Here is a 56832-nt window from a genome sequence, read left to right on the forward strand (position 1 = left end):
CTCATGGGCGGCCTGAGGCGCGTCAAGGTGCCGATCCTCAGCGTAGATACCGATACCTACATGACGGCCATGGATCTTAACCGGGTCCATGCCAGCATTCTGCCCACGGATGACCGCAAGATCGCCGCCGCTATCGGCCTCTTCGAGGCCAATGTCATGAACGCCATGCCGCAACGCCCGCCGGAGCGGCAAATGGAGCGCCGCACGCCGCTCATGTTCGAGTACGAGCTGTTCCGCCGCGCCAAAGCCCAGCGCCGCCACATCGTGCTGCCCGAGGGCGAGGACGAGCGCATCCTGCGCGCCGCCGAGATTCTCATGCTGCGCGACGTCGTCGATCTGACCCTGCTCGGCGACCCGGACAAGATCGGCGGCAGTGTCCGTGATCTGGGCCTCAAGCTTAACGGCATCAGAATCATCGACCCCGTCACCGCGCCAGACCGCGAGCGCTATGGCCGCACCTATTTCGAATTGCGGCGGCACAAGGGTATGTCGGAGCAAATGGCCTTTGATCTGATGCAGGATGTGAGTTACTACGGCACCGCCATGGTCTATCACGGCGATGCCCATGGCATGGTCTCCGGGGCCGTCCATACGACCCAGCACACCATCCGGCCCGCCTTCGAGATTATCAAGACCCGGCCGGGGGTCAAGATCGTCTCCAGCGTCTTCTTCATGTGCCTGGCGGATCGGGTACTGGTCTATGGCGACTGCGCCGTGAACCCTAACCCCAACGCCGAGCAACTGGCGGACATCGCCATCTCTTCCGCCGAGACCGCCGCCGCCTTCGGCATTGAGCCGCGGGTGGCCATGCTCTCCTATGCCACCGGCGAGTCCGGCAAGGGCGCGGACGTGGACAAGGTACGGGAGGCCACGCGCATCGCCCACGCCCGCCGGCCCGATCTCAAGCTGGAGGGACCCATCCAGTACGACGCCGCGGTCGATCCGGACGTGGCGCGGACTAAGATGCCGGACAACGAGGTGGCGGGGCAGGCCACCGTCTTCATCTTTCCGGATCTCAATACCGGCAATAACACCTACAAGGCCGTGCAGCGCAGCGCCGATGCCATCGCCATCGGCCCGGTCTTGCAGGGGCTCAATAAGCCCGTTAATGATCTGAGTCGCGGCTGTCTGGTGGCGGATATCGTCAATACCGTCGTCATTACCGCCATTCAGGCCCAGACGGTGCCGCCAGCGGCTTGATGGTGCCGCGCGGGGAGGGCGCTACTCCCCCCATCCCCTTGCAATCCTGGGTGCCCCATGAAGGTTCTGGTTCTCAATTCTGGTAGTTCGTCGATTAAATATCAGCTTTTCCAGTCCGATAACTGGCAGGTCCTGGCGGCAGGCGCCATCAACCGCATCGGCGAGCCGCGCGGTGACTTTCAGGGTCGCTGGCTTGACGGGGATGGGCGGGAGCACCGCTTCGATCTGGCCCTGCCGATCGCCCATCATAGGGCGGGACTAGAGCTGATCGTCGCCCGGTTGCGCGCGTCCGGGGTGCTGGCGGATCTGGGTGAACTGGTGGCCATCGGCCACCGGGTGGTCCATGGTGGCGAGGCCTTCCAGCGCCCGACTCGGGTGGATGACGGGGTTATCGCCGTCATTCGCGACATGATTCCCCTGGCCCCCCTGCATAACCCGGCCAACCTGGAGGGCATCGAGGTGGCGATGCGCCTCTTCCCCGGGGTGCCGCAGGTCGTGGTCTTCGATACCGCCTTCCCCCAGACCATGCCCCCGGCGGCCTATCGCTATGCCCTGCCGGAGGACCTTTACAAGGGGCATCGGGTGCGGCGCTATGGTTTTCATGGCACCTCCCATGCCTATGTCAGCCGCCGCGCTGCCGCCCTGCTGGGCAAGCCAACTCAGGATTGCAACCTGATTACCCTGCACCTGGGCAACGGGGCGAGCGCGACGGCGGTGCGCGGGGGCGAGAGCTTCGACACCTCCATGGGTCTGACCCCTTTGGAGGGTCTGGTGATGGGCACGCGCTGCGGGGACCTGGACCCCGCCATTCATTTCTATCTGGCCAACAACCTGGGCATGGACATCCAGGCCCTGGATGACCTTTTCAACCGCCGCAGCGGCCTGCTCGGCCTGTGCGGCGTCAACGACATGCGCGAGATCCACCGCCGCATCGGCCAGGGTGACCCCGCCGCCGCCCTGGCGCTGGACGTTTTCTGTCATCGCCTGCGCAAGTACCTGGGCGCCTACTGGGTGGAACTGGGCCGCTTGGACGCCCTAGTCTTCACCGGCGGCATCGGCGAGAACGACGCGGAGGTGCGGGCGCGTACCTGCGCCGGTTTGGAGGGAATGGGCATTCTTTTGGACGGGGAGGCCAATCAGGCCCGCGGTCAGGGTGAGCGCCGGGTCAGCCGGTCGGAGAGTCCGGTAGCCGTGCTGGTCATTCCGACCAATGAGGAACTGGAGATCGCACGTCAGACACTGGAAGCCGTTAGGGGATAGGCTTCAAGCCTGAGCCTCTGCCCGGGAGTGTCGGGTAGCCTCTGGCGGGGGACGCCGTGAATACGTCCTTGTAGGCTTGCCGCCAGCATCCTTGCTGGCGACACCCCCGCCAGAGGCCACCCGACACTCCCTCCCACGTTACGCAGAAGCCTAATAACGGCACTGCCGGGGAGGTGGTGCCCCAATGCATAGGACGCGGTTTACCTAACAAATTGTTAATAAAGGCATAATCTCGCCACTATCCGATCGATTGGGGCGCTACCAAGTAGTAACAAAAAAGATCGATGATTCGGGAGGCAATTTTCCCTTGGTTGGCTATAACGTGCCCGTGGCCGCACCCGCCGGCGCACGCAATTTGCGCACAATGGCCATGGCCATCTCCAGGGCCTGCTCATAGTTAAGGCGGGGGTCGACCTGGGTGCGATAGGCGCGCTCGAGGCCCACCTCGTCCAGACCTCGGGCGCCGCCCAAGCACTCGGTGACATCGTCACCCGTCAACTCGAAGTGGACGCCGCCCAGATGGCCCCCCAGTTCGCGGTGGATGTCGAAGGCCAGGCTCAGTTCCGCCAGGATGCGGTCGAAGCGCCGGGTCTTGTAGCCGCTGGCGGTGGTCTCGGTATTGCCGTGCATGGGGTCGCAGACCCAGAGGACGGGGTTGCCAGTGCGGTTGACCGCCGCGATCATTTTCGGCAGTTCGCGCGCGATCTGGTCCGCGCCGAAGCGGTGAATCAAGACCAGGCGGCCGGGCTCCCGTTGCGGATTGAGCCTGGCCACCAGGGCCTCCAGCCAGTCCGGTGACAGGCCGCCCCCCAGCTTGACCCCGACCGGATTGGCGATACCGCTCATGAATTCTACGTGAGCCCCGTCCGGATCGGCGGTGCGCAGCCCGATCCAGGGTAGGTGGGCACTGAGATCGAACCAGCCCGGGAAGCGGCGTACCTGGCGGGTCAGGGCCTGCTCGTAGTGCAGGTGCAGGGCCTCGTGGCTGGTGAAGAACTGCACCCGGGCCAGTTCCCCCGAGGCGGAACAGCCCACCGCCCGCAGGAAGCGCAGGGACTCGCCCAGGGCCTCGACCATCTTGCGGTAGTCCTGGGCGCTGGGCGAATGGGCCATGAAGTCCAGGTCCCAGTTCTCCGGGTGGTGGAGATCGGCGAAGCCGCCCTCGGACAGGGCTCGAATAAAGTTGAGCGTCAGGGCGGCCCGGCCATGACCGAGCAGCAGGCGCGCCGGGTCGGGGGTGCGTGCCGCGGCGGTGAACTCGGGGCCATTGATGAGGTCGCCGCGATAGCTGGGCAGGGTGAGGCCATCGCGGGTCTCCAGGTCTGCGGAGCGCGGCTTGGTGTACTGGCCGGCGATGCGCCCGACCCGGATCACTCGCTGCTTCAGGCCCTGCACCAGAATTAGGCTCATCTGGAGCAGGATCTTGAGCTTGTTGGCGATAATGTCCGATTGGCAGTCGGCGAAACCTTCGGCGCAGTCACCGCCCTGGAGCAGGAAGCCATCGCCCCGCGCCGCCGCCGCCAACTGTTTCCGCAGCGCATGGATCTCCCAGGAGGTGACCAGGGGCGGCAGGGAGGCCAGTTCCGCCAGGGCGGCGTCCAGGGCGGGGCGATCCGGATAGCGGGCCTGTTGCAGGGCGGGGCGTGCCTGCCAGGAGGCGGGTGACCAGCCCGGCGGAGGCGTGGAGGCCGAGGCCGTCAAGTGGCCGCCTGGGCGGCGCGGCCGGCCTCGAAGGCCTGCTCGTTGACCGCCACCAGGGCGGGCTTGCGCTCGCGGAAGCGGGCCAGGATGGCCTCCTTGAGGATCTCGGCGGGGAAGGGCAGGTAGTCGGCGATGGCCCCGAGCATGACGGTGTTGACCAGTTTGGAGTTGCCCAACCCGCGGGCGATGGCACCGGCGTCGAAGGCATGGACCTCGATGCCCCGGGCGCGCATCTCCGCCACCGGGTCGTCCGGGTAGGGGAAGAGACCCAGGGTCACCACCGGCGGCTCCTGGCGCAGGCGGTTGACCATGGCCACGCCCCCGTGGCGCAACTGGCCGCACCAGCGCAGGGCCTCCGCCGGCTCGAAGCCGACCAGGATGTCGGCCTCGCCATGGGGGATGGCCGGGGACAGCACCCGGCGGCCAAAGCGCACATGGGAGGTGACCACGCCACCGCGCTGGGCCATGCCCGCCACCTCGGTCTTCTTGACGTCATAGCCCTGGGAGAGGGCGGTCTGGGACAGCACCTCCGCCGCCGTCATAACGCCCTGGCCCCCGATGCCGGCCACCAGAATGTTGGTGATCCTGCCCGCGGCGCTGGTGCTCATGGCCGTGCCCCCGCCCGATCGAATACCGCGAGGGGTAGGATGGCCTCGGGTCCGCAGGTGCCGGGGCAGAGATCACAGCCGGTGCAGGCGGCGCTGTCGATGGCGACGAAGGTCAGCTCCTTCACGGTGCCATTGGGCTTGACCACCGTCTCGCGCCGGGTAACGGCGATGGCGGGGCAACCCACCGCCAGGCAGTTGGAGCAGCCGGTGCACTTCTCCTCGTCCACGGCATAGGGCGGCTTGTTGCGGTAGCGTTCGGTGAGGACGCAGGGCTGGTTGGTGATGATGACCGAAGTATCCTCGACCTTCACCTCCTCGCGCAGGGCCTTGAAGAGGACCGGCAATTCGTAGGGATTGACCTCGTGGACGCGCTCCGGCTTGACGCCCAGGGCCTCCACCAGCTTGCGGAAGTTGATCTTGGGGGCCTCGAGGCCGTGGATGTCGCGCCCCGTGCCGGGGTGCTCCTGGCCGCCGGTCATGCCCACCGCGCTATTGTCCAACAGCAGGATGGTGACATTGCCCCGGTTGTAAACGATGTCAAGCAGGCCCTGCATGCCCATGTGCAGAAAGGTGGAATCCCCGATGACGGCGAGCACGCGCTTGTCCTTGTCCGCCTCGCTACGGCCCTTGTCCAGGCCTAGGGCCACACCCATGGAGGCACCCATGGAGATGCAGGTATCCAGGGCGTTCCAGGGATGACCGGCGCCGAGGGTGTAGCAGCCGATGTCGCCGGCGATCTGGGTATTCTTGATCTTGGACAGGCAGTAATAAATGCCCAGGTGAGGGCAGGCGACGCACATGGTCGGCGGGCGGGGGAAGACCTGCACCGGGGTGGTGAAGGCGAGGGGGCGTTTGGGGGTTGGCTCCAACGCCGCCGGTTCACCCAGGAAGGCGCGGATAACGGGGCGCAGGATATGGGGCGCCAGTTCGCCCATGCGCGGCAGCAGATCCTTGCCGAGGACGGGGATGCCCGCGGCACGGATCTCCTGCTCCAGCAGGGGTTCAACCTCCTCGACCACCACCAACTGCTCGACCTGTTCCGCCAGGGCGCGGATCAGACCCAGGGGGGGCGGATAGCTGAAGCCCAGCTTGACCAGGGGCGCCTCCGGAAAGGCTTCCAGGACGTGCAGATAGGTGGGTCCCGAGGTGACGAAGCCGACGCGCTTGTCCTGACCATCCTCGATGCGGTTTAGGTCGGTGACCTCGGCGAAGGCGCGGAGTTGCGCCTCGCGCGCCAGCATGAGGGGGATGCGGCGACCGGCGTTCATGGGTGTCATCACCATGCGCGCCGGATTTTTCTGGAAGCCCTTGACCGGGCGCTCCTCCCGCTCGCCCGCCACCACGACCCCCTTGACGTGGCAGATGCGGGTGGTGAGGCGCAGAATCACCGGGGTGTCGAATTGCTCCGAGAGGGCGAAGGCCTCCCGGGTCATCTCATAGGCCTCTTGGGCATCGGCGGGCTCCAGGACCGGGAGGTGGGCGAAGCGGCCCCAATGGCGGGAATCCTGCTCGTTCTGGGAGGATGACAGGCCCACGTCGTCCGCCACGGCCACTACCAGACCGCCCCCGACCCCTATGAGGGTCTGAGTCATGAGGGCGTCCGAGGCTACATTCAGGCCGACGTGCTTCATGGCGCAGAGGGCGCGGCTACCCGCCAGGGAGGCGCCGATGGTTACTTCTAGGGCGACCTTTTCGTTGACCGACCACTCCGAGTAGAGGTCTGCGTAAGTAGCCGCGTATTCAAGGATTTCCGTCGCGGGCGTGCCGGGATAGGCCGCCGCGACCCGGCAGCCGGCTTCCCAGGCGCCGCGCGCGACGGCCTCGTTACCAGACATAAAGCGACGTTCGGATTGGGGTAGGGGATTCACCGCGCTCAAGGCTGGGTCTCTCCGCATGGTCGGTTGGGGAAAATTGGCATTATACTGGCATCGCTGTCCCACGGGCAGGATCGGCGTGGTTTTGGCAACGCCCCAGGGGCCTGCGCAAGTCGCGAGGCCCGCCCTTGCCGCCAGGCCATTCCCGTCCTCGGATGCCCTCTGGTGGGTCTCGGCTCAGCCCTGACCTTTACCTGTACCCCTGTTGTAGCCGGAGCTGCCCATGTCCCTGGTCCAGACCGAGAATCTCAATGTTGCCGCCTTTGACCACATGCCCTCGCCCGATGAGATCAAGGCTCACGTCCCCCTGACGGATCGGGCGGCGGCGGTGGTGGTGGCGGGACGCCAGGCCCTGATGGACATCCTCGATCGTCGCGACCCCCGTCGCTTTCTGGTCGTGGGTCCCTGCTCCATTCACGACCCGGTGGCCGGGCTAGAGTACGCCAGCCGTCTCAAGGCCTTGGCGGATGAGGTCGCGGATGTCCTGGTGCTGGTGATGCGGGTCTATTTCGAGAAGCCCCGCACGGCGACGGGCTGGAAGGGTTTCATCAACGATCCCTTCATGGATGACTCCTTTCGCATCGACGTCGGCATGGAGAAGGCGCGGTGTTTTCTGCTGGATGTCTGCGAGATTGGCCTGCCCACGGGCACCGAGGCCCTGGACCCCATCGCGCCTCAGTATTACGGCGATCTGGTCAGCTGGACGGCGATCGGCGCCCGCACCTCCGAATCCCAGACCCACCGGGAGATGGCCTCGGGCCTCTCCACCCCGGTGGGGTTCAAGAACGGCACGGACGGGGACCTGGATGCCGCCATCAACGCCATCATCTCCGCTGCCCATCCGCACAGCTTTTTGGGCATCAATAACCAGGGCCAGTCGGCGATTACCCGCACGCGTGGCAACCCCTATGGCCATATGGTGCTGCGTGGCGGTGGCGGGCGACCGAATTACGACACCGTCTCCATCGCCCTGGCCGAACAGGCCCTGGCCAAGGCCGGGCTGCCCAGCAACATTGTCGTGGATTGCTCCCACGCCAATTCCTGGAAGCAGCCGGACTACCAGCCCCTGGTGATGCGTGATGTGATGCACCAGATCCGGGAGGGCAACGGCTCTGTGGTGGGCCTCATGATCGAGAGCCATCTGGAGGCGGGTAATCAGCCAATTCCGGCGGATCTCTCGCAACTCCGATATGGCTGCTCGGTAACGGATGCCTGCGTTGGCTGGGACACGACCGCCGCCATGATCCGCGGTGCCGCCGCCGTGTTGCGCGAGGTCCAGCCGCGCGTTTGACGGCCGGTTCGAGGACCTTCCGTCGCCCAAGGCATGGGTCCCGGATGGGAGTGGATTCCAACGCTTTCCCCTCCGCCAGGGCGGATAATGGATTTTTCCCTCCCGAATCCGGCATAATCCCGCCGCAATGAGGCGGAGGAGCGGATTTTACCCCCCTCGTCGATCTCATCCACCGTTGTCGCGGCCCGCACCAGCGAGGCTCGGCAACTCATAAAAATGATAAAGAGACGAGGATCAAATCGCATGGGGAAGACGTCTATTCTGGCAACGGCCTTGCTGGCCGTCGCCGCTACCCCGGCCCTGGGCGCCCAGGGGTTTTCCTGGGGAGGTGATTTCCGGTTCCGGATCGAGTCCCTGAACCATATCCCAACCGCAATACCCACCTACGAGTTTTACCAACTCTTCAACCGCGACCGCACGCGCCTCTGGGCCAAGTATGGCTTCAACGAGGACATCGATTTCCTCGCGCGCCTGACCAACGAGTTCCGCTTTTTCGATACCAGCGATGGCCGTCAGGACCCGGGAACCTGGGAGTTCCTGGGCGAGGTCACGCCGGATCAGTTTTACCTGGATCTGCGCAAGCTGGCTAACGGTCTGATTACCACCCGCCTGGGTCGCCAGGATTTCATCTATGGCACCGGCAAGATTCTCGCCGATGGCACCCCCCTCGACGGTTCCCGCACCTTCTTCGCCGATGGCGCCAAGGTCACTTTTAACTTCGAGGGCCACAGCCTCGATCTGCTCGGTCTCTATACCGCCCAGCAGCCCCAGCCCGTTATCAATAATCAGGAAACCAACCTGATCGAGACCGATCAGTGGGCGGGGGGCCTCTATGGCAAGTACAACCGCTTTGAACAGGTCCCCTTCGAGTATTACTGGATTTACAAGCACGAGGACGATACCGCCACCAGTTACCGGAACAAGCTGGGTAAATTCGTCACCGCCGACGCCAATTTCAGTACCTTCGGTTTTCGCGTCATGCCCAAGTTTGGCTATGGCTTCACCGGCAATCTGGAGGTCGCGACCCAGGCGGGCTCCCAGGGCAACGATGATGTGAATGGCAGCATGGTCGACGCCAGTCTCTCCTACAGCCCGGACCTGCTGCCCAATTTCAAACCCCTCCTCAAGCTGGGCTACTGGTACCTCTCCGGTAATGAGGCCGACTCCAACAGCAACGAGGGCTGGCATCCCATTTATGGTCGCCAGCCTCAGGATAACTGGGGAGAACTGCTCGGCTACACCCTGGTCGGCAGCCAGTATTCCGTCTTTGGCTGGAGCAACTTCTCCACGCCCTTCGTGGCCATGGAGGTCTCTCCCATCCAAAAGTCCCGGCTGACGCTCCGCTATTCCTGGGTGGGCGCCAACGAGAACGACGGCCTTGGCGGTGGCCCGGGTAAAGACCGGGGCGAGCTCTTCTTCGCCCTCTTCACCTTCGAGGTCATACCTCAACTCAAGGGCCATCTCTGGGGTGAGTGGTTTGATCCTGGCGATTACTACCGGGCGACCGCGAATGGCGACAGCTTCGTGCGCCTGAATCTTGAGTACAGTTTCTGAGATGGCTGCAGGGGGCTGGGACTGGGTTCACCCCTCCAGCCCCAGTCACCCCTGTCAATTCGATTGATGACCAGGTCACAAGCATGAAAATCACCCATATCCTCACGGCCGTCACCAGCGCGGCCCTCTTCGCCCTCGGCGCGCCCGCCCAGGCGGCGGACAGCGTCAAGATCGGTACCTTCCTGGCGGTCACGGGCCCCGCGGCCTTCCTGGGCGACCCGGAACTCAAGACGTTGCAGTTGTACGTGGATGCGATCAATCAGCAGGGTGGTCTCCTTGGCAAGCCCGTGGAACTCATCCACTACGACACGGGTGGCAACGCCAAGGAGGCGGTCAACTTCTTCAAGCGCCTGGTCAAGAAAGATCAGGTGGATGTCATCGTCGGCGGCTCCTCCTCCGGGGAATCTCTGGCGGTCATGCCCCTGGCGGCGGAGGAGGAGATCCCCTTCGTCTCCATGGCCGGGGCGGTGAAAATCATCGAGCCAGTACAGAAATGGACCTTCAAGACCCCGCACACCGATCGCATGGCGGCGGCCAAGATCTACACCGACATGAAGCGCCGGGGCCTGACCAAGGTGGCCCTCATCAGCGGTGATGGCGGCTTCGACAAATCGGGCCGGGAGGAGTCCCTCAAGCTGGCGCCAGAGTACGGCATCACGATCGTGGCGGATGAGTCCTATGGCAACAAGGATACGGACATGACCGCCCAGCTCACCAAGATCCGCGACAGTGGTGCCCAGGCCATCCTTAATTTTGGCTTCGGCACGGGACCGGCCATCGTGACCAAGAATTTACGCCAGTTGGGCATCGAGCTGCCCCTGTATCAATCCCACGGCGTGGCCTCCAAGAAGTACATTGAACTGGCCGGGGCCGCGGCGGAGGGCGTGCGCCTGCCCGCCGCGGCCTTGCTGGTGCCGGAAAAGCTGGCGGATACGGACCCCCAGAAACCCGTACTCCTGGACTATCAGCAGAAATACCAGGCCGCCCATGGCGACGTCTCCACCTTCGGGGGCCATGCCTACGATGCCCTCTTCATTGTCGTCGAGGCCATCAAACGCGCTGGCACCACCGACAAGGCCAAGGTGCGGGATGAGATCGAGAAGATCCAGGGTTTCCCGGGCACCGCCGGTATCTTTAACATGAGCCCCCAGGATCACATGGGCTTGGGCTTGGATGCCTTTAAACTCCTGGAGATTCGTAACGGCGACTGGACCATCGTCGAAGAGGGCTGAGCACCACGGTTCGGGACGCGGGGCGGTCGGCCTGTCCGGCTGCCCCGCGCGCTAATCCGCGCCACGATGGCGTTCACTCCTAATCCAGCCGTCCGAGATTCACCAGCCCAAGATGTGGGATCAAATCCTCCAGTTTGTCCTGACCGGCATTACCCTGGGGTCCACCTATGCCCTGGTGGCCCTGGGCTTCGCCATCATCTATAACGCCTCGGACGTGGTAAACCTGGCCCAGGGGGAATTCGTGATGCTGGGGGCCATGAGCGCCATCTCCCTGTCGGCGGGGCAGGGCGTGCCACTGCCGGTGGCGATCCTCCTGGCGGTGCTGATTACCCTGATCCTGGGGTTGATGCTGCAACGCTTCGCCATTGCCCCAGCCCGGGGGATAACGGTGGTGGGGACCATCATCATCACCATCGGCGCCTCCATCTTCCTGCGGGGCCTGGCCCTGCTCATCTGGGGCAAGGACATCCACGCCCTGCCGCATTTCTCCGGCGAGACCCCGATCCGCCTGGGCGAGGTCACCCTGCTGCCGCAGAATCTCTGGGTCATGGGGGGCGCGGCGGTGCTGGTGCTGGCGGTCCATCTCTTTTTCAATCGGACCCTCTTGGGCAAGGCCATCCTCGCCTGTTCCTGCAATCGGACCGCGGCCCAGCTCGTGGGCATCAATGTGGGCCGCATGCTGCTGGTGGCCTACGGCCTCTCGGCCATGCTGGGCGCCATGGCGGGGGTCCTGGTGGCGCCCATCACCTATACCTCCTATGACGCCGGCATCATGCTTGGCCTCAAGGGCTTCGCCGCCGCCATCCTGGGTGGCATGGGTAATCCCATGGGCGCCGTGGCGGGCGGCCTGCTGCTGGGTCTGCTGGAGTCCCTGGCCGCGGGCCTCATTTCCTCGGGCTACAAGGACGCCATCGCCTTCGTCATCCTGCTGCTGGTGCTCTTCCTGCGCCCAAGCGGCCTCTTTGGCCGCGCCTCGGCGGAGCGGGTCTGAAGCCATCATGAAGCGTCTGCGTGGCTGGTGGCTGCTGGCGGTGGCGCTCGCCGCTCTTCCCCTCATCTTTCCCGGTAACTACTACGTCATCGTAGTGGGGGCCGCCGCCGGTCTGTTCGCGATTCTGGCGGTCGGGCTCAACCTGCTGATGGGTTACGCCGGCCAGATTTCCCTGGGTCATGCCGCCTTTTTTGGCCTCGGCGCCTATGCTTCGGCGATTCTCACCAGCCGCCATGGCTGGAACCCCTGGCTGGCCATTGGCGCGGGCCTGGTGGTCACCGGCCTGATTGCCTATCTCATCGCCCGCCCCGTCCTGCGCCTGAAGGGGCACTATCTGGCCATGGCGACCCTGGGCTTTGGCATCATCATCCATATCCTGCTGGTCCAGACGGGTAGCCTGACCGGGGGGCCCGACGGCATTGGCGAGATACCGCCCCTGTCCCTCTTCGGCTGGGCCATCGATACCGATGAGCGCTGGTATGGCGTCATCGCCGCCGCCCTGCTGCTCGTCGTGCTGCTGGCCCTCAACCTCATGGACTCCCGCACCGGCCGGGCCCTGCGCGCCCTCCACGGCTCCGAGGTGGCGGCGGGCCTGATGGGCATCGACACGGCGGCGGCCAAGACCTCCGTTTTCGTCCTTGCCGCTCTGACGGCGGGCCTGGCCGGCAGCCTCTTCGCCCACCAGCAGGCCTTCGTCAGCCCGGATTCCTTCAACTTCTTCGTCTCCATCGAACTGGTCACCATGGTGGTGCTGGGGGGTATGGCCTCCACTTACGGGGCCATCCTGGGCGCCCTGATCCTGACCTTCCTGCCCGAGTTACTGGTGGTGTTCGAGGATTACGAGGTCCTGATCTTCGGCGCCATCCTCATGCTGATCATGATCTTCCTGCCCCAGGGCATCGTCGGCGGCCTGCGGGACCTCTGGCGGTTGGGGCGGCCCCGACCGGGCCCCCGGGGCACGGGGGGCCAGGATGCTGCTTGAGGCCAGCGGGCTCACCAAGTCCTTCGGGGGCGTCACCGCCATCGCCGATCTGGACTTCGGCGTGCCCGAGGGCCTGGTCTATGCCGTCATCGGGCCCAACGGCGCCGGCAAGACCACCCTCTTTAATATCATTTCCGGCATCTACCGTCCGGACGAGGGCCGGTTGAGCTTCGCGGGTCAGGACCTCATCGGTCGGGCGACGCATCAAATCGCTCGTCTGGGTATGTCGCGGACTTTTCAGAATCTCCAGATCTTCTTCAATATGAGCGTGCTGGAGAACGTCATGGTGGGCGGCCATGCCCGCGCCCGGACGGGCCTGGCCGGGGCCCTGCTGCGCCTGCCGCGCATGCGCCGGGAGGAGGAACAGATCCGCCACTGGGCGGGGGAGGCCCTGGACTTCTGCGACCTGGGGGGGCTGAAGGGCCGTCAGGCCAGTGAACTGCCCTATGGGGCCCTCAAGCGCCTGGAGATCGCCCGCGCCCTGGCCGCCCGGCCGCGCCTGCTGCTGATGGACGAACCCGCCGCCGGCCTCAATGACACCGAGACCCTGGAGATGCGTGGCCTCATCGGGCGCATCCGGGATCAGGGCATCACCATCCTGCTGGTGGAGCACAACATGGGGCTGGTGATGCGGGTCTCGGACCGCATCCTGGTCCTGGATTACGGCAGCCGGCTGGCGGAGGGCACCCCCGCAGAGGTCCGCGCCAATCCCCAGGTCGTGGCCGCCTATCTGGGGGGGGAGGTCCACTATGCCGTCGAGTGAGCCCCTGCTCCAGGTGCGCGGCCTGCGCGGTCGTTACGGTCCGGTCGAGGTCCTGCACGGCGTGGACCTCCAGGTCGAGGTTGGCGAGCTGGTGGCCATCGTCGGCGCCAATGGCGCCGGCAAGACCACCCTGCTGCATATCCTCTCCGGCATCCATCGCGCCAGCGCCGGCCAGATCCTGCTGGAGGGCCAGGACATCGGCCGCCTCCCTCCCCATCGCATCGTCCAGGCGGGCCTCTGCCAGGTCCCCGAGGGCCGTCAGGTCTTCGCCCCCCTCAGCGTCGAGGACAACCTGCGCCTGGGTGGCTACTCCCAGCGCCACCAACCGGCCTGGGTGGAACAGCAACTCCGGTTCATCTATGCCCTCTTCCCCATCCTGGAGGAGCGCCGCGCCCAGACCGCCGGCACCCTGTCGGGGGGCCAGCAGCAGATGCTCGCCATTGGTCGCGCCCTGCTGGCCCGGCCGCGCCTCCTGTTACTCGACGAGCCCTCCATGGGCCTGGCGCCCCTGCTGGTGGAGGAGATCCTGCGGGTGGTGCGGGAGCTCAATCAGCAGGGGGTGACCATCCTGCTGGTTGAACAGAACGCCCGTGCCGCCCTGGGCGTGGCCCATCGCGGCTATGTCCTGGAGACGGGCCGGGTGGCCATGGCCGCCCCCGCCGCGACCCTCCTGCAGGACGAGGGGATCAAACGGGCCTATCTGGGGTATTGACTACCAAAGGAAACAGCGATGTACGTCGAGCAAATCATGAGCCGGCCGGTGGACACCGTCACCGCCGACCTCAAACTGAGCCAGGTGGCGCACCTGATGCGCGAGAAGGGGCGGCGCTTCCTGCCCGTGGTGGACGGGACCGGGCGCCTCCTGGGTCTCCTGTCGCACCGGGAGCTGGAAAAGGCGGAACCCTCGGCCATCACCACCCTGTCCGTCGGCGAGGTCAACTATCTGATGGCCAAGGTCAAGGTCGAACAGGTCATGCGCCGGGAGGTGATCAGCTGCGGTCCCGGGACCCTGGTGGAGGTGGCGGGCCAACTGATGCGCGACCGGGGCATCGGTTGCCTGCCGGTGGTCGATGGCGAGGGTCGCCTGCTGGGCATCGTCACCGATGACGACATCCTCGATTTCTTCCTGGCCATCACGGGTTGCGGTCTGGAGGACACCACCCGCATCGCCGTCCACCTCCCGGATCGCGCCGGCGAACTAGCCAAGTTTCTGGCCGCCATCAACGGTCAGGGCGGCTATATCGCGACCGTGGTCTCGCCGGTGGCGCCGGACGCCACGGGCATGCGCATCGTCATTGTCCGCTTCCGCGCCGCCGATCCCGTAGCCCTTGATCAGCATTTACGTGGCCTGGGCTATGACCTCTATACCGAGCAATTGGCCACCGCCCGATGAATGATCCGCACCCTAACCCCGACCACGAGGCCGAGCGCGTCGGCCGCTGGCTGGCAGAGGAGGATCGCCTGGCGCGCCTGCTGGGCATGGAGCTGGTCACGGTGACCCCCGGGGCCTGCCAGGTGCGTATGGCAGTGCGGGCCGACATGCTCAACGCCGTCGGCCTGACCCATGGCGGCGCCACCTATGCACTGGCCGACTTCGCCTTTGCCGTGGCCTCCAACAGCCATGGCACCGTGGCGGTCGCCCTGGCTACCCAGATGAGCTATCCGGCCGCCAGCCGCCTGGGCGACACCCTGATCGCGGACGCCCGGGAGGTCAGCCGGGGCGAACGCACCGGCCTCTATGCCATCGAGGTCAGGACCACCAGGGGCAAACTGGTGGGCCATTTTTCCGGCACCGTATTTCGGCGCGGCGAGCCGATCACGCAGTGGATGAAACCAACGAACCCTGGGGACAAGTCATGATCCTGCACACCAAAGTCGAGACCCTGCCGCGCGAGGACCTGGAGCGGCTCCAGCTCAAGCGCCTGCAAACCACCGTCGAGCGCTGCTATTGCACCGTCGGCTTTTATCATGACGCCCTGGACGAATTGGGCGTCAAGCCCCGCCACATCCAGACCCTGGCCGATACCCGCCTGCTGCCCTACACCAAGAAGGAGCACCTGCGCGACAGCTATCCTTTCGGCATGTTCGCGGTGCCCATGGAGCAGGTGGTGCGCGTCCATGCCTCCTCCGGCACCACCGGCAAGCCGACGGTCGTCGGCTACACGGCCCGCGATATCCGCACCTGGAGCCAGCTCATGGCCCGCTCCCTGGCCGCGGCGGGCCTGCGCCCGGGCGATCGCATGCACAACGCCTATGGCTATGGCCTCTTTACCGGCGGGCTGGGCTTTCACTATGGCGCCGAGGAGTTGGGGGTCATGGTCACCCCCATGTCCGGGGGCCAGACCCAGAAGCAGATCATGCTCCTCAAGGACTTCGAGGCCACCGGCCTGAGCTGTACCCCCTCCTACGCCCTCAATCTGGCCGAGGAGGCCGAGGTGCTGGGGGTGGATCTGCGCAAGCTGCCCCTTAAGGTCGGCATCCACGGCGCCGAGCCCTGGAGCGAGGAGATGCGCTATGAGCTGGAATCCCGCCTGGGCATAGACGCCATCGATATCTATGGCCTGTCCGAGGTCATGGGCCCCGGCGTCGGCGTCGAGTGCATCAAGGCCAAGGACGGGCTGCACATCTGGGAGGACCACTTCCTGGTGGAATGCGTCGATATCGACACCGGCATGCCCCTGCCCTATGGCGAGGAGGGGGAGATCGTCTTCACCTCCCTCACCAAGGAGGCCTTCCCCCTGCTGCGCTATCGGACCCGGGATATCGCCTCCCTCAATCCGGCCCCCTGCAAGTGCGGACGGACTCATGTGCGCATGTCCCGCATCACCGGGCGCACGGACGACATGCTCATCATCCGCGGCGTCAACGTCTATCCCTCCCAGGTCGAATCCGTCTTGATGAAGACCGAGATCCTCTCGCCCTTCTACCAGATCGACGTCTTCCGCCAGGGCTCCATGGACACCATGGTGGTCAATGTCGAGGCCAGTCCGCCCCTGGCCGAGCAGGGCGAGGAGGCGATGCGCAAGGTCGCCGCCCGCGCCACCAAGGACATCAAGGACTTCATCGGCGTGAGCTGCCAGGTGATGGTCAAGCGGGTCGGGGAGATTCCCCGCTCCCAGGGCAAGGCGGTGCGGGTGGTGGATCACCGCAAGGATAAGAAGTAGGCGGGCCAGATCCCTTCCCAGCTGGCCCTGCCGGCTCCCAGCGGAGCGGGCCAGCCTGCTGCGCATGCGCGAAGACAAGGCGGTCGATCATCAAGAGATTTTGAGTCCGAGCCTGGACAATCAGCTTCCCGGGTTCATAATCCGTGAAGTCAGCAATCCAAAACTCAACCCGTGGAGTTTCCACCGTGAAAAGCCGTCATCTCCTTCCTGCTCTGCTGGTAGGAGTGCTCGCGCTCCTGGGCCTCCCGGCCCCCGCCCGCGCGGCCACCTTCTGCGTCAACAGCGCCGCCAGCCTCCAAACCGCGCTCACCACGGCCGCCGGCAACGGCGCGGACGACGAGGTGCGGATCGTCCAGGGCGGCTATGTGGGCAACTTCGTGTATGCCAGCACCCAGGCCAACAAGTTGAGCCTGTTGGGGGGGTTCACGGCGGGTTGCGCCGGGCGCACGCTCGATCCGGTCAACACCATCCTGGATGGTAATCAGGTCAACCGGGTACTGGTGCTCTCGGCGCCGGATGTGGCCGCTGACTTCCTGGTCGAGGGCTTGACCTTACGCAGCGGCAAGCCCCCGCCTGGTGACGGGGGCGGTTTATTAGCGAAGGTCGGAGGTGGCGGCGCAGTGACGGTTAACCGTAATATTATTGAGAATAATACGTGCGGCTATAGCGGCGGCGGCGTTTCTATCTCCGCCACTACCGCCACCCTCGCCAACAATAGCATCTCGGGTAATATGGCGGGCGGCGGCGGCGACTTCGCCCAAGGCGGCGGCGCCTCTATTTCCGCCACTACCGCCACCCTCACCAACAACAGCATCTCGGGTAATACAGCGGGCAACGACTCCTAGGCCAGCTTCGGCGGCGGCGCCTTTATTTCCGCCCCCACCGCTATGCTCACCAACAACCACATCACGGGTAATACGTCGACTGGCTGGCATTACCAATACGGTAGCGACTTCGGTGGCGGCGGTGGCGCCTATATTTCCGCCACCACCGCCACCCTCACCAACAATAGCTTCTCAGGCAATACGGGCGGAGCAAGTGGCGGTGGCGCCTCTATCTCCGGCGCCAGCGCCACCCTCACCAACAATAGCTTCTCAGGCAATACGGGCGGAGCAAGCGGCGGTGGCGTCTCTATCTCCGGCGCCAGCGCCACCCTCACCAACAATAGCTTCTCAGGCAATACGGGCAGCACAAGCGGCGGTGGCGTCTCTATCTCCGGCAGCACCGCCACGCTGACCAACAACACCCTTGTGGATAACGAAGGGGGGGATGGCGGTGGGCTTATTCTCAGCACCGGATCTACCGAAACCACTGACTCGGCCTCCCTCTACAACAACCTCCTCTGGGCCAACCGGGCCACTGGCGCTGACTCAGCGGCGGACCTCAGGATCAACAACGACGACGACGGCGACTACCTCCCGACCCCCGTCACCCTGCTCGCCAACAATTTCGACTGGTCGGCGGGTGGCTTTAAGATCACCCTCCCGATCACGATTCACTCCAGTAATCTAAATGCGCAAGACCTCCTGTTCGTCAACCAGGCCGCCGGTAACCTGCGCCTCACGGCCGGCTCGCCCATGATCGATGCCGGCTATCCCAATACCCCAAATCTGCCCGCTACCGATCTGGGCGGTGGTCCCCGGGTACTCGGGGCCGCCGTCGATATCGGGGCTTATGAATTCGACGATGGCAGTGGCATACCCGACTTCGTCGTCACCAGCCTGGTCCTGACCCCGACCAGTCCCTTCGCCACCACCACCTTCAGCGCCCAGATCACCCTGAAGAACCAAGGGCACCCGCGCCGCTAAGCCGGGGACGCTCCAGGTGTGGATCAACAATCCCAATCAGCAGAACTGCGGCGCCATCGGCGATCAGAGTGCCACTTGGGCGACCGACCTCGCCCCGGGCGCCAGCCTGACCATGAAGATGAGCGGCCTGGCGGCCGGCCCGGCGGGCATCAAGACCCTACGGGCCTTTATCGACAGCCAGTGCGCAACCCTGGAGTCGAATGAGAATAACAACCAGTTAACCCAGGCCTACACTGTCCAGCCGCCGGCCCCGGATTTTCGTATCACCAGCATCGTCCTGACCCCCACCAGCCCCATCGCCTACGGCACCTTCAAGGCGGTCGTCACCGTCAAGAACATTGGCCCGGTGGGGGGGAAGGGCGGTTATCTGGATGTCTGGAACAATCTTGGCCGTAAGGCAGGCTGCGGAGCGGACGGCAATGCCTGGACCAGCGTCGGCACCCTGGCGGCCAATACCAGTAAGACCTTCACCTTTACCGGACTCCGCTCCGGGGCAAAAGGGGCAAAGACCTTCCGCGCCTTCGTGGATAGTTACTGCCAAAGCACCGAAATCAGCGAGACCAACAATCAGGCGGTCAAAACCTATACCGTCGTGCCATAACCTTGAGTCGCTGAACGGGGTTTCCTAAGCGCAGGGCCGTGCTGAGCCTGGCCGATCAGGGCGAGGAGGCCATGCGCAAGGTCGCCGCCCGCGCCACCAAGGACATCAAGGACTTCATCGGCGTGAGCTGCCAGGTAATGGTCAAGCGGGTCGGGGAGATTCCCCGCTCCCAGGGCAAGGCGGTGCGGGTGGTGGATCACCGCAAGGAGAAGAAGTAGGCGTGCCGGGGGACAGATGTGGCGGGGCCTGGGTACTTAAGGCCTCGTCAGCTTGCTCCTTTAGCCAGCGGGTGATCCCGCTGGCTCAGGTACCGGAGCCAAACGCCACCCCATCCAGCACCAGCCGCAGCGCCAGGCCGATAAAGAGCAAACCCGCGCCGCGATCCAGCCACAGGCCCGCGGCCGGGCGGCGGGCGAGCAGCCGGCCCAGGCTTCCCGCCGCGTAGGCGATCGCCCCGAACACCAGGATGGTCTGCGCCGCGAAGACCAGACCGAGTTGGACCATCTGGAGGCTGGGGCTGCCCAGGGCGGGGCGGGTGAATTGCGGCAGAAAGGCGAGAAAGAAGAGCGCCACCTTGGGGTTGATGGCATTGGCGATGAAACCCCGGCGCACATAGCGGAGCCAGGGTTCGCGCCCGCCCGCCGCGAGCGGGTCGAGGCGGGGCGCGGCGGCCTTGCGCAGGGTCTGGACCCCGATCCAGCCCAGATAGGCCCCGCCCGCCAGCTTCAGCAGCAGAAAGGCCGTGGGCGATGAGGCCAGGGCCGCGCTGACCCCCAGGGCCGCCCAGAGGGTATGGGTGAAGCAACCCAGGGCGCAGCCGACGGCGATGCCGAAACCCGCCGCGCGACCCCGGGCCAGGCTCTGGCCCAGCACCATCAGATTGTCCGGGCCGGGCGCGAAGGTAATCACGACGGAAACGGCGAGAAAGCCCAAGAGGGTTTCGAGAGTCAGCATGGGTTAAGTGACGGCGGCAACCAGGTTGTGAGATAAGGGGCGCCGGGGATTCTGTAGTTCGGGCGGGCCCGCGTCAAATGTCCCATGACCCAGGCCGGTCAATCTTGCTTGCGGTTGAAGCCCGTGCAGGCTAAAGGCCGGCATTGGCGGCGCCCAACCCGTCGCCCCGGGGCCTGATGGGTCCTTGCAATTAAGGAACTAGATTCCATAATTGCAACCATGATCACCCGATTTCTTCAAGCCAGACTGGAACAACGCCTGCGGCAATTTCCCGCGGTCGCCCTACTCGGGCCCCGCCAGGTCGGCAAGACTACCCTGGCCCGCGCCTGTGTGACCGCCAGGACGGGGGTTTATCTGGACCTGGAGAATCCCGCCGATCTTGAAAAACTGGCGGACGCCCGCGGCTATCTTGGCGCGCAGGCGGGTCGGCTGACGGTGGTTGACGAGGTGCAGCGTGCCCCGGGGCTGTTCCAGGTCCTGCGCGGCCTGATCGATGAGCGCATCCGGGCGGGCGAGCCCGCCGGACACTTTCTGCTCTTGGGCTCCGCCTCCATTGATTTGTTGCGCCAATCCAGTGAAAGCCTCGCCGGGCGCATCGCCTATCTGGAACTTGGCCCCTTCGATCCCCTTGAAGTAGCACCAGGGGACCCGTCCCCACTGCTATCACGGCTCTGGAGCCGGGGTGGCTTCCCCCGCAGCTTCCTGGCCGAGACGGATGTGGACAGCGTCACCTGGCGCGAGTCCTTCATCCGTACCTATCTGGAGCGCGACATCCCACAACTCGGCCCGCGCATCCCAGCGGAGACCCTGCGTCGTTTTTGGACCATGCTCGCCCATGCCCAGGGCGGGCTGCACCAGGCCGCTGAGTTGGCCCGGGCGCTGGCGGTGGATGGCAAGACCGTTGCCCGGTATCTGGACCTGATGGTGGATCTGCTCCTGGTCCGACGCCTACCGCCTTATTACGCCAATGTACGAAAACGGTTGGTCAAATCCCCCAAGGTTTACGTGCGCGACAGCGGGCTGGTCCACACCCTGCTGCGGCTGGATGACCTCGACGCGGTGCTCGGCCACCCGGTGGCCGGCGTCAGTTGGGAGGGCTTCGTGATCGAAACCCTGTTGCGCGCCGCCCCCGAACGCACCCAGGCCAGCTTTTACCGCACCGCGACCGGGGTGGAACTGGACCTGATACTGGAATTGCCTGGCAACCAGTTGTGGGCCATCGAAATCAAGCGCGGTCTGGCGCCCAAGGTCGAGCCGGGCCTGCGTATCGCCTTGGCGGATCTATGCCCGCGGCGCGCCTTCCTAGTCTATGCCGGAGACGAACGCTATCCCAAGGGCGATGGGATCGAGGCGATCGGGGTGGGGGATCTGGCGCAAGAGCTGGCGGCACTGTGAGGTGGACCCCAGGGACAGAAACATTCGCCAGGCCAACTGATTGGCGTACTCGGCGAGGCCAGGGTCGATGTGCCGCAACTGAATTTGGCGCTGGATAAGCTAAGGCAATGAGCCTGCTGGCGCTTTCATGAACTGGCCCTGGCGGAGTGGCGGCGGCTCGACAGCAGCTTGCGCGAACCATTCAAGAAGAAACTCGCCGAACGCCTGGAAAATCCACGCGTGCCGGCTTCCGCCCTGTCCGGCATGGCGGACTGCTACAAGATCAAGCTGAGAAGCGTGGGATATCGATTGGTCTATCGTGTGGATGAAGACCTGGTGTTTGTCGCTGTCATTGCGGTGGGTAAATGGGACAAGCAGCAGGTCTACCACCCCGCGCGCTCACGCCGGTAGCGCTGAATGCGAGGCGGGGCTGCACCCTTTAGCCTGGTCGATTATCAGGACTACCACTAGCAGAAGACGATGAGTCGCATGTTCAACCCTGCGCGAAGACGTCCTCCCCGCCCTCGGCTTGACCGTGACCGATGCGGCAAGGCAACTTGGCATCACCCGTACCGCCCTGTCCCGCATACTCAACGGCCATGCCGGTATTTCCCCCGAAATGGCCCGCCGGGTTGAATTCTGGTTAGGACCAGAACGGGGAGGGCGCGCAGAAATATGGCTAGGCATGCAAATGGACTACGACTTGTGGATTGCTGAGCAACGCCCGGCGCCACTCGTCGAGCGGGCGCCGAAGTTGCTGGCGGCGTAATCCCGGTTCCCCGGCTAGTAGTGGTCGCCGGTCTCCTGGCGGATGAAGGCCACCAGTTCGTTGGCATTGCGGAAGTCGCCGGCGGCGCCCAGCCCCATGCCGGAGGGCAGATCGCCGCGCAGGGCCACCAGGTGGCGAATGCCCTGACCTTGGTAACGTTCCAGGATGTTGCGGATCTCGGCCCAGCTGGAACCGATGCAGGCCAGCTGGGGGGCGGCCGCGATGCCCCTGGCCAGGAGCAGATCCAGGGTCGCGAAGGTGCTCTCCCGGGTGGCATCCTGCTTTACCTGTTCGCCTGTTCCGTCTTGACGCTTTCTTAACGCTGATCGCCACGGTATTGGTCACTTCTTAATCCGAAACCTCCTAAAGTTCATTCCGTACCCCTTCACATCCACAGGAAGCGTTATGGACCTGGTTTATCTCTTCGCCGTACTGGCGTTCTTCGGCATGACCGCCGCGCTGGCGGCGGCTTTCGAAAAATTACGGAAGCGCTGACATGAGTGCCCTCTATCTCATCGCGCTACTGGCGGCGGCCGGGGTGTTCGTCTACCTGGTCATCGCCCTTTTCTTTCCGGAGAAATTTTCATGACCGGCAACGGCTATCTGCAAATCGGCATCTATCTGGCCGTGTTGCTGCTCCTGGCCTGGCCGCTGGGGCTGTACATGGCGCGCGTCTACTCCGGCGAATTGCCAGTCTATGTGCGCTGGTTGCGTCCGCTGGAAAATGGGCTTTTTCGACTGGCCGGTATCAAACCGGGCGAAGGCATGACCTGGCTGCGCTATGCGTTGGCCTTCCTGGCGTTCAACCTGCTCGGATTGCTGGCGGTCTATGCCTTGCAGCGGCTACAACTCTGGCTACCGCTGAATCCGCGGGCGCTGGCCAACGTCACGCCGGATTCCGCCTTCAACACGGCGGTGAGCTTTGCTACAAACACCAACTGGCAGGGCTACGGCGGCGAGACGATGATGAGCCATCTCACCCAGATGCTCGGCCTCAACGTGCAGAACTTCGTTTCCGCCGCCAGCGGTATGGCCGTGCTGGTGGCCGTGGTGCGCGGCTTTGTCAAACGCGAAGCGGACAGCATCGGCAACTTCTGGGTCGATTTGGTGCGTTCGACCCTGTACATCCTGTTGCCGCTGTCGCTGATCTTGGCTGTGTTGCTGGTCAGCCAGGGCGTGGTGCAGACCTTCGCGCCGTTGCAAACCGTTGAACTCAGCCAGCCGGTGCAATACGAAAAGGCGAAACTGGATGCCGACGGCCAGGGCGGGCGGGATGCCGCGGGCAAGCCGGTAATGGAATCGGTCACGGAAACTTGGCAGACCATCGCCATCGGTCCGGCTGCCTCCCAGGTCGCGATCAAGCAACTCGGCACCAATGGCGGTGGCTTCTTCAACGTCAATTCCGCGCATCCGCTGGAGAACCCGACGCCGCTGTCCAACTTGCTGGAAATGCTGGCCATCCTGCTGATCCCGGCGGCGCTGTGCATCACCTTCGGGAAGATGGTGGGGGACATCCGCCAGGGCACCGCCATCCTCGCTGCGATGGTTCTCGTGCTGGTCGGCCTGGGCGCGGTGTGCGTCGGCGCGGAGCAGGCCGGCAACCCGCTGTTCGAGCGGCTGGGGCTGGCGACCCAAGCCTCCGACCTATCCGCCGGCGGCAACATGGAAGGCAAGGAGGCGCGCTTCGGTATCGTCAATTCGGCCATGTGGGCTACCGCCACCACGGCCGCTTCCAACGGCTCGGTCAACGCCATGCACGACTCCTTCACCCCGCTGGGCGGTCTGGTGCCGATGTGGCTGATGCAACTGGGCGAAGTGATCTTCGGCGGGGTTGGTTCCGGTCTTTACGGTATGCTGATGTTCGCCATCGTGGCGGTGTTCGTCGCCGGGCTGATGATCGGCCGCACGCCGGAATATCTGGGCAAGAAGATCGAGGCCTTCGAGGTCAAGATGGCCGCTGTCGCTATCCTGGTGCCGCCGCTGGCGGTGCTGCTCGGCGCGGCCGTCGCGGTGGTGGTGGATGCCGGCGTGGCCGGCGTCGCAAACCCCGGCGCCCATGGCTTCTCGGAAATCCTCTATGCCTTCTCGTCGGCCGGCAATAACAACGGCAGTGCCTTCGCCGGCCTGTCGGCCAACACCCCCTTCTATAACGGCATGCTCGGGCTGGCGATGCTGATGGCGCGCTACTGGCTAGTCATCGCGGTGCTGGCCATCGCCGGCTCGCTGGCGGCCAAGAAAATCGTCCCCGCCTCGGCCGGCACGCTACCTACCCATACCCCGCTATTCGTGCTGTTGTTGATCGGCAGCGTGATCGTTGTCGGCGCCCTCACCTTCTTGCCAGCGCTGGCGCTGGGGCCCGTGGTCGAACAGTTGCAGATGCTAGGCGTGCGCTAAGGAACATCCCATGAAAAAGACACCTTCCCTGTTCGATTCGAATCTGCTGCAAACCGCGGCACGGGATGCGCTCAAGCGCCTGTCGCCGCGCCACCAACTGAAGAACCCGGTGATGTTCGTGGTCTGGCTGGGTAGCCTCCTGACCAGCGGGCTCCTCATCCATGCGCTGGGCGGCCAGGGCGGCGCGCAGGGTGTGGAAACCCCGGGCTTCATTCTCGCCATCACCCTCTGGCTATGGTTCACGGTGCTGTTCGCTAATTTTGCCGAGGCGCTGGCGGAAGGGCGCGGCAAGGCGCAGGCGGCGGCACTCAAAGGGCTGAAAAAGACCGTGTTTGCCAAGAAGCAGCTGGAACCAAGGTACGGCAGCCCATGGAATAGGCAACCAGCGGAAGACCTGCGCCGTGGTGACGTGGTGCTGGTCGAGGCCGGCGATACCATCCCGGGGGACGGCGAGGTGATCGAGGGTGTCGCTTCGGTGGACGAATCCGCCATCACCGGTGAATCGGCCCCGGTCATTCGCGAATCGGGCGGCGATTTCAGCGCCGTCACCGGTGGCACCCGTGTGCTGTCCGACTGGCTGGTGGTACGCATCAGCGTCAATCCGGGCGAGACCTTCCTCGATCGTATGATCGGCATGGTGGAAGGCGCGAAACGCCAGAAGACGCCGAACGAGATTGCCCTGACCATCCTGCTGGTGGCGCTGACCCTGACTTTTCTGCTGGCCACGGCGACTTTGCTGCCGTTCTCGATCTACAGTGTGGCAACGGCGGGTAGCGGTACGGTCATCACCATCACCGTACTGATCGCGCTGTTGGTCTGTTTGATCCCGACCACCATCGGTGGCCTGCTCTCCGCCATCGGTGTGGCCGGCATGGGCCGCATGCTAGGCAAGAACGTCATCGCCACCTCCGGCAAGGCGGTCGAGGCGGCTGGCGACGTCGACGTGCTGCTGCTTGACAAGACCGGCACCATTACGCTGGGTAATCGCCAGGCCACCGCCTTCCTGCCCGCGCCCGGCGTGACCCCGGCGGAACTGGCGGAAGCCGCGCTGCTGGCCTCGCTGGCCGACGAAACCCCTGAAGGCCGCTCCATCGTCGTTCTCGCCAAGGAGGCGCTGCATCAGCGCGGCAGAGACATTCATGCCGACGGTGCCAGCTTTGTGCACTTCACCGCGCAGACCCGCATGAGCGGTATCGACTGGCAGGGCCGTACCATCCGCAAGGGCGCGGCGGATTCGGTGCGTGGCTACGTCGAGGCTCAGGGAGACACCTGGCCGCGGCCGGTGCAAGAAGCGGTGGACGACATCGCCCGGCGTGGCTCGACGCCGCTGGCCGTCGTCGATGGCTCACGCGTACTCGGCGCCGTGGAACTGAAGGACATCGTCAAGGGTGGCATTAAGGAACGCTTCATCGAACTGCGACGCATGGGCATCAAGACCATCATGATCACCGGCGACAACCGCCTCACCGCCGCCGCCATCGCCGCCGAGGCCGGGGTCGACGACTTCCTCGCCGAGGCGACGCCGGAAGCCAAACTGAAGCTGATCCGCCAGCATCAGGCCGAAGGCCGTCTGGTGGCGATGACTGGCGATGGCACCAATGACGCCCCGGCGCTGGCCCAGGCCGATGTCGCGGTGGCGATGAACACCGGCACCCAGGCCGCCAAGGAGGCGGGCAATATGGTCGACCTGGATTCCAACCCGACAAAGCTGATCGAGATCGTTGAAACCGGCAAACAGATGCTGATGACGCGGGGCTCCCTGACCACCTTCTCCATCGCGAACGATATCGCCAAATACTTCGCTATCATCCCGGCCGCCTTCGCCACCACCTACCCTGCGCTCGGGGCGCTCAACCTGATGGGCCTGGCCACACCGGCCTCGGCGATCCTGTCGGCGGTGATCTTCAATGCCCTGATCATCGTCGCCCTGATCCCCCTTGCGCTGAAAGGCGTGGCCTACCGCCCCCTGGGCGCGGCCGCCATCCTCAACCGCAATCTGCTGGTCTATGGCCTCGGCGGCCTCATCGTGCCCTTCATCGGTATCAAGATCATCGACTTGATCCTGGTTGGGCTGAACCTTGCCTGATTGACAACCAGGCTCTATCGCCAAGCCCGCTGGGCAAAGTGCCGTGTGCCCAGCCTACGGGCCTGAATCACGCCTAAGGAACCCTCATGCTGAAAGAACTGAAACCCGCCTTCGTCATGCTGTTGGCGATGACCGCGCTCACCGGCATCCTCTACCCCCTGCTGGTCACTGGCATTGCCCAAGCCCTGTTTGCCGACGCCGCCAATGGCAGCCTGATCGAGCGCGACGGCAAGGTGGTCGGCTCCCTCTTGATCGGCCAGCACTTCAGCGACCCGAAATACTTCTGGGGTCGCCCCTCCGCCACCGGCCCGATGCCCTACAACGCCATCGCCTCCAGCGGTTCCAATCAGGGGCCGCTGAATCCGGCGCTGGAAGCTGGGGTGAAGGCCCGTATCGCCGCCCTGAAGGCCGCCGATCCGAGCCAGACCGCAGCGATCCCGGTGGACTTGGTCACCGCCTCGGGTAGCGGTCTCGACCCGCATATCAGCCCGGCCGCCGCCGCCTGGCAGGTGCCGCGTATCGCCCGCCTGCGCGGCTTGTCGATGGATGCGGTGCGTAGCCTGGTCGAGCAACACACCCAAGGCCGCCAGTTTGGCGTGTTCGGCGAGGCCAGGGTCAATGTGCTGCAACTGAATCTGGCGCTGGACCCCGTGGCCGGCAAACCGTAACGGAATGACAATCCAGACATGGCCATAGCTCCCGAACCCCCCCGGCCCAACCCCGATGCGCTGCTGGCGAAACTGGAGGCCGAGGAAGTTCGCGCAGCGCGCGGCAAGCTGAAGATCTTCTTCGGCGCCAGCCCGGGCGTCGGCAAGACTTACGCTATGCTGGTGGCAGCAGGGCAGTTGCGGGCGCAGGGGGTGGATGTCGTGGTCGGAGTGGTCGAGACCCACGGCCGCTCGGAGACTGCGTCACTCCTGCGGGGGCTGGAAGTGCTCCCGCCGCGGGAAATCTCCTACAAGGGCCATCTGCTTAAGGAGTTCGACCTGGACGAGGCATTGGCGCGCCAGCCGGGGTTGCTGCTGATGGACGAACTGGCGCATTCCAACGCCGCCGGTTCGCGTCATCCCAAACGCTGGCAGGATGTGGAGGAACTGCTGGCCGCCGGGATCGACGTCTACACCACCGTCAATGTCCAGCACCTGGAAACCCTCAATGACGTGGTGAGCGGCATCACCGGCATCAAGGTCCGGGAAACGCTGCCGGACCGCTTGTTCGACCTGGCGGACGAGGTGGTGCTGGTCGATCTGCCGCTGGACGAATTGTTGCAACGCCTGAAGGAAGGCAAGGTCTACCTGCCCCAACAGGCGGAACGGGCGATCCAGAATTTTTTTTCCGCAAGGGCAATCTGCTCGCCTTGCGGGAGTTATCCCTGCGCCGCACCGCCGACCGGGTGGACGAGGATGTGGTGGCTTACCGGCGCGACCAGTCCGTGGCCAGGGTCTGGCCGACACAGAATTCGCTGCTGGTCTGCGTTGGCCCCGAGCCGGGGGGCGAGAAGCTGGTGCGTAACGGCGCCCGCCTGGCGGCGCAGTTCGATGTGCCCTGGCATGTCATTTATGTGGAAACGCCCAAGCTGCTGCGCCTGCCGGAGGCACGGCGCACGCGCCTGCTGAGAATCCACAAGCTGGCCGCCGAACTGGGCGCGAAAACCGCCACCCTCCCCGGTGAGGATGCCGCGCGGGTCGCGCTGACTTACGCACGCGAACACAACCTGGGTAAGATCGTCCTCGGCCGCCGATCCGTGGGCTGGCGCGCCTACCGTTTCCCCTGGCAGCGCCGCTTCAGCACGCGCTTGGGCGCCCTCGCCCCGGATATCGACCTGATACTGGTGGAACTGGGTGGCGAAGCGCGTGAGGACGCCGCGCAAGCGGTCAAAGCCCCGTTCGCGAATCCCATCGGCAAGGCTGGTGGCCGCACCGGCTGGCGCCAGTACGGCCTGGCATTGGCCGCCGTCGTCGCGGTGACCCTGCTCGCCACGCCGCTGCACAATATCCTGGAGTTGGCCAACATCGTCATGTTGTTCCTGCTGGCGGTGCTGTTTGCAGCGTTCAAGCTCGGGCGCGGCCCGGCGCTGCTGACTTCATTCTTGTCGGTGGCGGCGTTCGATTTCTTCTTCGTCTCGCCGCGGCTTACGTTTGCGGTCCACGATGCCCAGTATCTGGTTACCTTCGCCGTGATGCTGGCGGTCGCCCTGAGTATCGCCCACCTGACCACCGGCCTGGGCTTTCAGGCGCGTGTGGCGGCAAGTCGCGAGCGGCGCATGCGCGCGCTTTATGAAATGGCGCGGGAGTTATCGAGCGCGCTGGTGCTGGAGCAGATCGAAGAAATCGGCGACCGCTCTGTCTCCAGCACTCTCGGCGTCCATGCCCATTTGCTGCTGCCTGACGACCAGGGCAAGCTGCCCGTCAACCTTTCGCGCGGCGAAGTGCTCGACCTGGGCATCGCGCAATGGGCGCTGGATCACGGTCAAGCCGCCGGTTGCGGCACCGATACCCTGCCGGCCAGCCCGGTTCTTTATGTACCCTTGAAGGCCACCATGCGGGTGCGTGGCATCATGGCCATCGCGCCGCGCCAGGAAGGCGGTTTGCTCAATCCGGAACAACAGCGCCTGCTCGATACCTTCGCCGCCCTGATTGGCATCGCGCTGGAACGGGTGCATTACATCGCCGTCGCCCAGGAAGCCCTGGTCAGCATGGAATCGGAACGCCTGCGGAATAGTTTGTTGTCCAGTATCTCGCACGATCTGCGCACTCCGCTGACGGCCCTGGTCGGCCTGATCGACGCCATGATGCTGATCGAGCCGAAACTGTCGCCGCCGCACCTGGAACTCGCCGCCGCCATCCGCGAACAGGCGCTGCGCACCAATGCTCAGGTGAACAAGCTGCTCGACATGGCCCGCCTACAGGACAGCAAGGTCATCCTCAGGCGCGAATGGCAACCCCTGGAGGATGCCGTCGGCGCCGCGCTGCAGGCCTGCACTACGCTTCTCGAAGGCTATACCGTACGCATCGATTTGCCGGACGACCTGCCCGAGCTGGAGCTGGATGCGGTCCTGATGGAACGGGTGTTCAGCAATCTGCTGGAAAACGCCGCGAAATACACGCCGCCGGGTAGCGTCATAGAAATCGCCGCCCGCGTCGCCGGGGCGGATATCGAGGTCTCGGTCTGCGATAATGGACCCGGCCTGCCACCTGGCCGCGAGCAGGTCATCTTCGAGAAATTCGCCCGTGGCCAGGAGGAAAGCCCCATCCTCGGCGTCGGGCTGGGGCTGGCCATCGTACGCGCCATCGTCGTCGCGCATGGCGGCCGTGTCTGGGCGCGCAACCGAGCCCGGGATCGGCACCCACAAGCTGGGGCCTGCTTCGTATTCACCCTACCAATCGGCAATCCACCGGCTATCCAGGAATCGGAATGAGCGAACCGATCGTGAACCTGGTACTGATCGAAGATGACAAGGAAATCCGCCGCTTCCTGCATAGCGCCCTCGGCGCATCCGGCTTCCAGGTCTGGCAGGCGGAAACCGCCGAGCGCGGTCTGATCGAGGCTGCCACCCGCCAGCCGGAATTGATCATTCTCGATCTGGGCCTGCCCGACCGGGATGGCCTCGATGTCATTCGCGATCTGCGCGCCTGGACCCCCATTCCGATCCTGATTCTCTCCGCGCGTGGCGAGGAAACACAGAAAGTGGCAGCCCTGGATGCGGGCGCCGACGACTATGTGACCAAGCCCTTTGGCGTCCCGGAATTGCTGGCCCGCCTGCGCGCCTTGCTGCGCCGGGTGGTCCGCATCCAGGACGGGGGCAAAGCCCTGGTCGAGTTCGGCAATCTGCGCATTGACCTGGCCCACCGCACGGTCACGCGGGCCAACCAAGCTGTGCATTTGACGCCGATCGAATACCGCATGTTGACTGTGCTGCTCACCCATGCCGGCCGCGTGTTGACGCACCGGCAATTGCTCAAGGAGGTCTGGGGACCATCGCACCTGGATCGCATCCATTATCTGCGCGTCTTCATGGCCGGCCTGCGCCGCAAACTGGAAGACGAACCGGCGCGGCCCCAACACCTGCTCACCGTGTCCGGGGTTGGCTATCGGCTGGAAATATAACTGCGGCAGAATCCTGCCAAAGTCCTCCCGACGGCCCGCCCCTTTACCACCCCCCCGCAGGGATGTGCCTGACTTAAAGGAAAGGGACTCCTGATTTAAGGGCGACCCACCGGTGCCAGGCCAAGATCCTGGCACAGTCTGAGCACCGGACCCGCCTGATTCATGCTGTAAAAGTGCAGGCCCGGGGCGCCACCCTCCAGCAGGCGGCGGCAGAGGCCGAGGACGACCTCGTGACCGAAGGCGCGGATGGCCTCGATGTCGTCGCCCAGGGCCTCCAGGCGTTTGCGGACCCAGCGCGGGATCTCGGCGCCGCAGGCGTCCGAGAAGCGGGCGAGTTGGGAGAAGTTGGTGATGGGCATAATGCCGGGCTGGATGGGGATCTGAATACCCCGGTCCGCGCAGCGCTCGACAAAGCCAAAATAGGCGTCGGGGTTGTAGAAATACTGGGTGATGGCGGCGTTGGCGCCGGCCTCGACCTTGCGCTGGAAGTGGGCCAGGTCCTGATCGGCGTTGGGGGCCTGGGGATGGACCTCCGGGTAGGCCGCGACCTCGATGTAGAAGTGGTCGCCGGTCTCCTGGCGGATGAAGGCCACCAGTTCGTTGGCATTGCGGAAGTCGCCGGCGGCGCCCAGCCCCATGCCGGAGGGCAGATCGCCGCGCAGGGCCACCAGGTGGCGAATGCCCTGACCTTGGTAACGTTCCAGGATGTTGCGGATCTCGGCCCGGCTGGAACCGATGCAGGCCAGGTGGGGGGCGGCCGCGATGCCCCTGGCCAGGAGCAGGTCCAGGGTCGCGAAGGTGCTCTCCCGGGTGGAGCCGCCGGCCCCGTAGGTGACGGAGAAGTACGTCGGCCCCACGGCATTCATCAGGTCGATACTGGCGGCGAGTTTGGTCATCCCCTCCGGGGTCTTGGGCGGGAACAGCTCGAAGCTGAAAGCGGGTTGGTGGTTACGGGGGGCTGGCATGGGTGCTCCTGTCAGGCGTGAGAGGGTTGCCTCGGGGCAGGGGAGAATGAAGGTGTTCCTGGGCCTTGGCTACGGGGGCCGTGGGGCAGGAGATACCCGAGCCCCCATGCCCGCAAAGCCATTGGTGCCCGGAGTCGGTGGACCCGCCGTTAGCGAGGCGGGAGGCGCCAGAACCCCAGTGGGCCCTGGCGCCTTGATCAGATCTCAATATCGATAGTATTCAGGCTTGTAGGGGCCTTCCACCGGCACGCCAATGTAGTCGGCCTGGGACTGGCTGAGCTGACTGAGGTGGACGCCGATCTTGCCCAGGTGCAGACGCGCCACCTCCTCGTCCAGCTTTTTCGGCAGGACATAGACGCCGATCGGGTACTGGTCGCGATGGTTGAAGAGCTCCATCTGGGCCAGGATCTGGTTGGTGAAGCTGTTGGACATGACGAAGCTGGGGTGGCCGGTGGCGCAGCCCAGGTTCACCAGCCGGCCCTTGGCGAGCAGAATGATGCGCCGGCCGGTGGGGAAGATGACGTGATCCACCTGAGGCTTGATCTCGTCCCAGACGTAGCCCTCAATGGAGGCGACGTCGATCTCGTTGTCGAAGTGGCCGATATTGCAGACGATGGCCTGGTCCTTCATGGCCAGCAGGTGGTCATGGGTGATGATGTCGAGGTTGCCGGTGGCGGTGACAAAGATGTCCGCCAAGGGCGCGGCCTCCTCCATGGTGACCACCTTGTAACCTTCCATGGCGGCCTGGAGGGCGCAGATGGGGTCGATCTCGGAGACCCAGACCTGAGCGCCCAGCCCGCGCAGGGACTGGCAGCAACCCTTACCGACGTCGCCGTAGCCGGCGACCATGGCGATCTTGCCGGCGATCATGACATCGGTGGCGCGCTTGATGCCGTCCACCAGGGACTCACGGCAGCCGTAGAGGTTGTCGAACTTGGACTTGGTGACCGAGTCGTTGACGTTCATGGCCGGGAAGAGGAGGGTCTCGGCCTTGGCCATCTCGTAGAGGCGATGGACGCCGGTGGTGGTTTCCTCGGTGACGCCGCGAATCTCGGCGGCGAGCCGGGTCCAGTGCTGGCTGTCGCGCTGGAAGGTCCGGCCGAGGACGCCGAGGATGGCGCGCCATTCCTCGTTATCCTGGGCGGTCGGTGCGGGGACGGCGCCGGCCTTCTCGTATTCGACGCCCTTGTGCACCAGCAGGGTAGCGTCGCCGCCATCGTCCAGGATCATGTTGGGGCCGCCGCCGTCGGGCCAATTGACCACCTGCTCGGTGCACCACCAGTATTCCTCCAGGGTCTCGCCCTTCCAGGCATAGACGGGGACGCCGCCCGCGGCAATGGCGGCGGCGGCATGGTCCTGGGTGGAAAAGATGTTGCAGGAACACCAGCGCACCTGGGCGCCAAGCGCGACCAGGGTCTCGATGAGGACCGCGGTCTGGATGGTCATGTGCAGGCTGCCGGTGACCCGGGCGCCCTTGAGGGGCTGGGTGGCCGCGTACTTGTGGCGCAGGGCCATGAGACCGGGCATCTCCGTCTCGGCGATGGCGATCTCCTTGCGGCCCCAGGCGGCGAGGGCGATGTCGGCAACCTTGTAGTCGGTAAACTCACTCATGCTAGTCAACTCCAGTGATTATCAGAGTGAGCGCCGTTGTCGGGGTTGGCCACTACCGAGCCTGGCCCCTGCTGGGGTCGCAGCGCTCCTCGGCGTGGGGTGAGGGAAAAATGAGCGCCTAAAGCCCGGCCGCGGCGCGCAGGGCCTCCGCGCGGTCGGTGCGCTCCCAGGTGAACTCCGGCTCCTCGCGCCCGAAGTGCCCATAAGCCGCGGTCTTGAGGTAGATGGGCCGCACCAGATCCAGCATCTGGACGATGCCGTAGGGGCGCAGGTCGAAGTGCTCGCGCACCAGTTGGGCGATCCGCTCCTCGTCGATCCTGGCGGTGCCGAAGGTCTCGATGGAGATGGAGGTTGGTTCGGCCACGCCAATGGCGTAGGAGACCTGGATCTCGCAGCGGTCGGCCAGCCCGGCGGCGACGATGTTCTTGGCCACGTAGCGCCCGGCGTAGGCGGCGGAGCGGTCCACCTTGGACGGGTCCTTGCCGGAGAAGGCGCCGCCGCCGTGACGGGCGGCCCCGCCGTAGGTATCGACGATGATCTTGCGCCCGGTCAGTCCGCAGTCGCCGACGGGGCCGCCGATGACGAAGGAACCGGTGGGGTTGATGTGAAACCGGGTGCCTTTGTGGATCCAGTCGGCGGGGATGATGGGCAGGATGATGTTCTCCATCACCGCCTCGCACAGGTGCTTATAGTCCACGTCGGGGTCGTGCTGAGTGGATAGCACCACCGCCTCCACCCCGACCACCTGGTTGTCGGCGTAGCGCAGGGTGACCTGGCTCTTGGCATCCGGGCGCAGCCAGGGCAGGACGTGGGTCTTGCGCATCTCGGCCTGGCGCTGGACCAGGCGATGGGCATAGGTGATGGCCGCGGGCATGAGGACATCGGTCTCGTTGGTGGCGTAACCGAACATCAGGCCCTGGTCGCCGGCACCCTGCTCCTCGGGGGCGGAACGGTTCACGCCCTGGGCGATGTCGCTGGACTGTTTGCCGATCAGGGATATGACGGCACAGGTCGAGCCGTCGAAGCCGACATGGGAGCTGGTGTAGCCGATGTCGCGGACCACCTTGCGCACCACCTCGTCGAGATCGACCCAGGCGTTGGTGGTGATTTCACCGCCGACGATCACGGCCCCGGTCTTGATCATGGTCTCGCAGGCGACGCGGGCGTGCTGGGGGTCCGGATCCTGGGTCAGGATGGCATCCAGGATAGCGTCGGAGATCTGATCGGCGACCTTGTCGGGATGACCCTCGGAGACGGATTCGGAGGTGAAGATGGTTTCTTTCGACATGGTAAGGTAAGGGCTCCTTGCTGTGGCTCCCCGAGGGCGCCGGATGAAAACGGCGGATTCTAGGGCCCTTGGCCCCTCATTCCTAGTAGCAGTCTTGGATTTTTCCCCCTAAGGGGTAAGATGGACCGGTTTCGCGCTCCGTCTTAACCTAGTTCAGATCCCCACGAGGAGAGGCTCCCCATGGTATCCCTGCAAACCCCAGTCTGCGATTTTGGTCGGTTAGCCCCGGATTTCAACCTGCCCGGCGTGGATGGTCGCCGCTGGACCCGTGACGACTGCAAGGGTGACCAGGGACTGCTGGTCATGTTCATCTGCAACCATTGTCCCTACGTCAAGGCGGTCATCGACCGCATCATCCGCGATGCCCGGGACCTGGCGCCCCTCGGCATCCGCTGCGTGGCCATCCTGTCCAACGATCCCAGCGATTACCCGGAAGATTCCTTTGACAACATGCGGCACCTCGCCCAGGAGCTGGATTTCCCCTTCCCCTACCTGTTCGACGAGACCCAAGAGGTGGCCAAGGCCTATGGCGCCGTCTGCACCCCGGACTTTTTCGGCTACAACGGCAATCTGGAACTCCAGTACCGGGGCCGCCTCGACGAGAGCCGCAAGGAGGCCGCCCCCGCGGACGTCCGTCGCGACCTTTTCGAGGCCATGAAAGCGGTTGCCGCCACCGGGGAAGGCCCGCGCGACCAGATTCCCAGCATGGGCTGCTCCATCAAGTGGCGGGAAAATTGAAGGTTTTCCCTAGTACCCCGGGCCAGGGCGCAGAGCTCTGTAACAAAATCAGTATATTAGAATCTATAAAAGTATTTTTGCCTGCATAAGCCCAGTTGGTTTGCGGTGAGGGGCTAAATTGGGCCAAAATATACGACCTTTTGCCATGCTGGCCAGGGGCGCGCAGCCAATCCAGCCAGACGCCGACCACAAGACTTCGGTCTCCACAACAACTACGAGGAGGGGCTTCATGTCCTCACGCAAAGAACTGGCGAACGCGATCCGCGCCCTGAGCATGGATGCGGTTCAGAAGGCCAAGTCCGGTCACCCAGGCGCCCCCATGGGCATGGCGGATATCGCCGAGGTGCTGTGGAACGACTATATGTGCCACAACCCGGTCAATCCCAACTGGGCCAACCGTGACCGCTTCGTGCTCTCCAACGGGCACGGGTCCATGCTGATCTATTCCCTGCTGCACCTCACGGGTTACGACCTCGGTGTCGAGGACCTCAAGTCTTTCCGGCAACTTCATTCCAAGACCCCAGGGCACCCCGAGTACGGCTATGCCCCCGGCATCGAAACCACCACGGGCCCTCTGGGGCAGGGCCTGACCAATGCGGTGGGCATGGCCCTCGCCGAGAAGGTTCTCGCCGGCCAGTTCAACCAGCCCGGCCACGAGATCGTCAATCACCACACCTATGTCTTCCTGGGTGATGGCTGCCTGATGGAAGGCATCTCCCACGAGGCCTGCTCCCTGGCGGGCGCCCTGGGCCTGGGTAAGCTGATCTGCTTCTACGACGACAACAACATCTCCATTGATGGCGAGGTGCGCGGTCACGGCACTACCCCGGCCTGGTTCCTGGACGACACCCCCAAGCGCTTCGAGGCCTATGGCTGGCATGTCATCCCCAAGGTCGATGGTCATGACCCCGAGGCCATCAAGGCCGCGATCGAGGTGGCCCGCGCCATGGACGGCAAGCCGTCCCTGATCTGCTGCCAGACCATCATCGGTTTCGGCTCGCCCAACAAGCAGGGCAAGGAAGACTGCCATGGCGCCCCACTGGGCGACGACGAGATCGTCCTGACCCGCGAGAACCTAGGCTGGCGTCATTCCCCCTTCGAGATCCCCCAGGATGTCCAGTCCGCCTGGGATGCCCGGGATGCCGGTGCCCGCGCCGAGGCCGAATGGAGTGCCCACTTCGAGGCCTATGCTGCGGCCTATCCCATCCAGGCGGCGGAGTTTCAGCGCCGCATGGCCGGGGACCTGCCCGCCGACTGGGCCGAAAAGTCCGATGCCTTCGTCGCCGCCGTGGTGGCCAAGGCCGAGACCATTGCCTCCCGCAAGGCCTCCCAGAATGCCCTGGACGGTTTCGGTCCCCTGCTGCCAGAGCTGCTGGGTGGTTCCGCCGACCTGGCCGGCTCCAACCTGACGATCTGGAAGGGCTGCAAGGGCGTTAGCCGCACGGATGCCTCGGGCAACTACATCTACTATGGCGTGCGCGAGTTCGGCATGTCCGCCATTATGAACGGCGCCGCCCTGCATGGGGGCTTCGTTCCCTATGGCGCCACCTTCCTTATGTTCTCGGAATATGCCCGCAATGCCCTGCGCATGGCGGCCCTGATGAAGGTGCCCAGCATCTTCGTCTATACCCACGACTCCATTGGTCTGGGCGAGGACGGCCCCACCCACCAGCCCGTCGAGCAGATTCCGACCCTGCGCCTTATCCCCAACATGAGCGTCTGGCGCCCCTGCGACGCGGTCGAGTCCGCCGTGGCCTGGAAGTTGGCGATCGAGCGCAAGACGGGGCCAAGCTGCCTCATTTTCTCCCGCCAGAACCTGGCCCACATGGACCGCGACGCCGACCAGATGGCGAGTATCACTCGCGGTGGCTATGTGCTGCGCGATTGCGCCGGTACGCCGGATGCCATCCTCATCGCCACGGGTTCCGAGGTGGAACTGGCGGTCAAGGCCGCCGATGCCCTGGCAGCGGGCGGTAAGGCCGTGCGGGTGGTCTCCATGCCCAGCACCGATACCTTCGATGCCCAGGACGCGGCCTATCGGGAGTCCGTGCTGCCCCGCGCCGTGACGACCCGGGTCGCGATCGAGGCGGCCTGCACCGCCGGCTGGTGGAAGTATGTCGGTTGCCAGGGCGCCGTGATCGGTATCGACCGCTTCGGTGAGTCCGCCCCCGCCGGCGATCTCTTCAAGGCCTTCGGCTTCACGGTCGATCAGGTGGTGGCTACCGTCAAAGGCCTCCTCTAGGACCTACCCCGGGGCCTTTTTTTCGGAGGCCCCGCTTCTCCCTTATATCCCTTATACAACCAGACCAGGAGCAAACGCATGACGATCAAAGTGGGCATCAACGGATTTGGCCGCATCGGCCGCATGGCCTTCCGCGCAATCGCCAAGGACTTTCCGAGCATCGAGGTCGTGGGTATCAACGACCTCCTGGCCCCCGACTACCTGGCCTATATGCTTAAGTATGATTCGGTCCATGGCAACTTCCCGGGCGACATCGCCGTTGACGGCAACACCATGATCGTCAATGGCAAGCGCATTCGTCTGACCGCCGAGCGCGACCCCGCCAACCTCAAGTGGGACGAGATCGGCGCCGAACTGATCATCGAGTGCACCGGCTTTTTCCTGGACGAGGCCTCCTGCCAGAAGCACATCGAGGCGGGTGCCAAGAAGGTGGTGCAGAGTGCCCCTTCCAAGGATGCCACCCCCATGTTCGTCTATGGCGTCAATCACAAGACCTATGCCGGCCAGGCCATCATCTCGGCGGCCTCCTGCACCACCAACTGCCTGGCCCCGGTCGCCAAGGTCCTGCATGATAACTGGGGCATCAAGCGCGGCCTCATGACCACGGTGCATGCCGCCACCGCCACCCAGAAGACCGTCGATGGCCCCTCCATGAAGGACTGGCGCGGCGGTCGCGGCATCCTGGAGAACATCATCCCATCCTCCACCGGTGCCGCCAAGGCGGTCGGCGTGGTGCTGCCCGAGCTGAATAAGAAGCTGACCGGCATGGCCTTTCGCGTCCCGACCTCCGATGTCTCCGTGGTCGATCTCACCGTCGAGCTGAACAAGGAAGCCGATTACGCCGACATCTGCAAGGCGATGAAAGACGCCTCCGAGTCGGGTGACCTGGCCGGCGTCCTGGCTTATACCGACGAGAAGGTCGTCTCCACCGACTTCCGTGGCCGATCCACCCCCTCGATCTTCGACTCCGAGGCCGGCATCGCCCTCGACAAGACCTTCGTCAAGGTCGTTGCCTGGTACGACAACGAATACGGTTATACCTGCAACATGCTGCGCATGGTCGAGCACGTCGCCCAGTAGGCGTCGGGATACCGGCGAGCGGCGGCACGGATGCCGCCCGCCTGACCGGCGGTTCCAAGTGCGGATCAGACCCCTGGCCGTACCCAGACCAGAGTCATTCGGAAAGCCAGGCCCGTTTTCCCAAGAGCTTTAGTCGACCATAACCAAGACACGGGGAGCAGTTTCATGTCATTCATCAAGTTGACCGATCTCGATCTGTCCGGCAAGCGGGTGCTGATCCGTGCCGACCTCAATGTCCCCGTCAAGGAGGGCAAGGTGACCTCGGACGCGCGCATCACCGCCTCCATGCCGACCATGGAGCATTGCCTCAAGGCCGGGGCCAAGGTGATGGTCACCTCCCATCTGGGGCGCCCGACCGAGGGGGAATGGACCCCCGAGGTGTCCCTGCAACCGGTGGCGGACAACATTGCCGCGCGCCTGGGCAAGCCGGTACGCTTGATTCGGGACTGGGTGGACGGTGGCTTCGAGGTCGCCCCCGGTGAGTTGGTGGTGCTGGAAAACTGCCGCGTTAACAAGGGCGAGAAGAAGAACCTCGAGGAGACGGCCCGCAAGTACGCCGCCCTGTGCGATGTCTTCGTTATGGATGCCTTCGGCACCGCCCATCGCGCCGAGGCCTCGACCACCGGCGTCGGCGATTACGCCCCCGTGGCCTGTGCCGGTCTGCTGCTGGCGGAAGAACTGGACGCCTTGGGCAAGGCCCTGGCCAACCCGGCTCGGCCCATGGTCGCCATCGTGGGCGGTTCCAAGGTCTCCACCAAGCTCACGGTGCTGGAGGCCCTGTCCCAGAAGGTCGATCAGCTCGTGGTCGGTGGCGGCATCGCCAATACCTTCCTCAAGGCCGCTGGCTTTCCGGTCGGCAAGTCGCTGTGCGAGGACGACCTGGTCGAGACCGCCAAGGACCTGATGGGCAAGATGACCGCCCGCAACGCCACCATCCCCATCGCCGTGGACGTGGTGTGCGGCAAGCAGTTCGCCGAGAACGAGCCCGCTGTCCTCAAGAAGCCCGCCGAAGTGACCGAAGACGACATGATCTTCGACATCGGCCCCGAGTCCGCCCGGCAACTGGCGGACATCATCGCCAAGGCCGGCACCATCATCTGGAACGGCCCGGTCGGCGTCTTCGAGTTTGACCAGTTTGGCGCCGGCACCAAAACCCTGGCCATGGCCATCGCCGAGGCCCCAGGCTTCTCCCTGGCGGGGGGTGGCGACACCATCGCCGCCATCCAGAAGTACGATATCTATGACCGGGTGTCCTACATCTCCACCGCCGGTGGGGCCTTCCTGGAATTCCTGGAGGGCAAGACCCTGCCGGCCGTGGCCATGCTCGAAGCACGGGCCAAGGGCTGAGGTCGGTTCGCCCACGGGTGGCGCCCGCCGCCGCCCGTCACCCCTCCATCGCCGAGTCCGGAACTGAATCTGCCGTCCCATGCCCCCCAGACGCACCAAGATCGTCGCCACCCTCGGACCCGCCACGGATGGCGAGGGTTCCCTAGACCGGCTCGTCGCCGCCGGTATCGATGTGGCCCGCCTCAACTTGTCCCATGACTCCCACGAGCGCCACCGGGAGCGCGCCCACCGGCTGCGGGCCAGCGCCCACGCCCTAGGCCGCGACGTGGCGGTGCTGGTTGACCTCCAGGGCCCCAAGATCCGCATCGGCCGTTTCGCTACCGGCGCCATCCGGCTTGCGGATGGCGATCGCTTCAATATCGACGCCAACTGCCCCCTGGACGGGGGTGATGCCCACCGGGTCGGTACCACCTACCGCGCCTTGGCCGATGATGTGGCGCGGGGTGACAGCCTCATCCTTGACGACGGGGCCATTGAGCTCTGGGTGGAGGAGGTGGCGGGCGGGGCGATTCGCTGCAAGGTGGTGATGGGCGGGGTCCTGTCGGATAACAAAGGCATCAACAAGCGCGGCGGTGGTCTCTCCGCTCCGGCCCTGACTGATAAGGACGTCCGCGACATCCGCTTCGCCGCCGAGATTCAGGCCGATTATCTGGCGATATCCTTCGTGCGCGGTCCCGAGGATGTGCGCCAGGCCCGCGCCATCTTTGCCGAGGCCGGCGGCGAGGGCGGTATCGTCGCCAAGATCGAGCGTGCCGAGGCCCTGGCGGTCATTGATGACATCATCCTCGCCGCTGATGCCATCATGATCGCCCGCGGCGACCTGGGGGTTGAGATCGGCGATGCCGAACTCCCCTCGGTTCAGAAGGATCTGGTGCATCGGGCCCGCTCTCTGAATAGCCTGGTCATCACCGCCACCCAGATGATGCAGTCCATGATCGAGCACCCGGTGCCGACCCGGGCCGAGGTCTTCGATGTGGCCAATGCCGTTCTGGACGGTACGGATGCGGTCATGCTCTCCGCCGAGACTTCGGTGGGGGCCTACCCCATCAAGACCGTGGAGGCCATGCATCGCGTCTGCCTGGAAGCGGAGAAGAACGCCCTCGTCACCCGCTCCCATCACCGCCTGGACTCGGTCTTTGGCCGCGTGGACGAGGCCATCGCCATGGCCGCCATGTACACCGCCAACCACTTGGGGGTGAAGGCCATCGCCGCCCTCACCGAGAGCGGCGCCACCGTCAAGTGGATGTCGCGCATCAGTTCCGGCATCCCCATCTATGCCCTCACCCGGCACACGCCTACCCGCCGTCAGGTCACCCTGATGCGGGGCGTCTATCCGGTCAGTTTCGACGTCGCCCATACCGATATACACGCCGTCAACAACGAGGTCATCGAGGAACTGCTCCGCGCCGGCACGGTCCGCGATGGCGATCTGGTCATCATTACCAAGGGCGACCGCCGCGGCGTTGAAGGCCAGACCAATGTCCTCAAGATCATGCGCGTGGGCGAGCATGCCCAGCTGGCCCACGACTGAACCCCGAACCCACTTCAACCGTCAACCCATTCACCGAAACGAGGAGACAAGACATGGCCCTGATTTCCCTGCGTCAGATGCTGGACCACGCCGCCGAGCATGGCTACGGCGTACCCGCCTTCAACGTCAACAACCTGGAGCAGATGCGCGCCATCATGGAAGCTGCCGAGCAGACCGATTCCCCGGTCATCGTGCAGGCCTCCGCCGGCGCCCGTAAATACGCCGGCGCCCCCTTCCTGCGCCACCTCATCCTCGCCGCCATCGAGGAGTTCCCCCAGATCCCGGTGTGCATGCACCAGGATCATGGCACCTCCATGCCCGTCTGCCAGCGCTCCATCCAGCTCGGCTTCTCTTCTGTCATGATGGATGGCTCCCTGGGCGTCGATGGCAAGACCCCGACCTCCTATGAATACAATGTGGCCATCACCAAGCAGGTGGTCGAGATCGCCCATGCCTGTGGCGTCTCCGTCGAGGGCGAACTGGGCTGTCTGGGCTCGCTCGAAACCGGCCAGGCTGGCGAGGAAGATGGCATTGGCGCCGAGGGTACCCTGGATCACAGCCAGCTCCTGACGGACCCCGAGGAGGCCGCCGACTTCGTCAAGAAGACCGGCGTTGACGCCCTGGCCATCGCCATCGGTACCTCCCATGGCGCCTACAAGTTCACCCGGCCGCCCACGGGCGACATCCTCGCCATCCAGCGCATCAAGGACATCAACGCCCGCATCCCCAACACCCACCTGGTCATGCACGGTTCCTCGTCCGTGCCCCAGGAGTGGCTGGCCATCATCAACGAATATGGCGGCAACATGGGCGAGACCTATGGCGTCCCCGTCGAGGAGATCGCCGAGGGCATCAAGAACGGCGTTCGCAAGGTCAACATCGACACCGACCTGCGCATGGCTTCCACCGGTGCCATCCGCAAGTTCCTGGCCGAGAACACCAAGGAGTTTGATCCCCGCAAGTACTTCATCGCCGCCACCAAGGCCATGAAGGGCATTTGCGTGGCCCGTTACGAGGCTTTTGGCACCGCCGGCAACGCCAGCAAGATCGTCGCCGGGGGCGTCATGTCCCTGGATCGCATGACTGAGCGCTATTTGAAGGGCGAACTGGATCCGCAGGTGAGGTAAGACCGGGTCGGGGGTACTGACCTACGCTAGCCCCGCGCTTGCGAGGGGCGGTGTATGTCCAGGTCGAAAACCAGAGGGCGCCTACGGGCGCCCTCTGACGTTTCCGGCGCACCTGGGTGATGAAGCCAGGATCGACGATCGCGGCGTTGACCTGCTGCCAGAAGATGCGCCGCTTCGGCTTTTGCGGTTGACCCGGCGCTGGGAGGATGCTGAAGGGTTACCGCGGAGCTAGCCAGAGCCCATCAAGCCGGCACCGGGCGGGAGCCGGGGCGGAGGCGTCGCCACCAGTTGCCGTTGGGAAGTACGACCGCCATCACCAGGCCCAGCACCAGGACCTGATACCAGAGACTCCCGAGCCACTCCGGCGTCGCCCCGGTTTCGTACCAATTGGTCGCCACCCGCTGGAGATTGAAGAAGCTGATGTAGGTCAGGAAGGCGACGAAGAGGCGCCAGGTATTGCGCTGGCGCGGAGATCGGGCGGTCAGGGGGACCGCGAGCAGGGTGAGGGTCAGGACCGCCAGAGGGCTCGACAACCGGTATTGGAGTTCGGCCTTGTCCCGGAGGTTGTCGGAGCCCAGCAGGCTCGCGGTCGCGAAGGTGGCCCGCTTCTGGCTTTGGACATCCTCCGTCTGCCGCTGTTTGAGGCGCAGGCTGTAACGGTCAAACTCGCCAATGGCATAGTTCGCGGTGCCCGGCTTGCCGTCGTAGCGGCGGCCATCGATCAGGGTGATGAACTGCTGCCCGGTCTCCTCGTCCTGGCGCAGCATGCCCTCGCCGCTCAGGACGATCTTGATGACCTCTTCCCGCTGGTCGTGGATGAAGATATTGCGCAGGTGGCTACCATCCTGAATATCATCCACGAAGAGGGTGATCTGGCCATTATCGTGCTGGTAGAAACGGCCCGGCCTGATCCCAAAGAGCTGTTGCGCCTCATCCTGCTGGCTGGTGCGCATCTGCATGAGTTCGGTCACCACCAGGGGACGCACGGAGAGGGTTAGCCAGCCGGCGGCGAGGGCGACCGGGATGGCGGCATAGAAGAGGGCCCGGTAAGTCCGGATCGGTCCAATGCCACAGGCGGCGAAGGCAATGAGTTCGCTATGCTGGGCCATGCGGCCCAGGGTCATGAGGACGGCGGCAAAGAAGACGGGCGGCAGCAGGCTGGGCAAATCGCTGGCGATACGTAGACCCATGAAGCGCAGCACGATGTCCGAGCCCAGGGCCCCGGCGTTGATATCCTCCAGCGCCCGCAGCATGAGGAGGCTGAGCACGATCAGCAGAACGGTGCCCAGGACGGCCAGAAAGACCTTCATCACCTCTTTGAGCAGGTAGCGGTCGAGGACGGCAAGCATGGCGGTCAAGCGGACTCGGCGTTGGATTTAGGGTGCATGGCCAGCCCCTTAGGTGCGCAAGAGGTTGGCCAGGGTCTCGGCCGCCACGGGCTGCACCAGCACGGCGTGGAGCGGGAAGCGCTCCGCCAGCTTGTCCACATAGATGCGTTGGGAATTTTCGACCAGCACGATCATGCGGGCTGCCGGGGCGTATTTTTGCAGGCTGGCCAGCAGGACATCCAGATTGCTCAGATTGGCTCCGGCATAATTGCTGCCAAAACCATGAAAGAATTCGGCAACCACCCATTGGGGGGAATCGGTCTTGAGGGCCTGGATCGCCTTACGCAGAGAGGGCAGCCGGCGTTCTTCGATGCCCAGTTGGCGGTACAGGGCCGAGAAGTTGGGATGACCTGGGGATTCCACCACCGAAAATAGGAGCGCCGCCGTCATTGTCGCGTCCCTTCCTTAATCCTTACCGTCGTCACGCCGCACGACCTCAACCTGGACCTTGGCTACCAAGGCGGCTATGGCGCCCAGGGCCGTCAGGATCGGTGCCATCAGCATGAGGACGCCACCCACGGCGACGCCCGCGGATAAAGGCACATTCAGCAGCCTGGCGCCATCCGGCTTGCGAATGATGAGGCGCCGGATATTGCCTTCCGCCAGCAGCCCCTTGACATAGTCCAACAAGTCGCTGCCAGCCAGGGTGATGCGGTCACGGGGGCTGGGATCCTGGTCATCTTGGCGCATTGTTATACCCGGGCTTGTGCGAAAAGGGAGGGAAATGATAGTCCAATTGCGGGCGGCCCGATCGGGTAACTTCCGGGCAGCGCCAGCCGGGATATCTTGAGTCAGGGCGGCTAGGGCGTGGGTTTGGGCTCGCCGGGGTCCTGGGGGCGTCCCAAAGGGGCCGCGAAATACGTGATCCGCATGCCAGGCACCACGCCATGGCGAGAAGCAAAGCCACCGCGCGTCTCCAGTACGTACCTGGCCGGGCCATGGGATGGATAATGCTGGTCGGAGAAGGGGCGGGTTTCTGGGGCGATATGAATGATGCGTCCCTCGCTGTCGGCAAAGAGCATGTCCAGGGAGGCAGGGGTGTTGCGCATCCAGAAGGCCCGCGGGGCTGCCTCCGGGAAGATGAAGAGCATGCCCGTCTGATCGTCCGGTAGTATCCGGTTCATCAGTCCCCGCTCCCGCGCGGCTGGCGTATCGGCAATCTCCACCAGGAGGCTCGCTATCCGGTGCTGTTCCGTATCCTGGATTTCCAGGGTAGCATCTGGGCGGATGCCTCCCCCTTGGGCGGGCGAGACAAGCAGGCATAGCCAAGCCAGGAGCAGCAAGGGATGAACAGGGACCGGGACCCGGATGCCGGCGGTTCTTGTAAAGTTGCTAAACCAGGAAATCATCATGTCAAAGCGCCATCAGCCCATCACCAGGACCTATAATGCCATGAATCCTATCCTGAAAGCGCAATAAGACGGTATTTTGCCATCACCATGCTCGAAGGTTATCTGGGCCTCTTTCTCGTAGCCTTTCTGGCGGCGACCCTCCTGCCCGCCTATTCCGAGGTCCTTTTCGTAGGCCTGCTTGCGGCGGGTTACGATCCTTTGGCGCTCTGGGCTTGGGCCACGGCGGGCAATACGCTCGGCGCGGCGGTCAACTGGCTGTTGGGCCGCTACTTGCTTCACTATCAGGATCGATCCTGGTTTCCTTTCAAATCGGCTACCCTGGGCCTGGCCCAGGGGTGGTTCCAACGCTATGGCGTCTGGTCCCTGTTGTTCTCCTGGGCGCCCATCGTCGGGGATTCCTTGACCTTTATCGCCGGCCTGATGGGGGTGCGATTTCCCCTCTTCCTGCTGCTCACGGCCCTGGGTAAGGGGGCTCGCTATGCCATGATGCTGGGATTGGTGTGGGTAATTTAGTCCCCCGACCCTGGTATTAGCCGTGAACTTCATCCTTGCCGCCCGCCGGGGCGGTTGGCCTGCTCGTAATGATTCCAGCAAGGCGTTGGACCAGTGCTTCAGGCTTTATTGGGCCTGTCGCGAAGAGTAATCTAGTAGGATGATCGTTAATAGGCGTCGGCCCCCTGACACCCTGGTGACGCGCCAAAATTTCCCCTCACCCATTTTTGGAGACCCACGTGATTTATGCACGGCTGTACGAGACCCAAGAGGCGGCACGCGAGGCCGTCGCTAAACTCAAGAAGGAGGGTTTCCCCGAAGAAACCCTCTTCCTGGTGACGCCGGACTCCAACCATGAAGAGGGCTCGGTCGAGAACCTCGCGACCGCGATCCGGGCCGGTTTCATGGAAGGCTACGACGCCCCCGTCTATGCCCAGGGCCTGGAGAGTGGCCGCTCGCTCGTCATGATTCGCACGGGTTTTGGCTACGGCCAGTTGGCGCTCAACATCCTGGGGAGTTTCGGACCCGTCGATACCGACCTCCTGCCACGGCCACGGACCTGGGCCGACGGGGACAAGTTCACCCCCCTCTCCGCGGCCTTAGGCCTGCCGGTGCTGTCATGTCAACCGGCGCCGATTTCGGAGTTGCTGGGTCTTGAGCCACTGGCGACCGGCGACATGTTCCACCGCTCGTTTGGATTCGGCCTGTTGAGCAACAAGGCCACCCCGCTGTCCTCGCTTTTTTACCTCAAGACCCTGGCGGGTAACGCCAGCCCCAAGCAGGCCAGCTTCGGCCTGTCCCTGTTGACGCAACAGGTCACACCCAAGTCATCCAGCTTTGGTCTGCCGTTGCTGTCGCAAAAGCCCGCGCCCTTGTCTTCCATGTTTGGCCTGCCGCTTCTGACCGGTGATAGCGGATTTTAATCAGAAAAACCCTCTCATGCACCCCGCAGTCGTACTCTTGAGTGGTGGCCTGGATTCGACCACCACCCTGGCCATCGCCCAGGCCGAGGGTTTCACGCCCTATGCCCTGTCCTTCCGTTATGGCCAGCGGCACTGGGTGGAACTGGAGTCCGCCCAGCGGGTCTCCTCGGTCATGGGCGTCGCCGAGCACATCATCGCCGACATCGACCTGCGCCGCTTCGGCGGCTCCGCCCTGACGGCGGACATCCCGGTACCCAAGGACCGCCCATTGGACACGCTGGCGGCGGGCATCCCCATTACCTACGTCCCGGCCCGCAATACCGTCTTCCTGTCCTTTGCCCTGGCCTGGGCCGAGGTCCTGGGGTCCAGCGACCTCTTCATCGGCGTCAACGCCCTGGACTATTCCGGATACCCGGACTGCCGGCCCGCGTATCTGGCCGCCTATGAGCGGATGGCCAACCTGGCCACCGCCGCCGGGGTTGAGGGGCGCCAGCACCTCCATATCCACGCCCCCTTGATCGCTCTGACCAAGGGCCAGATCATCCAACGGGGCTTGGCCCTCGGCATCGACTACGGGCTCACCAGCAGTTGCTACGACCCGGGAGCGGCCGGCCGGCCCTGCGGCCAGTGCGACTCCTGCCAATTGCGCGCCAAGGGCTTCCGCGAGGCCGGGGTGCCGGATCCCTTGTTACAGCGGCACGGTCTGGACTGATATCGCCCCGGTTCGTCCCGCCGCTCACCTCCGCCCACTTCCCTGCCATGCCGCCCCAGGCCAGCCCCTAGATGCCGTACCACCTGCACTACCTCGCCGCCAGCCCCTTCGAGGCTGCCTGCCAGATCGAGATTCTTCCGGTCAGCCACCGCTCGCGACGCCTGCACGGCCACAGCTTCCTGGCCCGGGTGCGGGCCGACCTGCCGCCGGACTGGGCGCCCTTTCCCGGTAGTGAGTGCCAGGCGCTGGGGGCCGCCCTGACGGCAGCGGTCGCGCCCCTGGACTATCGCTACCTCAACGACCAACTCCCGGTGCCCACCGACGAGAATCTGGCCCGCTGGGTGCGGGATCACCTGGATCTGCCCGGCCTGGCCCGTGTCGGCATCCAGAGCACCCGCGACACCGGGGCGGAGCTGGACGGTGGCGACCACTGCCACCTCTGGCACCGCTTCCGCTTCGAGGCCGCCCACCGGCTACCCCAGGTCTCCGCCGGCCATCCCTGCGGGCGCATGCATGGCCATGGGTTCGAGGTCATCCTCCACGCCGACCAGGATCTGGCCGGCCAGGACATGGGCATCGACTTCGACCACCTGGCCCGTGTCTGGGCACCCCGCCAGGCCGAACTCCACCAGGCATGCCTCAATGATCTCCCCGGTCTGGTGAACCCGACCAGCGAACTGCTTGCCCACTGGCTCTGGGATCGCCTCAAGCCGAGTCTGCCGGCCTTGTCTTGGGTCAGCGTTTATGAGACCGCCACCGCCGGCTGCCACTTCGACGGGGTTAACTACCGCATCTGGAAGGAACTACGCTTCGAGGCCGCCCTGCGCCTGGTCCGCGCCCCGGCCGGGGACCATCGCCGGCGCCTGCACGGCCACAGTTACCTGCTGCGCCTGCACCTGACCTCCCCCCTGGACCAGGTGCTCGGTTGGACGGTGGACTACGGCGACGTCAAGGCCCTCTTTAAGCCCGTCTATGACCGGCTCGACCACCACCCGCTCGACGAACTGCCCGGTCTGGCGGACCCCGATCCGGCCAGCCTGGCGCAGTGGATCCGTGGCGAGGCCGCCGACCTGCCGCAGCTCGACCGCATCGATCTCTTTGAGACCACCGGTAACGGCGTAAGCCTCTGCTGGGGCCCCCTGGGACCGGCCCTGCCCGCCTGACCGCCCCGTCCCGCCCATGAGCTACCACGTCAAGGAGATCTTCTACAGCCTGCAAGGGGAGGGCGCCCAGGCGGGCCGGCCGGCGGTCTTCTGCCGCTTCGCCGGCTGCAATCTCTGGTCCGGGCGCGAGCAGGACCGGGCCAGGGCCGTCTGCACCTTCTGTGACACGGATTTTCGGGGTACCAATGGGGTGGGGGGCGGCAGGTTTGCCGGCGCCGCTGCGCTGGCGGAGCGTATCCAAGCCGCCTGGGGCGGCGAGACGGGTCCCGGGGTCCGACCTTATGTCGTCTGCACCGGCGGCGAGCCCCTGCTGCAACTGGACGCCGCCCTGATCGCGGCCCTCCAGAGCCGCGGCCTTGAGGTTGCCGTCGAGACGAACGGCACCCGCCCGGCGCCCCCGGGGCTGGACTGGATTTGCGTCAGTCCCAAGGCCGATGCCGAGCTGGTCCTGCGGTCCGGCGACGAATTAAAGCTGGTCTATCCCCAAGCGGAGGCGCCCCCGGAACGCTTCGCCGGGCTCGACTTCCGCTACTTCTTCCTGCAGCCCCTGGATGGGCCGGACCGAGCCGCCCATACCCAGCAAGCCCTAGCCTATTGTCTGGCGCACCCCCGCTGGCGGCTGAGCCTGCAGACGCATAAGCTGTTGGGTATTCCCTGAGGCAGGGATTCTTTGCAAACCCTGGCAGAGTGAGTTGCGCTGAGCGAGAGAGGTTGTCGAGCCTCATGACATTGAAAAAAATGATTCTATGATGGATGACTATGAGAACTACGAAGCTGACTGTAAGAGGATCAGAAAGGTCAATGCGGCCTTGCTGGCCGACTTCGCGGCCTGGTTGAAGGCGACCGGTATTGGCGATAAGACGGTCTAGCAGCACTGCGGCAACATTGAGTTTTACATCAACCAATACCTGCTTTATGCAGAGGCGGTCGATGCTCCGGCGGGCGTCCACCAGGTGGACGACTTTCTGGGGTATTGGTTCATCAGGAAGGCCATGTGGTCGAGCCCGGCGAGCATCCGGAGCAATGCCGCCAGCCTCAAGAAGTTCTATGGCTTCATGGCTGAAAAGGGTTTGATTGGCAAAGACGATCTGATTGACCTGAAGGCAACCATCAAGGAAGGCATGCCGGATTGGTTGGAAGCGATTGACCGCTTCATGGACGACGAGGAAGACTTTTGACGCTTCTGGCTCCCACACTCCAGCTCTACGCCTCGGGCCGCTGGAGCGGCCGGGAGGCATTTCCACGCTACGAGAAGAACGACTTTGACTTTACACAGACCAGCGGCGGGATGGCGTATCGCCCCTGGTTGGATGTGCGGCGCGAACTCAAGGCATGTGGTCCGCAGGCGGGTCCGCGCCTGGCCGTCGGCGACGGGGCGTTGGGGTTCTGGAGCGCGCTCGATTAGGTCTGCCGTAAACTGGTGGGCATCTTTCACCCCGTCCGTTATGCACAGGAGCCGGACCAGCAGGCCATCTACGCCCACCTGATGCAGGAGATTAATCAGGCCCGGGACCGGGTGCCATCGCCCGGTTGCAGGCGATCGCCAACGACCCCAACGGCTTCCTGCTGCGGCAGGATTTTGGCAGCCTGGACCTCGAGCTATGCTCGATTCTGGTGTATGAGCGGGGACTGATAGCGCTTGAGCCGGCGGCGCACCGTTGCTGACAATATGGTTGTCGAGACCTAAAGCAGCAACGAGAGGTGCGCCATGAGCGACGATACGAGTACGTGTCAATGGCCACCAGAACTGACCCACGAGTGGCCAACAATTTTGACCCGCCCCAGGATCAGGGAATATCGGTCAGTTGGCGAGTTTTTGCTTCAGGCGATAGCTTTCCCCTCCGAGCATGAACACCTGGGAGTGGTGGATGAGACGGTCGACGATGGGCACGGCGACGTTGTCTTCGCGCAAGAACTCGCCCCAGTTGGTGAAGTCCTTGTTGGTGGTCAGGATCACCGAGCGGAACTCGTAGAGGCCGTTGATGAGCTGGAACAGGTTGTAGGTCCCCTGACGGTTCATCGGTAGGTAGCCCAGTTCGTCAACGACCAGCAGGTCGAACTTGAGCAGGCTGGCGATCTTCTTTTTTAGCTCGCCCTTGAGTTCGGCGATCTCCAAGGTCTCCACCAGGGTTAGGGCGGTAGTGAACAGGACCTGGTAGCCGGCCGCCACCGCCTTGAGCGCGATGGCGATGGCCAGATGGGTCTTGCCGACCCCGGGCGGGCCGATGAACACCCGATTGGCGCGCTCGTCGAGGAAGCGGAAGTCGAGCAACGGGTTGATCTGGCCCTGGGTGATGGTGGTCTGGTGGCGGAAATCGAACTCCTCCAGGCGCTTGATGGCGGGGAAGCCGGCCTTGGTCAGGTTCAGCGCCAGGCGATTGCGGACCCGGCCCTGTCGTTCCAGCTCCACCCATTGTTCGGCCAGGTGCAGTAGGACAACTCGTTGGCCTCGGCCCAGGCGAGGAGGGCGGGCAGGCCGGCGGCAATGGCAGCGCAGGGCGCGTTAGGCCGCGGCGAGCGGGTCAATGGCGGTCATGGGCACCCCCGGTGCTCATGGGCGATCGGTTCGGCCTGCCGATGTCCGATGCCACGGTGCTGACGATCCAGGCCGAGGCGCCGGTGCGGCTCGCCCCGACGGTCGCCGCGATCGGCGAGGTACTCGCGTGCGCCCCGGTCGCTCATGCCGACGAAACCGGCCTGCGCGCGGGGGGCCAGCTCCACTGGATGCCTGTCCTGGCGACCCCTCTGCTGACCTGGCTCGGTGCGCATCTCAACCGCGGCCACAAGGCGTTCGAGGCCTTCGGGCTGCTGACCGCGTTTGTGGGAACGTTGATCCACGATGGCTGGAAGCCCTATCGGGAACGCGCCTGCCAGCACGGTCTGTGCCATGCCCATCGCCGGTGCGAACTGACCTAGGTCTTTGAGCAGCTGGGGCAAGCCTGGGCCCAGTGCCTGACCGATCTGTTGCTCGCCGCCGGCCATGAGGTCGCGGCCGTCGGTGCGCCGCTCCCCGCCGAGCGCATCTCCACTATCGAGCGGCCTACGACCAGATCCTCGCCACCGGCGAAGCGGCCAATCCGCGGGCACCACCCTCGGGCAAACGCGGGCTTACCAAACAGAGCAAGGCGCTCAATCTAATCGACCGCCTGTGCCGCTACGCCGACGCTGTTTGGCGCTTCATGATCGATCCCGGGGTCCCCTTCACCAACAACCTCGGCGAGCAGGCGGTGCGCATGCCCAAGGTGAAACAGAAAGTCGCCGGCGGCTTCCGCACCCCGGGCGGCCTCGACGCCTTTTGCACCATTCGCGCCTATCTGGCGACCCTCCACAAGCAGGGCACAATCCCTTCCATGCCCTCATCCTGACTTTCCAGGGCTCACCGCCGCCGCCTCGCTTCGCCTAAGCGGGGGCAGCGTCCGATCGGGGTACCTGGGTAGTTATGCCGGTGGAATCATTCTGGTGAGGTGCTTTCAGATGATTCCACCAGCAGCCATCAAAGCTTCCATCTAAGTAATTGTAATAAAATGGAATGATTCCAAAGATTCCAACATCAGGGGAGCAAGGATAAGGTATGACTGATTCACCCGGTTGTTTCGTCCTAGGCATCTTCTTTTGGTCAACGGCTATCGCTATCAGGCAGCGTTGCGTCGGCGGGCACCAGGCCCCTCTTGACCCTGGCTCGGTTGCCCACCATCGCCTGTCCATGCACCACCAGGAGCGAAGGGTGGGCTAATACCAAAGGCATGTTGCTAAGTGTTACCTGCTTGGTAACTCGATCCTGGATCAGGGGAGAGGCTCGTCATTGCTGGGCCGGGGAAGCACCACGAGGTACCAATCCAGGTACCACTAAGGGACGCGATTGAGGTACTTTGGGGCGAATGATGCGCCTACTTGCGCATCTAACTTATTGAATTTTGGTGGGCCGTCAGGGATTTGAACCCCGGACCAAGGGATTATGAGTTCCCGAAAAATCGAAAAAATCTCATTCATCGGTGTTCAATTACGTCATAAGTTTCTGATCCTTCGTTCTTACTACCGGCTTGCGTATGGGGATGAATACACTAGAATACACTCTAGTCCGTCCCGATTCCGTCCCAGCCATTCAAGCCCAAACCAAGGGATCAGTTGATGAATAAACCCGCCCACGATTCCATTCCGTCCCAAAACGACCGTCGCCAGAACCCTCCGGTTAAGTTGACCGATACCCGCATCACCAATTGGAAGCCGGAACGGGATGATGAGTACCTGAAGGACACCGAGAGCAAGCTCCAAGTCCGGGGGCGACTGTCGGGGTCAAAGACCTTCTATTTCCGGTCTAACCTGCGCTATCAGACCATCAAGATACAGATCGGGGAGTATGGCCCGGTCAAGCTGCCCGACGCCCGCGACAAGGCGATCATCTGGCAAGGCTGGATCGAGGAGGGCAAGGACCCCCGGGAGGTCATGAAGGAACAGGATCGGGAACGCGCCGCCGCCGTTGCCGCCAAGCTCGCCGCCGAACAAGCCGCCGCCCTGGAAGCCGCCCGGCGGGAAATCACGGCGCTGGAGGTCTGGCAGGTCTACATCGCCGCCCGCACCCCGAAGTGGAGCGCCAGCACCATCCACGATCATGCCCGGACCAGCCAGGAGGGGGGCAAGCCCATCACCCGGGGCCGGCGCAGTGGTCCCGAGCCGTTCACCCAGCCGGGTATCCTTCGCCCCCTGCTGCGGTTGCCCCTCACCCAACTCACCGCCGACCGGGTTGCCGCCTGGTTGAAGATCGAGGCCGCCCGTCGCCCGACCCAGGCCGCCCTGGCGTATCGCCTGTTGCGTGGCTTCCTCAACTGGTGCGCGTCCCATCCCGACTATGCCGGCTCGACCCAGCAAGACGTTTGTGGGGCGCGGTCGGTACGGGAGGAGGTCCCGCGCAAGCGCGCCAAGGATGACGTACTGCAACGGGAGCAACTCAAGGCATGGTTCGCGAAGGTCCGGCAGATACCCAATCCCATCATCGCCACCTTTCTGCAAATCTCCCTGCTGACCGGCGCCAGGCGGGAGGAGTTGCTCGAACTGAAGTGGGCGGACGTGAATTTCCAGTGGAAGACCCTGCACATCGCCGACAAGGTGGAGGAGGGCGGTCGGACGCTCCCGCTTACCCCCTACTGTCTGGCCCTGTTGCGCGAGTTGCAGGCCCGCAACGCGACCCCGCCGCCGCTGCCCCGGAGCCTGCGCCCCAAGGAGGCCGCCGCCCGGCCCGCGTGGCAACCCTCGCCCTGGGTCTTCGCCAGCCCCACCGCCGCCTCTGGCCGGCTTCAGGACCCCCGTATCCAGCACAAGGCCGCCTGTGAAGCGGCGGGTATCGAGGGCTTGACCATTCACGGCCTGCGTCGATCCTTCGGCACCCTCTCGGAATGGGTGGAGTGTCCGGTAGGGGTGGCGGCGCAGATTATGGGCCACAAGCCCAGCGCCACCGCCGAGAAGCACTATCGCCGCCGCCCGGTGGACCTGCTGCGCTTGTGGCATACCAAGATCGAGGGATGGGTTCTGGAGCAGGCAGACATCACCCAGCCCCAAACCGAGCAAGCGCCCGTGCTGCGGGCGGTCGGCTGAGACGTTTTGCCGGGCCTAGGTTGGCCCCCGAAAAGGCGGAACCCTTCACCGCCCTGGCCCGGCACCTTCTTTGAAGGCGGCGCCCGAAGGAGTGCGCAACGATGACTACCGATCAAACCGATCCCTGGTTGAAAAAAAGCGTCTGGGACGTGAGCGCCGCCGTGGCGCTACTGCTGGGACTTCGGCCAGATGAACCAGATGGATACGGGTTCATCTACATTGACGTGCCCCCCTACCGCCCCATCGCATCCATCGTTGGCGACGACAGGGTTGAGGTCTGCCTTGAATGCGGCACCAAGCATAAGTACGCGGTGGAGTGTCCCAAATGCGGGTATGTCTATCCGCATCGCATTGACTGGCACCAGCGCATGAAGGAAATCCGCGTGATTGCCTTTGAGGATATTCGCGCTGGGATACTGCACCATCTCGGTGATGATGATGATCCACTTGTCGCCCCCCGAGACTTTTGCCAGTGGGCGATCTGGCGGGGGTATGCGGTTCCCGCCTCCTGGCGAATAGCCTTTCTGGATGATCCCGCGCCAATGGCGCAACTGGCTACAGAACCAGAGCCCAAGGAACAGGGCCAAGTTGCCACAACCATGACCGCCAATCCCTCTCGGGTGACGAAATCCAAGCGCATGGTCGCCTGGATGGCCGAGATGTGGGAGCGACGGGTTGATATTGCTGGCATCTATCCTCAGCCTACTGCGCTACAGACGATGGACTGGCTCAAAAAACATGGATCAGAAGACGTGTTCCCAAGAGGCCAGAAAAATCGAAACTCGCTGCAATGGATTACTGCCTTTGGCGAAGTAAAATCGGTGTCGAAAAAGAGGGTTGATAACGTCCTCTCTGAGTGGCGCACGGCGGGTCTGCTTCCGACTGAAAAAAAGATTCCCGCCTAGATTCCCGCCTACATTCCCGATTCCCGCCTGATTCTCAGGTGGGAACATAGCCCGATTCCGACTGCATACAGTTAGCCCCGTTAGCGGCACCGCCGCGTCACCGGGACAACTGATATGCAACCCAACGACCAACCCTCTCCGCCCCTGCGCGGCTATTCCACCAATGAACTCGCGGGGCTCTTTAAGGTAGTCCCGCACACGATCCGCGTGTCCGTGTCGGCGCGCGGTCAGTATATGGGCCTGATACCGACCAAGCTACCCAATGGGCGGCTCTGGTTTGATGCGCAACAGGCCGATGCCATCGCATTGGGCAAGGTGGCCTAAATGAAAAAAACGCCCGCCACCCCCGAAGGAATGACGAGCGCCGCGACCTCGGCTTCTGATTCTGCATCCACTATTACCATTCCGGTATCCAAAGCCGGTCATTACATCATCACCCTGCCGATTGCCAGCATCCAAATTGGCAACCGTTTCCGTCAGGATCACGGCGATCTTGACGCCCTGGCCGCCAGCATCAAGGAACTTGGCCTGCTGCAACCGATTGGTGTGGACAAGGAGCACCGCCTCATCTTCGGTGAACGTCGCCTACGCGCCCATCAGTATCTTGGCCTGGAGACGATCCAGGCCCGGATCATTGCCGTGGACAGCTTGATGGCGGAACACGCCGAGAATGAGGTTCGTAAGGACTTCACAGCCAGCGAGCGCGTGGCTATCGCCGTGGCCATCGAGGAGAAGATCGGCAAACGCCAAGGACAACGCAACGATAAAGCACCTGCTAGGGGACTTCAGGAAAATTTTCCTGAAGTGGGAGCCACCCCGAGCGAGCGTCAAACCCGCGCAATCGCCGCCAGAGCCTCGGGCTTCGGCAACGAGACAACCTACCTTCAAGCAAAGTCCGTCGTCACCCATGCCGAGCCCGAACTTGTGGCCGCCATGGACCGGGGCGACATCGCTGTCTCCACCGCCGCACAACTTGCCAAGGCCGAGCCCGAGGTGCAACAAGAAGCAGCCAGCCAGCCAAACACCGCGTCCAAGCTGGCCAAGGAGGCCGCGCCCAAGAAGACGACCCATCCGTCCACGGCCAAGCTGATGGGCAACATCCTGGCGGGCCTGCCGCTCCTCAACGCGGGGCAGACCATGATCGTCCTCCGGGATGCCCTGGCGGTGCTGGAGAAGCGCCCGGCTCAACTTAGCACCAGCGACGCGGCAACCATCGCAGGTAATTTGCGGCGGGCTTTGACGTGGCTGGTGGCGCGGTTCCCTAAGCTGGCAGATGAGAAAGGGGGAGAAAATGCGTAACTCCTCAATCCTCAAAAGCCGCTTCTTTATCGCCGGCACCGGACGGCGACTCATTCGCGTTCACGGGCACCGGGTGGCTTTGGCGGCTGTGTACCTGACCGCCTGTCCCCATTCCCACATGTCGGGTATCTACTACCTGCCCGTTGGCACGGCGGCTGATGAACTCGGGATCACGAGTGAGGAGTTCCTGTCCATCGTCGGCGTTCTGGAGCGTGAAAGGTTCTGCCAGTACGACCGTGAGACGAGTGTCATGTTCGTGCTGACCATGCTAGCCCATCAGGTATCGCGAGACTGGAAAGCAGGCGACAAGCGCATCCGCACGATTGAAGGGCACCTAGGGGCCCTGCCCAACAGCGAACTGATTGCC

56 protein-coding genes, 2 pseudogenes and 1 riboswitch (2 of these 59 running past the window's edge) are annotated in these 56832 nt (G+C 64.3%); of the genes and pseudogenes, 45 read left to right on the forward strand and 13 right to left on the reverse strand.

Features of this window, described 5'->3' with window-relative positions:
• Together pta and IPN92_09790 are read left to right on the forward strand one after the other, a co-directional pair.
• A protein-coding gene (gene pta, locus IPN92_09785; protein ID MBK8638550.1) for a phosphate acetyltransferase crosses the window boundary here: on the forward strand, positions 1-1200 show its 3' portion. Its footprint begins 894 nt before the window's first position; the window shows 1200 of its 2094 coding nt (coding positions 895-2094); the start codon falls outside the window, past its left edge; the stop codon is at positions 1198-1200.
• 57 nt (positions 1201-1257) lie between these two features.
• Entirely contained in the window at positions 1258-2460 is a 1203-nt protein-coding gene (locus IPN92_09790; GenBank protein MBK8638551.1) for an acetate kinase, read from the forward strand.
• Positions 2461-2775: 315 nt separating this feature from the next.
• On the opposite strand, the gene IPN92_09795 is transcribed toward IPN92_09790, so the two are convergent.
• The 3 genes from IPN92_09795 to IPN92_09805 are packed head-to-tail and all read right to left on the reverse strand — an operon-like array spanning position 2776 to position 6664.
• On the reverse strand, positions 2776-4161 hold the full coding sequence (locus IPN92_09795) for a 3-deoxy-7-phosphoheptulonate synthase class II (protein ID MBK8638552.1): 1386 nt from the start codon (positions 4159-4161) through the stop codon (positions 2776-2778).
• Positions 4158-4769 carry an indolepyruvate oxidoreductase subunit beta gene (locus tag IPN92_09800; protein ID MBK8638553.1) on the reverse strand — a complete coding sequence of 204 codons (612 nt, stop codon included), beginning with the start codon at positions 4767-4769 and terminating at the stop codon, positions 4158-4160. Before IPN92_09800 ends, IPN92_09795 begins: the two co-directional genes overlap by 4 nt.
• Complete coding sequence (locus IPN92_09805) at positions 4766-6664, reverse strand: indolepyruvate ferredoxin oxidoreductase (GenBank protein MBK8638554.1); 1899 nt, start codon at positions 6662-6664, stop codon at positions 4766-4768. Before IPN92_09805 ends, IPN92_09800 begins: the two co-directional genes overlap by 4 nt.
• Before the next feature lie 202 nt (positions 6665-6866).
• Between IPN92_09805 and IPN92_09810 the strand changes: the two genes are divergently transcribed.
• From IPN92_09810 to IPN92_09875, 14 genes are all read left to right on the forward strand, one after another.
• A complete protein-coding gene (locus IPN92_09810) occupies positions 6867-7934 on the forward strand; it encodes a 3-deoxy-7-phosphoheptulonate synthase (protein ID MBK8638555.1) in 1068 nt (355 codons plus the stop codon).
• A 243-nt stretch (positions 7935-8177) separates the two neighbouring features.
• On the forward strand, positions 8178-9488 hold the full coding sequence (locus tag IPN92_09815) for a hypothetical protein (protein ID MBK8638556.1): 1311 nt from the start codon (positions 8178-8180) through the stop codon (positions 9486-9488).
• Between the two features lie 83 nt (positions 9489-9571).
• The gene (locus IPN92_09820; GenBank protein MBK8638557.1) at positions 9572-10720 is read left to right on the forward strand and encodes an ABC transporter substrate-binding protein; all 1149 of its coding nucleotides are present in this window, start codon (positions 9572-9574) and stop codon (positions 10718-10720) included.
• A 112-nt stretch (positions 10721-10832) separates the two neighbouring features.
• Positions 10833-11711 carry a branched-chain amino acid ABC transporter permease gene (locus tag IPN92_09825; protein ID MBK8638558.1) on the forward strand — a complete coding sequence of 293 codons (879 nt, stop codon included), beginning with the start codon at positions 10833-10835 and terminating at the stop codon, positions 11709-11711.
• 7 nt (positions 11712-11718) lie between these two features.
• A complete protein-coding gene (locus tag IPN92_09830; protein MBK8638559.1) occupies positions 11719-12693 on the forward strand; it encodes a branched-chain amino acid ABC transporter permease in 975 nt (324 codons plus the stop codon).
• Entirely contained in the window at positions 12683-13456 is a 774-nt protein-coding gene (locus IPN92_09835; protein ID MBK8638560.1) for an ABC transporter ATP-binding protein, read from the forward strand. The genes IPN92_09830 and IPN92_09835 overlap by 11 nt, the downstream gene beginning before the upstream one ends.
• Before the next feature lie 4 nt (positions 13457-13460).
• On the forward strand, positions 13461-14168 hold the full coding sequence (locus IPN92_09840) for an ABC transporter ATP-binding protein (GenBank protein MBK8638561.1): 708 nt from the start codon (positions 13461-13463) through the stop codon (positions 14166-14168).
• Positions 14169-14186: 18 nt separating this feature from the next.
• Entirely contained in the window at positions 14187-14849 is a 663-nt protein-coding gene (locus tag IPN92_09845) for a CBS domain-containing protein (GenBank protein MBK8638562.1), read from the forward strand.
• The gene (paaI, locus tag IPN92_09850; GenBank protein MBK8638563.1) at positions 14846-15316 is read left to right on the forward strand and encodes a hydroxyphenylacetyl-CoA thioesterase PaaI; all 471 of its coding nucleotides are present in this window, start codon (positions 14846-14848) and stop codon (positions 15314-15316) included. The genes IPN92_09845 and paaI overlap by 4 nt, the downstream gene beginning before the upstream one ends.
• On the forward strand, positions 15313-16620 hold the full coding sequence (locus IPN92_09855; GenBank protein ID MBK8638564.1) for a phenylacetate--CoA ligase: 1308 nt from the start codon (positions 15313-15315) through the stop codon (positions 16618-16620). Before paaI ends, IPN92_09855 begins: the two co-directional genes overlap by 4 nt.
• Before the next feature lie 185 nt (positions 16621-16805).
• The gene (locus IPN92_09860) at positions 16806-17465 is read left to right on the forward strand and encodes a hypothetical protein (GenBank protein ID MBK8638565.1); all 660 of its coding nucleotides are present in this window, start codon (positions 16806-16808) and stop codon (positions 17463-17465) included.
• Between the two features lie 42 nt (positions 17466-17507).
• On the forward strand, positions 17508-18428 hold the full coding sequence (locus tag IPN92_09865; GenBank protein MBK8638566.1) for a hypothetical protein: 921 nt from the start codon (positions 17508-17510) through the stop codon (positions 18426-18428).
• A gap of 16 nt (positions 18429-18444) precedes the next feature.
• Complete coding sequence (locus IPN92_09870) at positions 18445-19029, forward strand: hypothetical protein (protein ID MBK8638567.1); 585 nt, start codon at positions 18445-18447, stop codon at positions 19027-19029.
• Between the two features lie 71 nt (positions 19030-19100).
• Positions 19101-19247: a hypothetical protein gene (locus IPN92_09875; protein MBK8638568.1), complete on the forward strand. Its 147-nt coding sequence runs from the start codon at positions 19101-19103 to the stop codon at positions 19245-19247.
• Positions 19248-19332: 85 nt separating this feature from the next.
• On the opposite strand, the gene IPN92_09880 is transcribed toward IPN92_09875, so the two are convergent.
• Positions 19333-19983 (reverse strand): LysE family translocator, encoded by a 651-nt coding sequence (locus IPN92_09880; protein ID MBK8638569.1) that lies wholly within the window; start codon positions 19981-19983, stop codon positions 19333-19335.
• A gap of 219 nt (positions 19984-20202) precedes the next feature.
• Between IPN92_09880 and IPN92_09885 the strand changes: the two genes are divergently transcribed.
• The 3 genes from IPN92_09885 to IPN92_09895 all read left to right on the forward strand — a co-directional run bounded on the left by IPN92_09885 (position 20203) and on the right by IPN92_09895 (position 22126).
• Positions 20203-21378, forward strand: coding sequence for an ATP-binding protein (locus tag IPN92_09885; GenBank protein ID MBK8638570.1), 1176 nt, complete (start codon positions 20203-20205; stop codon positions 21376-21378).
• Positions 21379-21510: 132 nt separating this feature from the next.
• Entirely contained in the window at positions 21511-21768 is a 258-nt protein-coding gene (locus tag IPN92_09890) for a type II toxin-antitoxin system RelE/ParE family toxin (protein ID MBK8638571.1), read from the forward strand.
• Between the two features lie 88 nt (positions 21769-21856).
• On the forward strand, positions 21857-22126 hold the full coding sequence (locus tag IPN92_09895) for a HigA family addiction module antidote protein (GenBank protein MBK8638572.1): 270 nt from the start codon (positions 21857-21859) through the stop codon (positions 22124-22126).
• A 14-nt stretch (positions 22127-22140) separates the two neighbouring features.
• On the opposite strand, the gene IPN92_09900 is transcribed toward IPN92_09895, so the two are convergent.
• Positions 22141-22464 carry a methylenetetrahydrofolate reductase gene (locus IPN92_09900; GenBank protein MBK8638573.1) on the reverse strand — a complete coding sequence of 108 codons (324 nt, stop codon included), beginning with the start codon at positions 22462-22464 and terminating at the stop codon, positions 22141-22143.
• A 158-nt stretch (positions 22465-22622) separates the two neighbouring features.
• Between IPN92_09900 and IPN92_09905 the strand changes: the two genes are divergently transcribed.
• The 6 genes and pseudogenes from IPN92_09905 (at position 22623) to IPN92_09930 (ending at position 30713) form a co-directional block, all read left to right on the forward strand.
• Positions 22623-22715: a potassium-transporting ATPase subunit F gene (locus tag IPN92_09905; protein ID MBK8638574.1), complete on the forward strand. Its 93-nt coding sequence runs from the start codon at positions 22623-22625 to the stop codon at positions 22713-22715.
• Positions 22712-24520: a potassium-transporting ATPase subunit KdpA gene (gene kdpA / locus IPN92_09910; protein ID MBK8638575.1), complete on the forward strand. Its 1809-nt coding sequence runs from the start codon at positions 22712-22714 to the stop codon at positions 24518-24520. The genes IPN92_09905 and kdpA overlap by 4 nt, the downstream gene beginning before the upstream one ends.
• A 10-nt stretch (positions 24521-24530) precedes the next feature.
• Entirely contained in the window at positions 24531-26606 is a 2076-nt protein-coding gene (kdpB, locus tag IPN92_09915; GenBank protein ID MBK8638576.1) for a potassium-transporting ATPase subunit KdpB, read from the forward strand.
• An 86-nt stretch (positions 26607-26692) separates the two neighbouring features.
• Positions 26693-27274: a potassium-transporting ATPase subunit KdpC gene (gene kdpC, locus IPN92_09920; protein ID MBK8638577.1), complete on the forward strand. Its 582-nt coding sequence runs from the start codon at positions 26693-26695 to the stop codon at positions 27272-27274.
• An 18-nt stretch (positions 27275-27292) separates the two neighbouring features.
• Positions 27293-30024 (forward strand): annotated as a pseudogene (locus IPN92_09925) (DUF4118 domain-containing protein).
• Entirely contained in the window at positions 30021-30713 is a 693-nt protein-coding gene (locus tag IPN92_09930) for a response regulator (GenBank protein MBK8638578.1), read from the forward strand. The pseudogene IPN92_09925 and the gene IPN92_09930 overlap by 4 nt, the downstream one beginning before the upstream one ends.
• 95 nt (positions 30714-30808) lie before the next feature.
• On the opposite strand, the gene metF is transcribed toward IPN92_09930, so the two are convergent.
• From metF to IPN92_09945, 3 genes are all read right to left on the reverse strand, one after another.
• On the reverse strand, positions 30809-31678 hold the full coding sequence (metF, locus tag IPN92_09935; GenBank protein ID MBK8638579.1) for a methylenetetrahydrofolate reductase [NAD(P)H]: 870 nt from the start codon (positions 31676-31678) through the stop codon (positions 30809-30811).
• A gap of 204 nt (positions 31679-31882) precedes the next feature.
• The gene (locus IPN92_09940) at positions 31883-33289 is read right to left on the reverse strand and encodes an adenosylhomocysteinase (GenBank protein MBK8638580.1); all 1407 of its coding nucleotides are present in this window, start codon (positions 33287-33289) and stop codon (positions 31883-31885) included.
• Between the two features lie 21 nt (positions 33290-33310).
• A riboswitch (S-adenosyl-L-homocysteine riboswitch) is annotated at positions 33311-33386 on the reverse strand.
• Between the two features lie 21 nt (positions 33387-33407).
• Positions 33408-34577, reverse strand: coding sequence for a methionine adenosyltransferase (locus tag IPN92_09945; protein ID MBK8638581.1), 1170 nt, complete (start codon positions 34575-34577; stop codon positions 33408-33410).
• Positions 34578-34757: 180 nt separating this feature from the next.
• On the opposite strand from IPN92_09945, the gene IPN92_09950 reads away from it, so the two are divergent.
• The 6 genes from IPN92_09950 to IPN92_09975 all read left to right on the forward strand — a co-directional run bounded on the left by IPN92_09950 (position 34758) and on the right by IPN92_09975 (position 42642).
• Positions 34758-35315 carry a thioredoxin family protein gene (locus IPN92_09950; GenBank protein MBK8638582.1) on the forward strand — a complete coding sequence of 186 codons (558 nt, stop codon included), beginning with the start codon at positions 34758-34760 and terminating at the stop codon, positions 35313-35315.
• Between the two features lie 229 nt (positions 35316-35544).
• The gene (tkt, locus tag IPN92_09955; GenBank protein MBK8638583.1) at positions 35545-37557 is read left to right on the forward strand and encodes a transketolase; all 2013 of its coding nucleotides are present in this window, start codon (positions 35545-35547) and stop codon (positions 37555-37557) included.
• Between the two features lie 78 nt (positions 37558-37635).
• Complete coding sequence (gene gap, locus IPN92_09960) at positions 37636-38637, forward strand: type I glyceraldehyde-3-phosphate dehydrogenase (protein ID MBK8638584.1); 1002 nt, start codon at positions 37636-37638, stop codon at positions 38635-38637.
• A 165-nt stretch (positions 38638-38802) separates the two neighbouring features.
• Positions 38803-39984 carry a phosphoglycerate kinase gene (locus tag IPN92_09965; GenBank protein ID MBK8638585.1) on the forward strand — a complete coding sequence of 394 codons (1182 nt, stop codon included), beginning with the start codon at positions 38803-38805 and terminating at the stop codon, positions 39982-39984.
• A gap of 79 nt (positions 39985-40063) precedes the next feature.
• The gene (pyk, locus tag IPN92_09970) at positions 40064-41515 is read left to right on the forward strand and encodes a pyruvate kinase (protein ID MBK8638586.1); all 1452 of its coding nucleotides are present in this window, start codon (positions 40064-40066) and stop codon (positions 41513-41515) included.
• A gap of 53 nt (positions 41516-41568) precedes the next feature.
• On the forward strand, positions 41569-42642 hold the full coding sequence (locus IPN92_09975; protein ID MBK8638587.1) for a fructose-bisphosphate aldolase class II: 1074 nt from the start codon (positions 41569-41571) through the stop codon (positions 42640-42642).
• Positions 42643-42884: 242 nt separating this feature from the next.
• On the opposite strand, the gene lptF is transcribed toward IPN92_09975, so the two are convergent.
• The 4 genes from lptF to IPN92_09995 form a co-directional block, all read right to left on the reverse strand.
• Positions 42885-44000: an LPS export ABC transporter permease LptF gene (lptF, locus tag IPN92_09980; protein ID MBK8638588.1), complete on the reverse strand. Its 1116-nt coding sequence runs from the start codon at positions 43998-44000 to the stop codon at positions 42885-42887.
• Between the two features lie 39 nt (positions 44001-44039).
• Positions 44040-44420, reverse strand: coding sequence for a hypothetical protein (locus IPN92_09985; GenBank protein ID MBK8638589.1), 381 nt, complete (start codon positions 44418-44420; stop codon positions 44040-44042).
• Between the two features lie 15 nt (positions 44421-44435).
• Positions 44436-44720 (reverse strand): DUF4342 domain-containing protein, encoded by a 285-nt coding sequence (locus IPN92_09990; GenBank protein ID MBK8638590.1) that lies wholly within the window; start codon positions 44718-44720, stop codon positions 44436-44438.
• Between the two features lie 110 nt (positions 44721-44830).
• Positions 44831-45382 (reverse strand): DUF192 domain-containing protein, encoded by a 552-nt coding sequence (locus tag IPN92_09995; GenBank protein MBK8638591.1) that lies wholly within the window; start codon positions 45380-45382, stop codon positions 44831-44833.
• 87 nt (positions 45383-45469) lie between these two features.
• On the opposite strand from IPN92_09995, the gene IPN92_10000 reads away from it, so the two are divergent.
• The 7 genes and pseudogenes from IPN92_10000 to IPN92_10030 all read left to right on the forward strand — a co-directional run bounded on the left by IPN92_10000 (position 45470) and on the right by IPN92_10030 (position 50077).
• Positions 45470-45895 carry a DedA family protein gene (locus IPN92_10000; protein ID MBK8638592.1) on the forward strand — a complete coding sequence of 142 codons (426 nt, stop codon included), beginning with the start codon at positions 45470-45472 and terminating at the stop codon, positions 45893-45895.
• Between the two features lie 218 nt (positions 45896-46113).
• Positions 46114-46797 carry a hypothetical protein gene (locus IPN92_10005; protein MBK8638593.1) on the forward strand — a complete coding sequence of 228 codons (684 nt, stop codon included), beginning with the start codon at positions 46114-46116 and terminating at the stop codon, positions 46795-46797.
• Between the two features lie 16 nt (positions 46798-46813).
• Entirely contained in the window at positions 46814-47509 is a 696-nt protein-coding gene (gene queC / locus IPN92_10010; protein MBK8638594.1) for a 7-cyano-7-deazaguanine synthase QueC, read from the forward strand.
• A gap of 71 nt (positions 47510-47580) precedes the next feature.
• On the forward strand, positions 47581-48672 hold the full coding sequence (locus tag IPN92_10015) for a 6-carboxytetrahydropterin synthase (GenBank protein ID MBK8638595.1): 1092 nt from the start codon (positions 47581-47583) through the stop codon (positions 48670-48672).
• A 16-nt stretch (positions 48673-48688) separates the two neighbouring features.
• A complete protein-coding gene (gene queE, locus IPN92_10020; protein ID MBK8638596.1) occupies positions 48689-49330 on the forward strand; it encodes a 7-carboxy-7-deazaguanine synthase in 642 nt (213 codons plus the stop codon).
• A 91-nt stretch (positions 49331-49421) separates the two neighbouring features.
• Positions 49422-49850, forward strand: a pseudogene (locus IPN92_10025) (recombinase).
• Positions 49847-50077, forward strand: coding sequence for a hypothetical protein (locus IPN92_10030; GenBank protein ID MBK8638597.1), 231 nt, complete (start codon positions 49847-49849; stop codon positions 50075-50077). The pseudogene IPN92_10025 and the gene IPN92_10030 overlap by 4 nt, the downstream one beginning before the upstream one ends.
• A 396-nt stretch (positions 50078-50473) precedes the next feature.
• Here the strand turns inward: IPN92_10030 and IPN92_10035 are convergent, their stop codons facing one another.
• Positions 50474-51082 (reverse strand): ATP-binding protein, encoded by a 609-nt coding sequence (locus IPN92_10035; GenBank protein ID MBK8638598.1) that lies wholly within the window; start codon positions 51080-51082, stop codon positions 50474-50476.
• A gap of 143 nt (positions 51083-51225) precedes the next feature.
• On the opposite strand from IPN92_10035, the gene IPN92_10040 reads away from it, so the two are divergent.
• From IPN92_10040 to IPN92_10070, 7 genes are all read left to right on the forward strand, one after another.
• Positions 51226-51588 (forward strand): transposase, encoded by a 363-nt coding sequence (locus IPN92_10040; protein MBK8638599.1) that lies wholly within the window; start codon positions 51226-51228, stop codon positions 51586-51588.
• A gap of 134 nt (positions 51589-51722) precedes the next feature.
• On the forward strand, positions 51723-52037 hold the full coding sequence (locus tag IPN92_10045) for a transposase (protein MBK8638600.1): 315 nt from the start codon (positions 51723-51725) through the stop codon (positions 52035-52037).
• A 763-nt stretch (positions 52038-52800) separates the two neighbouring features.
• Positions 52801-54261: an integrase family protein gene (locus IPN92_10050; GenBank protein MBK8638601.1), complete on the forward strand. Its 1461-nt coding sequence runs from the start codon at positions 52801-52803 to the stop codon at positions 54259-54261.
• A gap of 101 nt (positions 54262-54362) precedes the next feature.
• A complete protein-coding gene (locus tag IPN92_10055; GenBank protein MBK8638602.1) occupies positions 54363-55166 on the forward strand; it encodes a hypothetical protein in 804 nt (267 codons plus the stop codon).
• Positions 55167-55280: 114 nt separating this feature from the next.
• Positions 55281-55490 carry a hypothetical protein gene (locus IPN92_10060; GenBank protein MBK8638603.1) on the forward strand — a complete coding sequence of 70 codons (210 nt, stop codon included), beginning with the start codon at positions 55281-55283 and terminating at the stop codon, positions 55488-55490.
• Positions 55491-56465 carry a ParB N-terminal domain-containing protein gene (locus tag IPN92_10065; protein MBK8638604.1) on the forward strand — a complete coding sequence of 325 codons (975 nt, stop codon included), beginning with the start codon at positions 55491-55493 and terminating at the stop codon, positions 56463-56465.
• Positions 56458-56832: the 5' portion of a hypothetical protein gene (locus tag IPN92_10070; protein ID MBK8638605.1), read on the forward strand. It continues 216 nt past the right edge of the window; only the first 375 of its 591 coding nucleotides appear in the window; the start codon lies at positions 56458-56460; the stop codon falls past the right edge of the window. Before IPN92_10065 ends, IPN92_10070 begins: the two co-directional genes overlap by 8 nt.

The organism is Chromatiaceae bacterium (assembly GCA_016714645.1).
GTDB lineage: Bacteria > Pseudomonadota > Gammaproteobacteria > Chromatiales > Chromatiaceae > M0108.

Coding starts and splice junctions, on each gene's coding strand:
- IPN92_09790 (MBK8638551.1), top strand. CDS start 1,258: ATGAAGGTTCTGGTTCTCAATTCTGGTAGTTCGTCGATTAAATATCAG.
- IPN92_09800 (MBK8638553.1), bottom strand. CDS start 4,769: ATGAGCACCAGCGCCGCGGGCAGGATCACCAACATTCTGGTGGCCGGC.
- IPN92_09805 (MBK8638554.1), bottom strand. CDS start 6,664: ATGCGGAGAGACCCAGCCTTGAGCGCGGTGAATCCCCTACCCCAATCC.
- IPN92_09810 (MBK8638555.1), top strand. CDS start 6,867: ATGTCCCTGGTCCAGACCGAGAATCTCAATGTTGCCGCCTTTGACCAC.
- IPN92_09815 (MBK8638556.1), top strand. CDS start 8,178: ATGGGGAAGACGTCTATTCTGGCAACGGCCTTGCTGGCCGTCGCCGCT.
- IPN92_09820 (MBK8638557.1), top strand. CDS start 9,572: ATGAAAATCACCCATATCCTCACGGCCGTCACCAGCGCGGCCCTCTTC.
- IPN92_09825 (MBK8638558.1), top strand. CDS start 10,833: ATGTGGGATCAAATCCTCCAGTTTGTCCTGACCGGCATTACCCTGGGG.
- IPN92_09830 (MBK8638559.1), top strand. CDS start 11,719: ATGAAGCGTCTGCGTGGCTGGTGGCTGCTGGCGGTGGCGCTCGCCGCT.
- IPN92_09835 (MBK8638560.1), top strand. CDS start 12,683: ATGCTGCTTGAGGCCAGCGGGCTCACCAAGTCCTTCGGGGGCGTCACC.
- IPN92_09845 (MBK8638562.1), top strand. CDS start 14,187: ATGTACGTCGAGCAAATCATGAGCCGGCCGGTGGACACCGTCACCGCC.
- paaI (MBK8638563.1), top strand. CDS start 14,846: ATGAATGATCCGCACCCTAACCCCGACCACGAGGCCGAGCGCGTCGGC.
- IPN92_09855 (MBK8638564.1), top strand. CDS start 15,313: ATGATCCTGCACACCAAAGTCGAGACCCTGCCGCGCGAGGACCTGGAG.
- IPN92_09865 (MBK8638566.1), top strand. CDS start 17,508: ATGCTCACCAACAACCACATCACGGGTAATACGTCGACTGGCTGGCAT.
- IPN92_09875 (MBK8638568.1), top strand. CDS start 19,101: ATGCGCAAGGTCGCCGCCCGCGCCACCAAGGACATCAAGGACTTCATC.
- IPN92_09880 (MBK8638569.1), bottom strand. CDS start 19,983: ATGCTGACTCTCGAAACCCTCTTGGGCTTTCTCGCCGTTTCCGTCGTG.
- IPN92_09885 (MBK8638570.1), top strand. CDS start 20,203: ATGATCACCCGATTTCTTCAAGCCAGACTGGAACAACGCCTGCGGCAA.
- IPN92_09905 (MBK8638574.1), top strand. CDS start 22,623: ATGAGTGCCCTCTATCTCATCGCGCTACTGGCGGCGGCCGGGGTGTTC.
- kdpA (MBK8638575.1), top strand. CDS start 22,712: ATGACCGGCAACGGCTATCTGCAAATCGGCATCTATCTGGCCGTGTTG.
- kdpB (MBK8638576.1), top strand. CDS start 24,531: ATGAAAAAGACACCTTCCCTGTTCGATTCGAATCTGCTGCAAACCGCG.
- kdpC (MBK8638577.1), top strand. CDS start 26,693: ATGCTGAAAGAACTGAAACCCGCCTTCGTCATGCTGTTGGCGATGACC.
- IPN92_09930 (MBK8638578.1), top strand. CDS start 30,021: ATGAGCGAACCGATCGTGAACCTGGTACTGATCGAAGATGACAAGGAA.
- metF (MBK8638579.1), bottom strand. CDS start 31,678: ATGCCAGCCCCCCGTAACCACCAACCCGCTTTCAGCTTCGAGCTGTTC.
- IPN92_09940 (MBK8638580.1), bottom strand. CDS start 33,289: ATGAGTGAGTTTACCGACTACAAGGTTGCCGACATCGCCCTCGCCGCC.
- IPN92_09945 (MBK8638581.1), bottom strand. CDS start 34,577: ATGTCGAAAGAAACCATCTTCACCTCCGAATCCGTCTCCGAGGGTCAT.
- IPN92_09950 (MBK8638582.1), top strand. CDS start 34,758: ATGGTATCCCTGCAAACCCCAGTCTGCGATTTTGGTCGGTTAGCCCCG.
- tkt (MBK8638583.1), top strand. CDS start 35,545: ATGTCCTCACGCAAAGAACTGGCGAACGCGATCCGCGCCCTGAGCATG.
- gap (MBK8638584.1), top strand. CDS start 37,636: ATGACGATCAAAGTGGGCATCAACGGATTTGGCCGCATCGGCCGCATG.
- IPN92_09965 (MBK8638585.1), top strand. CDS start 38,803: ATGTCATTCATCAAGTTGACCGATCTCGATCTGTCCGGCAAGCGGGTG.
- pyk (MBK8638586.1), top strand. CDS start 40,064: ATGCCCCCCAGACGCACCAAGATCGTCGCCACCCTCGGACCCGCCACG.
- IPN92_09975 (MBK8638587.1), top strand. CDS start 41,569: ATGGCCCTGATTTCCCTGCGTCAGATGCTGGACCACGCCGCCGAGCAT.
- IPN92_09985 (MBK8638589.1), bottom strand. CDS start 44,420: ATGACGGCGGCGCTCCTATTTTCGGTGGTGGAATCCCCAGGTCATCCC.
- IPN92_09990 (MBK8638590.1), bottom strand. CDS start 44,720: ATGCGCCAAGATGACCAGGATCCCAGCCCCCGTGACCGCATCACCCTG.
- IPN92_09995 (MBK8638591.1), bottom strand. CDS start 45,382: ATGATGATTTCCTGGTTTAGCAACTTTACAAGAACCGCCGGCATCCGG.
- IPN92_10000 (MBK8638592.1), top strand. CDS start 45,470: ATGCTCGAAGGTTATCTGGGCCTCTTTCTCGTAGCCTTTCTGGCGGCG.
- queC (MBK8638594.1), top strand. CDS start 46,814: ATGCACCCCGCAGTCGTACTCTTGAGTGGTGGCCTGGATTCGACCACC.
- IPN92_10015 (MBK8638595.1), top strand. CDS start 47,581: ATGCCGTACCACCTGCACTACCTCGCCGCCAGCCCCTTCGAGGCTGCC.
- queE (MBK8638596.1), top strand. CDS start 48,689: ATGAGCTACCACGTCAAGGAGATCTTCTACAGCCTGCAAGGGGAGGGC.
- IPN92_10040 (MBK8638599.1), top strand. CDS start 51,226: ATGGGCGATCGGTTCGGCCTGCCGATGTCCGATGCCACGGTGCTGACG.
- IPN92_10050 (MBK8638601.1), top strand. CDS start 52,801: ATGAATAAACCCGCCCACGATTCCATTCCGTCCCAAAACGACCGTCGC.
- IPN92_10055 (MBK8638602.1), top strand. CDS start 54,363: ATGACTACCGATCAAACCGATCCCTGGTTGAAAAAAAGCGTCTGGGAC.
- IPN92_10060 (MBK8638603.1), top strand. CDS start 55,281: ATGCAACCCAACGACCAACCCTCTCCGCCCCTGCGCGGCTATTCCACC.
- IPN92_10065 (MBK8638604.1), top strand. CDS start 55,491: ATGAAAAAAACGCCCGCCACCCCCGAAGGAATGACGAGCGCCGCGACC.